The 57671-nt window shown below is 42.2% G+C and carries 61 protein-coding genes (1 of these 61 running past the window's edge); 35 read left to right on the top strand and 26 right to left on the bottom strand.

All coding sequences use genetic code 11. The features are described from left to right. From VB775_RS17615 to VB775_RS17575, 9 genes are all read left to right on the top strand, one after another. On the top strand, positions 1-18 hold the 3' end of the coding sequence (locus VB775_RS17615) for a hypothetical protein (RefSeq protein ID WP_281005979.1). 456 nt of this gene lie to the left of the window's left edge; 18 of the gene's 474 nt are visible here — the last part of the coding sequence; the start codon falls outside the window, past its left edge; it ends in the stop codon at positions 16-18. A 58-nt stretch (positions 19-76) separates the two neighbouring features. Beyond that, positions 77-700, top strand: coding sequence for a Spy/CpxP family protein refolding chaperone (locus VB775_RS17610; RefSeq protein ID WP_281005980.1), 624 nt, complete (start codon positions 77-79; stop codon positions 698-700). 347 nt (positions 701-1047) lie between these two features. Next, positions 1048-2064 (top strand): COX15/CtaA family protein, encoded by a 1017-nt coding sequence (locus tag VB775_RS17605; RefSeq protein ID WP_281005981.1) that lies wholly within the window; start codon positions 1048-1050, stop codon positions 2062-2064. A 37-nt stretch (positions 2065-2101) separates the two neighbouring features. Next, complete coding sequence (locus VB775_RS17600; protein ID WP_281005982.1) at positions 2102-3103, top strand: heme o synthase; 1002 nt, start codon at positions 2102-2104, stop codon at positions 3101-3103. A 212-nt stretch (positions 3104-3315) separates the two neighbouring features. Then, positions 3316-4638, top strand: a complete 1323-nt coding sequence (locus VB775_RS17595) for a methyltransferase domain-containing protein (protein WP_281005983.1) — start codon at positions 3316-3318, stop codon at positions 4636-4638. 81 nt (positions 4639-4719) lie between these two features. After that, positions 4720-5601, top strand: coding sequence for a DUF2887 domain-containing protein (locus VB775_RS17590; RefSeq protein ID WP_281005984.1), 882 nt, complete (start codon positions 4720-4722; stop codon positions 5599-5601). A gap of 72 nt (positions 5602-5673) precedes the next feature. Further along, on the top strand, positions 5674-6378 hold the full coding sequence (locus VB775_RS17585) for a Uma2 family endonuclease (RefSeq protein ID WP_281005985.1): 705 nt from the start codon (positions 5674-5676) through the stop codon (positions 6376-6378). A gap of 224 nt (positions 6379-6602) precedes the next feature. Next, positions 6603-8162, top strand: a complete 1560-nt coding sequence (locus VB775_RS17580) for an FkbM family methyltransferase (protein WP_323216894.1) — start codon at positions 6603-6605, stop codon at positions 8160-8162. 40 nt (positions 8163-8202) lie between these two features. After that, positions 8203-9186, top strand: a complete 984-nt coding sequence (locus VB775_RS17575; protein WP_281005987.1) for an FkbM family methyltransferase — start codon at positions 8203-8205, stop codon at positions 9184-9186. A 52-nt stretch (positions 9187-9238) separates the two neighbouring features. Here VB775_RS17575 and VB775_RS17570 read toward each other — a convergent pair whose 3' ends face one another. From VB775_RS17570 to VB775_RS17505, 14 genes are all read right to left on the bottom strand, one after another. Continuing rightward, entirely contained in the window at positions 9239-13669 is a 4431-nt protein-coding gene (locus tag VB775_RS17570) for a tetratricopeptide repeat protein (protein ID WP_281005988.1), read from the bottom strand. A 115-nt stretch (positions 13670-13784) separates the two neighbouring features. Further along, positions 13785-14390: a type IV pilin-like G/H family protein gene (locus VB775_RS17565; RefSeq protein WP_281005989.1), complete on the bottom strand. Its 606-nt coding sequence runs from the start codon at positions 14388-14390 to the stop codon at positions 13785-13787. A 140-nt stretch (positions 14391-14530) separates the two neighbouring features. Continuing rightward, positions 14531-15103, bottom strand: a complete 573-nt coding sequence (locus VB775_RS17560) for a type IV pilin-like G/H family protein (protein ID WP_281005990.1) — start codon at positions 15101-15103, stop codon at positions 14531-14533. Between the two features lie 268 nt (positions 15104-15371). After that, on the bottom strand, positions 15372-15941 hold the full coding sequence (locus VB775_RS17555; RefSeq protein WP_281005991.1) for a Uma2 family endonuclease: 570 nt from the start codon (positions 15939-15941) through the stop codon (positions 15372-15374). Further along, positions 15938-16513 carry an AAA family ATPase gene (locus tag VB775_RS17550; RefSeq protein ID WP_281005992.1) on the bottom strand — a complete coding sequence of 192 codons (576 nt, stop codon included), beginning with the start codon at positions 16511-16513 and terminating at the stop codon, positions 15938-15940. The genes VB775_RS17555 and VB775_RS17550 overlap by 4 nt, the downstream gene beginning before the upstream one ends. Then, a complete protein-coding gene (locus VB775_RS17545) occupies positions 16506-17369 on the bottom strand; it encodes a Uma2 family endonuclease (protein ID WP_281005993.1) in 864 nt (287 codons plus the stop codon). Before VB775_RS17545 ends, VB775_RS17550 begins: the two co-directional genes overlap by 8 nt. A 225-nt stretch (positions 17370-17594) precedes the next feature. Then, entirely contained in the window at positions 17595-18212 is a 618-nt protein-coding gene (locus VB775_RS17540) for a hypothetical protein (protein WP_281005994.1), read from the bottom strand. 75 nt (positions 18213-18287) lie between these two features. Further along, complete coding sequence (locus VB775_RS17535; protein ID WP_281005995.1) at positions 18288-19553, bottom strand: glycoside hydrolase family 19 protein; 1266 nt, start codon at positions 19551-19553, stop codon at positions 18288-18290. Between the two features lie 37 nt (positions 19554-19590). Next, on the bottom strand, positions 19591-20535 hold the full coding sequence (locus VB775_RS17530; protein WP_281005996.1) for a hypothetical protein: 945 nt from the start codon (positions 20533-20535) through the stop codon (positions 19591-19593). A gap of 221 nt (positions 20536-20756) precedes the next feature. Continuing rightward, a complete protein-coding gene (locus tag VB775_RS17525) occupies positions 20757-21605 on the bottom strand; it encodes a hypothetical protein (RefSeq protein ID WP_281005997.1) in 849 nt (282 codons plus the stop codon). A gap of 40 nt (positions 21606-21645) precedes the next feature. Then, the gene (locus tag VB775_RS17520; protein ID WP_281005998.1) at positions 21646-22086 is read right to left on the bottom strand and encodes a hypothetical protein; all 441 of its coding nucleotides are present in this window, start codon (positions 22084-22086) and stop codon (positions 21646-21648) included. Between the two features lie 220 nt (positions 22087-22306). After that, the gene (locus tag VB775_RS17515; protein ID WP_190578908.1) at positions 22307-22570 is read right to left on the bottom strand and encodes a hypothetical protein; all 264 of its coding nucleotides are present in this window, start codon (positions 22568-22570) and stop codon (positions 22307-22309) included. A 154-nt stretch (positions 22571-22724) separates the two neighbouring features. After that, positions 22725-23117 (bottom strand): type IV pilus biogenesis protein EbsA, encoded by a 393-nt coding sequence (ebsA, locus tag VB775_RS17510; protein WP_281005999.1) that lies wholly within the window; start codon positions 23115-23117, stop codon positions 22725-22727. 152 nt (positions 23118-23269) lie between these two features. Beyond that, positions 23270-24592, bottom strand: a complete 1323-nt coding sequence (locus tag VB775_RS17505; RefSeq protein ID WP_281006000.1) for an ABC transporter substrate-binding protein — start codon at positions 24590-24592, stop codon at positions 23270-23272. On the opposite strand from VB775_RS17505, the gene rnc reads away from it, so the two are divergent. From rnc to VB775_RS17460, 9 genes are all read left to right on the top strand, one after another. After that, on the top strand, positions 24591-25406 hold the full coding sequence (gene rnc / locus VB775_RS17500) for a ribonuclease III (RefSeq protein WP_281006001.1): 816 nt from the start codon (positions 24591-24593) through the stop codon (positions 25404-25406). The genes VB775_RS17505 and rnc overlap by 2 nt on opposite strands. Before the next feature lie 386 nt (positions 25407-25792). Further along, complete coding sequence (locus VB775_RS17495; RefSeq protein WP_281009422.1) at positions 25793-27403, top strand: glycosyltransferase family 2 protein; 1611 nt, start codon at positions 25793-25795, stop codon at positions 27401-27403. A 104-nt stretch (positions 27404-27507) separates the two neighbouring features. Then, the gene (locus VB775_RS17490) at positions 27508-28428 is read left to right on the top strand and encodes a glycosyltransferase family 2 protein (RefSeq protein WP_281006002.1); all 921 of its coding nucleotides are present in this window, start codon (positions 27508-27510) and stop codon (positions 28426-28428) included. A 46-nt stretch (positions 28429-28474) separates the two neighbouring features. After that, positions 28475-29068, top strand: a complete 594-nt coding sequence (locus VB775_RS17485) for a Uma2 family endonuclease (RefSeq protein ID WP_281006003.1) — start codon at positions 28475-28477, stop codon at positions 29066-29068. Continuing rightward, a complete protein-coding gene (locus VB775_RS17480) occupies positions 29065-29268 on the top strand; it encodes a hypothetical protein (protein ID WP_009625027.1) in 204 nt (67 codons plus the stop codon). The genes VB775_RS17485 and VB775_RS17480 overlap by 4 nt, the downstream gene beginning before the upstream one ends. 280 nt (positions 29269-29548) lie before the next feature. Then, the gene (locus VB775_RS17475) at positions 29549-30223 is read left to right on the top strand and encodes an esterase/lipase family protein (RefSeq protein ID WP_281006004.1); all 675 of its coding nucleotides are present in this window, start codon (positions 29549-29551) and stop codon (positions 30221-30223) included. 106 nt (positions 30224-30329) lie between these two features. Next, positions 30330-30581, top strand: a complete 252-nt coding sequence (locus VB775_RS17470) for a hypothetical protein (protein WP_281006005.1) — start codon at positions 30330-30332, stop codon at positions 30579-30581. 5 nt (positions 30582-30586) lie between these two features. Further along, the gene (locus tag VB775_RS17465; protein ID WP_281006006.1) at positions 30587-30952 is read left to right on the top strand and encodes a type II toxin-antitoxin system PemK/MazF family toxin; all 366 of its coding nucleotides are present in this window, start codon (positions 30587-30589) and stop codon (positions 30950-30952) included. Between the two features lie 150 nt (positions 30953-31102). Next, positions 31103-31768, top strand: a complete 666-nt coding sequence (locus tag VB775_RS17460) for a zinc ribbon domain-containing protein (protein ID WP_281006007.1) — start codon at positions 31103-31105, stop codon at positions 31766-31768. A 233-nt stretch (positions 31769-32001) separates the two neighbouring features. Here the strand turns inward: VB775_RS17460 and VB775_RS17455 are convergent, their stop codons facing one another. Then, positions 32002-32289 carry a hypothetical protein gene (locus VB775_RS17455; protein WP_281006008.1) on the bottom strand — a complete coding sequence of 96 codons (288 nt, stop codon included), beginning with the start codon at positions 32287-32289 and terminating at the stop codon, positions 32002-32004. Positions 32290-32620: 331 nt separating this feature from the next. Here VB775_RS17455 and VB775_RS17450 point away from each other — a divergent pair, with 331 nt between their 5' ends. Next, positions 32621-32977: a DUF2250 domain-containing protein gene (locus VB775_RS17450; RefSeq protein ID WP_281006009.1), complete on the top strand. Its 357-nt coding sequence runs from the start codon at positions 32621-32623 to the stop codon at positions 32975-32977. Between the two features lie 930 nt (positions 32978-33907). Here the strand turns inward: VB775_RS17450 and VB775_RS17445 are convergent. From VB775_RS17445 to VB775_RS17435, 3 genes are all read right to left on the bottom strand, one after another. After that, entirely contained in the window at positions 33908-34195 is a 288-nt protein-coding gene (locus tag VB775_RS17445; RefSeq protein WP_281006010.1) for a DUF2288 domain-containing protein, read from the bottom strand. Further along, positions 34195-34974 (bottom strand): uracil-DNA glycosylase, encoded by a 780-nt coding sequence (locus tag VB775_RS17440; protein WP_281006011.1) that lies wholly within the window; start codon positions 34972-34974, stop codon positions 34195-34197. Before VB775_RS17440 ends, VB775_RS17445 begins: the two co-directional genes overlap by 1 nt. A gap of 78 nt (positions 34975-35052) precedes the next feature. Further along, positions 35053-36216, bottom strand: a complete 1164-nt coding sequence (locus tag VB775_RS17435; RefSeq protein WP_281006012.1) for a 1-deoxy-D-xylulose-5-phosphate reductoisomerase — start codon at positions 36214-36216, stop codon at positions 35053-35055. 429 nt (positions 36217-36645) lie between these two features. On the opposite strand from VB775_RS17435, the gene psaC reads away from it, so the two are divergent. Next, complete coding sequence (gene psaC / locus VB775_RS17430) at positions 36646-36891, top strand: photosystem I iron-sulfur center protein PsaC (RefSeq protein WP_009628656.1); 246 nt, start codon at positions 36646-36648, stop codon at positions 36889-36891. Positions 36892-37093: 202 nt separating this feature from the next. Further along, the gene (locus tag VB775_RS17425; RefSeq protein ID WP_281006013.1) at positions 37094-38110 is read left to right on the top strand and encodes a M14 family metallopeptidase; all 1017 of its coding nucleotides are present in this window, start codon (positions 37094-37096) and stop codon (positions 38108-38110) included. A gap of 62 nt (positions 38111-38172) precedes the next feature. Here the strand turns inward: VB775_RS17425 and VB775_RS17420 are convergent, their stop codons facing one another. After that, complete coding sequence (locus tag VB775_RS17420; RefSeq protein WP_281006014.1) at positions 38173-39024, bottom strand: inositol monophosphatase family protein; 852 nt, start codon at positions 39022-39024, stop codon at positions 38173-38175. A gap of 213 nt (positions 39025-39237) precedes the next feature. Here VB775_RS17420 and VB775_RS17415 point away from each other — a divergent pair, with 213 nt between their 5' ends. The 6 genes from VB775_RS17415 (at position 39238) to VB775_RS17390 (ending at position 42995) form a co-directional block, all read left to right on the top strand. After that, positions 39238-40197, top strand: coding sequence for a peptidoglycan DD-metalloendopeptidase family protein (locus VB775_RS17415; RefSeq protein WP_281006015.1), 960 nt, complete (start codon positions 39238-39240; stop codon positions 40195-40197). 272 nt (positions 40198-40469) lie between these two features. Further along, positions 40470-40784 (top strand): TMEM14 family protein, encoded by a 315-nt coding sequence (locus VB775_RS17410; protein WP_281006016.1) that lies wholly within the window; start codon positions 40470-40472, stop codon positions 40782-40784. Between the two features lie 251 nt (positions 40785-41035). Continuing rightward, positions 41036-41521, top strand: coding sequence for an allophycocyanin subunit alpha (gene apcA, locus VB775_RS17405; RefSeq protein WP_094536173.1), 486 nt, complete (start codon positions 41036-41038; stop codon positions 41519-41521). 135 nt (positions 41522-41656) lie between these two features. Next, on the top strand, positions 41657-42142 hold the full coding sequence (apcB, locus tag VB775_RS17400; RefSeq protein WP_094536172.1) for an allophycocyanin subunit beta: 486 nt from the start codon (positions 41657-41659) through the stop codon (positions 42140-42142). 194 nt (positions 42143-42336) lie between these two features. Next, the gene (locus VB775_RS17395; protein ID WP_094536171.1) at positions 42337-42540 is read left to right on the top strand and encodes a phycobilisome linker polypeptide; all 204 of its coding nucleotides are present in this window, start codon (positions 42337-42339) and stop codon (positions 42538-42540) included. A gap of 281 nt (positions 42541-42821) precedes the next feature. Further along, positions 42822-42995: a hypothetical protein gene (locus VB775_RS17390; protein ID WP_176453353.1), complete on the top strand. Its 174-nt coding sequence runs from the start codon at positions 42822-42824 to the stop codon at positions 42993-42995. A gap of 52 nt (positions 42996-43047) precedes the next feature. On the opposite strand, the gene VB775_RS17385 is transcribed toward VB775_RS17390, so the two are convergent. The 6 genes from VB775_RS17385 to VB775_RS17360 form a co-directional block, all read right to left on the bottom strand. Beyond that, positions 43048-43734, bottom strand: coding sequence for an HAD family hydrolase (locus VB775_RS17385; RefSeq protein ID WP_281006017.1), 687 nt, complete (start codon positions 43732-43734; stop codon positions 43048-43050). A 181-nt stretch (positions 43735-43915) separates the two neighbouring features. Then, positions 43916-44206, bottom strand: coding sequence for a hypothetical protein (locus VB775_RS17380; RefSeq protein ID WP_281006018.1), 291 nt, complete (start codon positions 44204-44206; stop codon positions 43916-43918). Beyond that, a complete protein-coding gene (locus VB775_RS17375) occupies positions 44199-44531 on the bottom strand; it encodes a helix-turn-helix domain-containing protein (RefSeq protein WP_281006019.1) in 333 nt (110 codons plus the stop codon). Before VB775_RS17375 ends, VB775_RS17380 begins: the two co-directional genes overlap by 8 nt. Before the next feature lie 244 nt (positions 44532-44775). Then, on the bottom strand, positions 44776-45402 hold the full coding sequence (locus tag VB775_RS17370) for a DUF2232 domain-containing protein (RefSeq protein WP_094536167.1): 627 nt from the start codon (positions 45400-45402) through the stop codon (positions 44776-44778). Further along, entirely contained in the window at positions 45399-46250 is an 852-nt protein-coding gene (gene lgt, locus VB775_RS17365) for a prolipoprotein diacylglyceryl transferase (RefSeq protein WP_281006020.1), read from the bottom strand. The genes VB775_RS17370 and lgt overlap by 4 nt, the downstream gene beginning before the upstream one ends. Positions 46251-46267: 17 nt before the next feature. Further along, the gene (locus VB775_RS17360; RefSeq protein WP_281006021.1) at positions 46268-47449 is read right to left on the bottom strand and encodes an aspartate aminotransferase; all 1182 of its coding nucleotides are present in this window, start codon (positions 47447-47449) and stop codon (positions 46268-46270) included. Positions 47450-47826: 377 nt separating this feature from the next. Between VB775_RS17360 and VB775_RS17355 the strand changes: the two genes are divergently transcribed. After that, entirely contained in the window at positions 47827-49443 is a 1617-nt protein-coding gene (locus tag VB775_RS17355) for an NAD(P)H-quinone oxidoreductase subunit 4 (protein WP_281006022.1), read from the top strand. Positions 49444-49496: 53 nt separating this feature from the next. On the opposite strand, the gene VB775_RS17350 is transcribed toward VB775_RS17355, so the two are convergent. Then, entirely contained in the window at positions 49497-50480 is a 984-nt protein-coding gene (locus VB775_RS17350) for an FkbM family methyltransferase (protein ID WP_281006023.1), read from the bottom strand. Positions 50481-50601: 121 nt separating this feature from the next. On the opposite strand from VB775_RS17350, the gene VB775_RS17345 reads away from it, so the two are divergent. From VB775_RS17345 to VB775_RS17315, 7 genes are read left to right on the top strand one after another with little or no spacing between them, the layout of a single operon-like run. Continuing rightward, positions 50602-52209 carry an AAA-like domain-containing protein gene (locus VB775_RS17345; protein WP_281006024.1) on the top strand — a complete coding sequence of 536 codons (1608 nt, stop codon included), beginning with the start codon at positions 50602-50604 and terminating at the stop codon, positions 52207-52209. Positions 52210-52212: 3 nt separating this feature from the next. Continuing rightward, positions 52213-52833, top strand: coding sequence for a restriction endonuclease subunit R (locus VB775_RS17340; protein WP_281006025.1), 621 nt, complete (start codon positions 52213-52215; stop codon positions 52831-52833). A 36-nt stretch (positions 52834-52869) separates the two neighbouring features. Next, positions 52870-53430, top strand: a complete 561-nt coding sequence (locus tag VB775_RS17335) for a Uma2 family endonuclease (protein ID WP_281006027.1) — start codon at positions 52870-52872, stop codon at positions 53428-53430. Between the two features lie 5 nt (positions 53431-53435). Further along, the gene (locus tag VB775_RS17330) at positions 53436-54095 is read left to right on the top strand and encodes a Uma2 family endonuclease (protein ID WP_281006028.1); all 660 of its coding nucleotides are present in this window, start codon (positions 53436-53438) and stop codon (positions 54093-54095) included. Between the two features lie 12 nt (positions 54096-54107). Continuing rightward, positions 54108-54506 (top strand): hypothetical protein, encoded by a 399-nt coding sequence (locus VB775_RS17325; RefSeq protein ID WP_281006029.1) that lies wholly within the window; start codon positions 54108-54110, stop codon positions 54504-54506. Then, positions 54503-54928, top strand: a complete 426-nt coding sequence (locus tag VB775_RS17320) for an HNH endonuclease (protein ID WP_281006030.1) — start codon at positions 54503-54505, stop codon at positions 54926-54928. The genes VB775_RS17325 and VB775_RS17320 overlap by 4 nt, the downstream gene beginning before the upstream one ends. Further along, positions 54925-57549, top strand: coding sequence for an AAA-like domain-containing protein (locus tag VB775_RS17315; RefSeq protein WP_281006031.1), 2625 nt, complete (start codon positions 54925-54927; stop codon positions 57547-57549). The genes VB775_RS17320 and VB775_RS17315 overlap by 4 nt, the downstream gene beginning before the upstream one ends. Positions 57550-57671: the final 122 nt, after the last annotated feature.

Raw genomic sequence — 57671 nt, 5'->3', positions numbered from 1 at the left:
CCCCTTGAGTATGAATAAATCTCACCTTAAATTCTTAGCTTGTCTATTGAATATCAAGTAAATATCGAGAAATATTATGTTTAAGTCAAAAGTCTTTCAATATAGTGCGATCGCTGTAGCTGTAATTGCTACTAGTGGTGCTATTTGGGCTAGTAACGCTAATTTAAAGTCACATGCTCCCGCGCAATCTCAAACTCAGTCACAGATAAATCCTCAACCTAGTGCTGAAAATAAATCGGAACTAGAACCCGATATCTTAGCCCAAGCCCCAAATCGTCCAGATCGTAATGAAAATGTGAATATGCCTTCAGGTAGGATGCTAAAGCAATTAAATTTATCGACTGAGCAGTTACAAAAACTTAAAACCATTCGTGAGCGCGATCTTGTTCGTATCCGTGAGCTTGCACAGCAATCACGTCAGGCTAATAAAGAGTTACGAGATTTACTGGCTGGTTCAGCCAGCAGCGATACGATTCGTACCAAACATGATCAAGTATTAAATCTTCAACAAGAATTACAAAAGCAACATTTTGAGCGGATGTTAGCTATGCGTGAAATCTTGACCCCACAGCAGCGATCGCAACTCCATGACATCTTACAAAAAAATCGCCCAGCCCGTATGAAAGAAGGTGTTAGGGATCGAATCAAAAACCGTCTACAGAAACGGATCGATGATATGGGCGATCGCTCAACCCTATAGTAACGTTAGGAAATAAAACCCAGATAGTGTGAGGCGGCGCGAAGCGCCGCCTCACACTATCTGGGTTTTGATTTGTCCTGATACAGGTGGCTGCTATAAAGCCCCAAAACCTGTGGCGCACGCGCAGCGTGCGCCACAGGTTTGGGCATAACTCCATAACACTGACATCCAAAAAGTATTGCAAAGCTATGCTTTTTGGATGTCAGTGTAAATACCTAACGCGAAGAAATTGTTAAATCCCCTTACCAAATCTAGAACTGCTCTTAAGATGATTTCTAACTCTTACTAAATACTTCTGTTGAGTTTTATAAAGATTCACAAAGAAAGCCTGAACCTCATAAACTTGCATGACTGACTCTTTATCTTCTTACAAACCAGAAACCCAATCACTGCCAATGGCTGAAAACTCTACCAATAGTAAGTCTGAAGTCACAAACCGATTGATAGAGCCAATTGTTTTAATTCGTCGCATCGCCTTTGGGATAGCGATCGCCACTTGGATGGTGATGGCGATCGGTAGTGCTACTCGTGTGATGAATGCAGGCTTGGCTTGTCCCGACTGGCCACTATGCTATGGATCGGTATTACCTGCTGAGCAGATGAACCTCCAAGTATTTTTAGAATGGTTTCATCGCCTTGTTGCTTCCTCTGTGGGTTTTGCCACAATTGTTTTATTTGGGGCAAGCTGGTATTTCCGTAAATCTTTGCCAACATGGTTGCCTTGGGCGACTTCAGGATCATTATCTTTAGTAATTTTTCAGGGGATTTTGGGTGGGCTGACGGTAACACAGTTACTACGATTTGATATTGTCACTGCTCATTTAGGCACTGGATTATTATTTTTCTCTAGCTTGCTAGCGATCGCTACAGCTTTAACTGAGCAAGCAAGTTTTGTTGATGGGTTTCGTTCGCCAACTAAACTTGCTTGGCTTGGCTTATCGGCAGCAATTTTAGTTTATTTGCAAAGTATTCTCGGTGCATTAGTCGCTTCTCAATGGGCATTACATCAATGCTTTGCCACACAGGATATGTGTATTGTTTTGAATGCACACTTGCTTGGCGTGATCCCCGCTACCCTTGCTAGTGTCGCTTTAGTGGTGACTGTCTGGCTATCAAAAGCGATTGCATCTGTATTAAGACTTGTGGCAACGATCGCTGGTTTATTAGTAATTGCTCAAGTAGCGATCGGCTATGCCACTTATAAACTACATCTACAGGTCGAACCACTCACCATTGCTCATCAAGCTACAGGTTCAGCACTGCTAGGAACCCTCGTTTGCTTTGCTGTGTTAGCATTTAGAGCCACCAGACAAGAGCAATCTACAACTCAAGAACAGAATCAAGTGCAACCTGCGATTCGCTAACTGTAATAACTGCGAAATATTTTAGGAGTTAAGCGTAATGCAAGAAACAGCGATCCCAGAAAGTATATTTGTTGAAGCGAATCAGACAACGCAAGCAACTCGTAACTGGCGCAATGTGATTCAGGATTATACAGAATTAACTAAGCCACGCATTATTGTCCTGCTATTAATCACTACCGCAGGAGCAATGTGGATAGCTTCTGAAGGACAGGTAGATGCTTTTTTGATGTTCATTACGGTTTTAGGAGGGGCGATCGCCGCCGCATCGGCGAATGCTATTAACTGTTTATACGATCGCGATATCGATGCCAAAATGGAGCGCACCAGTTGGCGACCACTTCCATCGGGGCGAATTCAGCCTCTTCATGCACTAATTTTTGCGATCGCCTTAGCGATAATTTCCTTCACTTTGCTGACCGTTTATGCCAATCTCCTCGCCGCCTGTCTAGCCATGTCGGGGATCGCCACCTATGTTGGAGTTTATACGATTTGGCTGAAACGTTCTAGTACTCAAAATATCGTCATTGGTGGTGCAGCAGGAGCGATCCCGCCTTTGGTTGGTTGGGCAGCGGTCACTGGTGAACTAAGCTGGGCAGCATGGGTTTTATTTGCAATTATTTTTGTGTGGACTCCTCCTCACTTTTGGGCTTTAGCACTAATGATTCGCGATGAGTACGCCAAAGTGGGTGTGCCGATGTTACCTGTCGTCAAGGGTGCAGAGGTGACAGCCAATCAGATCTTGCTCTATACCCTATTAATAATCCCTGTATCGTTATTACTGGTTTATCCTTGCAATGTCATGGGAATAGTCTATGCAGTGTCAGCCGTTGGACTAGGCGGTGCATTTATTTACAAGGCAACTCAGTTGTTAAAAGAACCGAGCGATCGCACTGTCGCCCGTTCTGTTTTCAAATATTCGATTCTCTATCTGGGTTTACTTTGTGTGGCGATGGGGGTTGATAGTTTGCCAATTGCTCATATTTCGGGAGCCCAAGCGATCGCTTTATTACAAACTACAATCGCAACAATAAACCTATAAAGAGAAGAGGCACTCCGTGCCTCTTCTCTTTATAGATGAACCATGAGAAGTCAAAGCAGCACATTTCAACCAAGCTAAGTACAAAGGTTTATTTCCCCGCCTTCGGCGGGGAAATAAACCTTTGTACTTCTTGTTAAATTGTCGGTCAGGTGATAGTTTTTAAAATTTGATTAGGTCTACAATAGACAAACTTCAATTTAGGCAGAATTTGAGTGAATCCTGATCAATCGCAAATACTAGAAAAAATTCGGCAACAGTTTGATAGTAGCCCCTATCCGCGTATACCTTTAGAACAATCACCCAAGGATAACGCTTATCAGCTATACATCCATAATTTAGTTACTGCTTTTTATCGGCGCGATCGCCAAGTTATTGACACAACAGATAGATTGATCTTAGATGCGGGATGCGGCTCTGGATATAAGTCTTTGATTTTGGCTGAAGCTAATCCCAATGCAAAAATTATTGGTGTGGATATATCGTCAGAGTCAGTGAAACTAGCCGAACAGAGGCTGAAATATCATGGCTTTGATAATGCTGAATTTCATTGCTTATCAATTGAGGATCTGAGTGATCTGGGTTATCAGTTTGACTACATCAACTGCGATGAGACTTTGTATCTGATGCCTGATCCTGCGATCGCCCTAGCAGCAATGAAATCTGTTCTAAAACCTGATGGCATTATTCGCGCAAATTTACATAGTGCTTTACAGAGACTGAGCTTCTACCGAGCGCAGCAAATGTTTACGTTAATGGGGGTGATGGATGGGGAAATTGGAGATCTTGAAATAGAGACAGTAATTGAGACGATGCAAGCTCTGAAAGATAACGTCAATCTCAAAGTACAGACTTGGGATGCTAGTTTTTTGGGGGAAGCTGGCAAAGAGAAGATCTTAACGAATCAGTTATTGCAAGGAGATAAGGGATTTGCGATCGCGGATCTGTTCTCAGCACTAAGAAAGTCTGAGCTAGAGTTTGTGAGTATGGTTAACTGGCGAGACTGGAATCTCAGAGAGCTTTTTAAAGAGTCGGATAACTTGCCCCTAGTTTGGGAAATGAGTTTGCCAGATGCAAGTATTGAAGATCAGTTACGGATGTATGAGCTAATTAATCCAGTCCATCGTCTATTAGATTTTTGGTGTGGTCATTTCAGCCAATCACCTCAGATGACATCCTTTGAAGATTGGAATGAAGATGACTGGTATTCCGCAAGGGTATATCTCCATCCACAGTTACAGACTCAACGATTTAGCGCAGATTTACAAAGCTGTGTGATGCAATGTCGCACAGTTAATTTGAGCCAGCATTTGTCTTTGGTCAAGCCAGTTGTAACCGTCGATAGCTCTATGGCGGCTTGTCTATTGCCTTTGCTCAATTCTCCGCAAACTATTGCCACTTTGAGCGAATATTATGCAAATATCAGACCCGTCAATCCGATCACTTTGCGATCGCAAAATGTAGCTGAAGTATTTCCACTAATACAAAGCACTATTCGCGATTTAGAGAGCCTCGGCTACTTGATGATAGACAAATAGCTTTGCCGAAAATTGTATTCAACTATTGCTAAGTGCTTGTGATCGCCTCTTATAGAAATCTGCTCCAATTATTCTGACAGAATGAAAACCGACAAACTCTTCTATCGCATTTTTCTATCACAACCTGATCTGATTTCAGAACTAGTACCAGATATTCCTGCTAACTGTGAGTTTGACTACAGTGCGCCAGTGGTCAAAGAGACAGAACTCAGGCTAGATGGACTACTCACGCCGATTTCTGGCGACTTGAATTTGCCATTGGTATTTTTGGAAGCGCAAATGCAAAGCGACGATGACTTTTATGGTCGTTTTTTTGCAGGCATATTTCTTTATTTGAGACAGTATAAGGTTGCCAGATCTTGGCGCGGATTGGTGATTTTACGCCGACGCAACCAGAATTTAGGGGCTGAGTCAGCTTATCAGGTCTTGCTAGATACTTGGGTGCATCGACTTTACCTAGAAGATTTGATTGATGAGGTAAATTTAAGCCCAAATTTATCTTTGCTAAGGCTTTTGGTTATTCCAGAACAAGAGATGAGTGCATCGGCTCAGAAGATACTGAGAAATAGCAATACTCCAGCAGAGTTTCGGAGGCGGCTAGACTTGGTAGAGGCTATACTGATAAATAAATTTCCACAGTTGAGTATTGAGGAGGTCAGACTAATGTTAAATCTTAAAGAAGCCGATATAACTCAAACACGCTTTTATCAAGAAGTTTTCCAAATTGGGCGACAGGACGGTCGCCAAGAGGGTCAACAGATTGGGAAACAGATTGGTCGCCAAGAGGGTGAAATTGAAATAGTGTTACGCATTCTTAACCGTCGTTGTGGGCAACTATCGATCGCCCAACAAGCACAAATAAAAGCACTACCAATAACCAATATCGAAAGTCTTGCTGAGGCTTTGCTAGATTTTAAGGGAATGGAAGATCTGGAAATTTGGTTGCGAGAGAATGTTGCGTAGATTGCAAAGCCAGAAGAAGTGCGATCGCAAATTTTGCTAGGATCACGCAAACTAAGTTAGCAGGTCAAAGACATGGTTAACCTTTCATATTCCCAAGACCAGATTTTGCCCACTGCCGAACAACTGCCATGCTCTGACGAGACTCCTGTGGACAATCAACTCCAAAATGATATCCCTAATCTATTGCTTAGTCTCCTTGCAGCGATTTGGGCTGAACGCAACGATTGGTATTTTGGGGTGGATATGGCTGTTTACTATAGTCTCGATGAAGAGGCGATCGTTCCTGATGGTTTTTTGGCGATTGGGGTGCAACGCAACAATGGGACGAGAGGTCGGTTAAGCTATGTAATCTGGGCTGAGAAAGTAACGCCAATATTGGCTCTAGAAGTTATCTCTGAGCGCTATAACAGTGAATATGAAGATAAGCTTGCGGATTATGAGAGTTTGGGAATCTTGTATTATGCGATTTACAATCCATTTAGCGGTAGGCGCGGGCGTTATAAACTTAGACAAAAGTTGGAAATATATAAGCTGGTGAAGGGCAAATATAAGCTAGTCAATGGTGACGGTAATTGGACATGGTTGCCTGAAATTGGCTTAGGTTTGGGCTGTGAGAATGGGGAGTATATTGGCTGGGAGCGCGAGTGGCTCTATTGGTATGATTGTGATGGGGTGAGGTATGCCACTGATGCGGAGATGGCTGTCCAAGAGCGTCAACAAAGGGAGAAACTAGAAGCCTATTTGCGATCGCAGGGCATCGATCCAGATCAAATTTAGGGTTTTGATGTTGAGCACAAGGAACCTCCTATAGCTAATTTTGATCAGGTTCTAGACAAGGACTGGTTGGCTTAATTAGTTTTTATTTGCTCAGCCGATATTGAAAAATAGCATTGCAAGGTATAGCTGGGGTATTATCGTTGGTACAAAACAATATTTTTGATCTAGAGAACATCGGTTACTTGATGACAGATAAGGTTCAAAATTTCTAGTAAGTTAATACTATGCAAACTAATTATCAATTCGGCGATTGCTATCTTGAATATCTATTTGACAACTATCCTGATACTGATGCGAGTATTTTGTCTGAATTAGAAGAAGTGATTGGAAATACTAATTGGGATGATCCTGTTAGTTCATTTGATTGGAATAATTTGGCTGTAATTGATTTAATTAATGCAGATCAAGAAGAAGATTTACAGTTAAAAACAAGCATAGTTGCGGAAGCTAAGGCAAAGTTAGAGAGAGGATTTGCACTTGATCAAAACTTGCATTGTGCTTCTCATTATATTTTGATTCAAAGCATTTTAGGGGAAGATGCAGGAGCAAATAGCCTGACATTGCATACAGTGGTTAACATGCCACAGACTACTGAATATGAGCAAAATGCAGATGTTAGTCTAATTTATTTACCTGCATTGCCTAGGGGGACTCAAGAATTTGAACTAATGTTAAAAGCTGAAAGTGGCTATCAGCAAGCAAATATGTTCTTAGCAGAAGTAATTAGGCGATCGCAATTTATTTTCTATAATTCTTTTGGCACAAGGTTTCTAAAATTAGCAAATCAGATTTTTCATGATAGTTCTGCTATTTGTTTAATGTTGGGAGTGACCCATCTAATGGCAAATCAATCTGAGGGAGTTGCTTATTTGCAGCATGGACGCAAGCTTGCGCCCGAAAACCCAGCAATTTTACAAGGATTATATTTGGCTTATCGTGGCTTTGGCGATCTAGGTAAAGCTAAATATTGGATGGAGCAAGCAAATGCCTTGCGACTAAAGTTAGGTCGTGAAAACGCAAGCTGGCAATGGACTAGTCTGTTAGTGGATGAGACCATGACCTATGTTAGTTTTGATGAAGATGTGGTCATGGCGGTTGAGCCGAACTTTAAGAGTATTGTCACTAGCGTCTTGATTGCTCAAGGAGATTGGTTTGAACGAGAGATTGAGTTTTGGCGAGACAATATTCAGGGAGGAATGACAATCATTGATGTGGGAGCTAATGCTGGAGTGTATGCTTTTAGTGCAGCTAAGAGAGTTGGTGCTACTGGTAGAGTCTTAGCAATAGAACCTTTTTCGGCATGTGTAAATTATTTAAATGAAACCTGTCGAGTTAATCAGTTTGACTGGGTTAATGTTTGTGCAGGAGCTGCTAGCGATCGCATTGGCAAAGCCAAATTGTCAGTGGGTGCGGCTAGTGAGTTAAATGAAGTTGTTGCCGATGATAGTGTCGTATCAGGCAGTTTTGAGGAGGTAGATTGCTTTACATTAGATAGTCTGCTAGACAAATATGATGTGAAGCGGGTTGATTTTCTCAAAATTGATGCAGAAGGTCATGAGTTACAGGTCTTGAAGGGTAGCGATCGCCTGTTACAAGAATTCTCTCCAATTATTTTGTATGAAAATATTGCTGGCGCTCAGGGAAGTAACTTACCCGTAGCGGATTATCTTAGAGAGCATAACTATAAATTATTTCGCTATCAGCCATACTTGAAGAATTTAGTACCAATTGAAATTGGTCATGATTTTCAGGGTAGTTTAAATATTATTGCTGTTCCTCAGTAAAAATGAAGAGTTCCATTAATTAGTTTTGTGAGAGTCAAATATGCCATTACTTATGCCAATTTTAAAGAAGAATGGTTTACTAGAGCGTATTCATGTAACAGTTGGCATTGTTGGCTCTCGTAAAATGGATCAAGATGATGATTATTCAACTCGAGGCTGGGAGTTGTTTTCGCCTAATATGAGCATCTATGGATTTGATGCTGATGCCGATGCTTGTGATGTGGCAAATGCTGATCTTGAAAAAAGACAAATTGAGTGGACTGAGAAACATTTCCCGATTGCATTAGGTAAGGCTGCTGAAGAGAGGACTCTTTATGTTACTAAAGCTCCTATGTGTAGCTCTCTTTATCCACCTAATGAGCCTTACTTGGCTCGTATTGCAGGGCTTACAGAGATAGTTGGTTTAGACTTTAGCTTTGAAATTGATACAATTACTTTAGATCAATTCTGTCAAGAAGAGGATATAAATGAAATTGATTACTTGCAAATTGATGTACAAGGAGCCGATCTTGATGTTTTAAGGGGAGCCACTAACATTCTTAATCGCAGTGTGTTAGGGATACAAATCGAAGTTGAATTTTCACACCTATATGTTGGACAGCCATTGTTCGCTGATGTTGATAGTTTTGCAAGAAAAAATAATTTTACTTTGTTTGATGTACGTCAGTCTTATCGTCATAGAGCTCGATCTCCAATTTGCTCAGAAGCAAGGGGGGGGCAATTACTTTGGGGAGAAGCATATTATTTGCGTGATCTAATTAGTGATGATATCAGCGAACAGTACAAATCACCTGACAACTTACTCAAGCTAGCCTGTATTGCTGATATTCTAGGCTTCCCAGACTATAGTCTCGAAGTTTTGGAGTACCTAACCTTACAATACGGAACTAATACTAATTATAATTGTGCCGATAGCATTATTGAATGTCTTACAAACTTTCCTGATTTAGTAGATCGTGGACTATCTTCACTGCCAATTGTACAAAGTATTAGACAATTTACCACAAAAGATTTTGGTTTCTAGTTCCATTTGATATCAAAGAAAGATTCAAGAAAGCTTCTCTGAATCTTTCTTCTCATTTGTTCAGTAAGGTTTGCAAAATAACATACATATCCATAGCCAGTTTTTGAGGATTCCACAACGGTGCAAGATTAGTAGGATTTTTAGAGTCAATCAGTTTTTGCTTAATCGAATTTCTGAACTCTGGCTCTAAACCATACCTAACAGCCCATGCGATATATTCTTCCCAATTTAGGGCAATACCTGCATCAATACCTAATGCTTGCAAGAACGAATAACCCATCCTAGCAAAGGATTGTTCGCCCACCAGTGTCACTACTGGCAAATTGAACCATAGGACTTCGAGATTATGACTGCCTCCATTGTAGGGGTAGGAATCTAGGAAAACATCCGCGATCGCATAAATACCACGATGTTCTTCTTCAGTCTTATAGCTGGGCAAGAAGATAACTCGTTCGCCATTTACACCAATCTCATCACAGATTTCGTTATAGATATTCCTAAGCACTTCGTGATCGCCATTACCTTTATGCAACAATATCGAATTAGGGACTTGCCGCAAAATGCTAATGCCGGCTCTAGCACTATCTCGATTAAATTTACGTGCTGGAGCCGCATAGAGATAGGCAACTTGCTCGGACGCTATGCCAAGTTTCTCTCTTTCACTGTCTCGATCAATTTCTATAGACTCAAATCCTGATACTGCCATGTGAGCATCGGGCAAACGCAATATCTTTTCTAAATAATATTCATCAACACCTTCGGGATGAGTAAAGCGATCTCCAAGCCAATAGTTTTCTGATGACACAAAAGGAGCATCAAATCCTAGCCAAGATATACAGACAGGCGCTAAGTCGTGACATAGAATATGAGTATTGATAGGAATCGTAGCCGAATCTAGATCAATAATTACATCTAGTTGATCTTGTTCTATATCAAAAATCAATTGACGTAAACGACTATCAAAGCTATTAACTTTACCTTTTAATTCAGGACTGTCATACCAATAGTATTTTTCGGCAATGTGTTCAAATTCTCTAGTTTTCTCATCGGGTTTGATATTACTTGTTGCATATAGATAAATATGCGGCGTAATTTTTGATAGCTCACAAATAACATCAAGACTGCACCAACCGACAGGATGACGGGCAAAGTGTGGAGAAATAAATCCGATTTTTAGAGATTGTTTAACTTCTCTAGACAGAGGATCATAACTCCCCGAGGTTATTTTAGGCTGAATAATTCTATCTCGATATAAATTGCCAACTAGTCTATAGATATTGAAGTTGAGTTGACGCTCATCTCTAATGCTAGAAAGAATAAATAGAAAGCTGGTATAGAGAACTTGGATCTCGATATCCGACAGATGATTACTCTCCAAAACTGTACTTTCTAGATCCGTAAGTTTTAGCTTAGCTATATCTCCTAGACCTGAATGGGCATAGTTACTACAGAAATTGACGAGAGAACGAATTTTGTCGGTTTTATAACAAGTTTCTAAAAATTGATCAGCTATTTGTCTTTTGAGGACAAAATCAAAATACAGATTACTATCGGCATTAGTAAGAATGTCATTATTGAAGTTCCAATAAGCATGACCAGAAGCAGGATTTAACTGCAAAGCTTTTTGGTAACAGAAGGTAGAATCTTCAGTTTGATTTACTCTTGCAAAGGCATGACCTAAGTTGCAATAAACTTGAGCATCATTAGGGTCAATAGCTATTGCAGATTGCAAACAATTGATTGCTTCTTCAATTTCTCCAAATTCTGTCAATGCCGCACCTAATCCACCTAAAGCAATTGCAGATTCAGGATTAATTTCTAGAGCAGATTGATAGGCATTAATAGCCCATTCCCATTCGCCTTGTTTAAAGAAAGCACTTCCCAAAGCTAAGGGAATGTCAATGTCTTCAGAATTAAGCTCAAAAGCTCGATCATAGGCGGCGATCGCCTCATCTAGTTTGTTTTCCCTAGAGAACGCTAAGCCCAAATTATATAGAGCATTGGCATGGCTAGGATCTAGTTCAATCGTGGTTTGGAAAGAAGCGATCGCATCTTCGAGATTTCCCGCTTCCACTTGAGCGATACCCATGTTGTAATAGGCATCAATGTATTCAGGATGTAAGGAAATAGCTGCTTGCCAACAGGCGATCGCAGAGTCCAGTTTACCCTTTTGCGCGAAACGAATTGCGTCTTGGTTCCGTAACTCTGCTTCAGCAATGAACAACTCACGATCGGCAACAGGATCAATCTCAATTTCAGGCTCTTCAGTATCTAGCCAAATTTGCCACATCTGCTCATAAGCAGCTTCCATATCACGGGTAAATTGGCGTGAGTTCCAAAGCGGGGCGGTTTGCCTACCTTGCCGCAATTTGAGAATTACTTGATTACGCAAATCATGGTCAGTTCCCAGCCTAATTCCCCATTCCACATATTCCGCATCAGTCCATGCGATACCTTCATTAATTCCCGCATTGATCATCATCGTATAGCTATTTCGCGCCGAAAATTGCTCTCCAACTCTTGTCACCATGGGTATACCCATCCACAGTGTTTCGAGGGTATGGGTTGCGCCATTGTAGGGATAGGTATCGAGAATTACATCGGCAATGATTAAGTTAGCTCTATGTTCAGCTTCGCTATTCGTAATTGGCAGAAAGCGTAAACGATCTTTGGGCACTCCCTCTGATTCTGCGATCTTATAAAAGAATTCCTTAAGAGAATCCTGATCACCATAGCTCTTAAGCACTAAATAAGCCTTAGGAACTGACTTAATCACTTGCATTTGCAACCGAATTGTATCGGGATGGCGCTTCATACTAGCTTGAGCGCTGAAATAGATGACTGCATCATCGGGAATATCCAATGTATCTCGACGCACCGTGGGAGTAGCCGACTCAAACCCATCAACAGCAATATAGGTCTGGGGTAATCGCCAAATTTTTTCTGGATAATATTCGTCCGCATCCTCAGGCAAAACATAGGGATCGGCAATAAAATAATCGATAGAGTCTTGGCTCAATGAATCCCACCCCAGCCATGTCGCCTGAATAGGTGCAGGCTTAAGTACAGAGATAATTGCAGCACATCCATAGGTGACGCTATCCAAATCTATCAAAATATCAATCCCATCTTTTTGGATTTGAGAGGCAAAAGATGGGTGATTAGGTATTGGGTCTGTGTAGGATTTATGAAATTGACTTATGTACCATTTCCTGAGAGGATCTTCCTTCGCATCTCCCATATATCCATAGATTTCATAATCATCATGATTATGATTTTGCACCAGCCATCTTGCTAGATATCCAACTGAATGTCTTCTCATGCAGCTAGAGAGATATCCAATTCTGAGAGGACGATCAAGTTGACCTAAGCTTTTTCTCAAAGTCAATCTTTTTGTGTATTCTAGGCTTTTGTCTTGATAATCCTGATGAATTTTCTGATTCGCTATTTGGCGAACTTCTCTCATCAAAAGATGTCTTGCACGCGGCTGATCGCTGAAGTAAGGATAATAAAATCCTGTAGTAATTAAATAGCTGACTTCTTCATATTTGATTAAATCTGAATAATCACAATTTACAAGTTCCTTTAAATTCTCTATGTATTCCTGATAGAACTGCTTTGATTCTTGCCAATACAAACAGTTAACAATCAGAGTTCTAGTCATAGATTCACAAGCAATAACCCTATGTATCACATGACTATCTTGAGATGCTTCATACAGTCTTTTTGCAATTTGGATTGCTTTGGGGTTATCTGTAGTTAAACAAAAATCGATCAGGTTTCTTAAAAAAGATCTGTTATTTGGTTCGAGTCTTAAACCCATTTCAAGAATCCGCACAGCCTGATCTTTTTTGTCTTGATTGTTTAGATAAATACTAATTATAGGTAGCTTTTCTGTAATTATTTTCAGATATTGACTATGATAATTACAAAGCTTTTCTATAAAATTTAAGGTAGTTTCATCACAGTCTGTAAAAATCAATATTCTTTCAAGAAAATCTATAAAAAAGCCTTCATCAAGAGCCGTAAATTCTCCAGCTTCTAAAAGATTAACAACATCCAAATCAATTAGACAACTAGAAACATATGCTTCTTTTTTAATGAATAGATTGACAATGGAAATTAAGTTGTAAAAATTATGGGGATTGAGATCACGCAAAATATTACGAATTGGAATAGCAAGATCGTATCTTTTCAGGTCTTTTTGTTTTTCGGCTTCTGCATCTAAAAAGTTGATAAATTGTTCATCGTCACTCTCAAGACTATCAATATCACTTTTGCCTAATGCTTTAAGCCAATTTATTTCTGCTTCTGCAATTTCTCCTAACAAAAACAAACATAAACCTAAATAACAATAATCGGAACTACTACCATTACCAGAATTAATAATTTCCTGAAAAATTATTTGTGCATCCTCATATTCTTGTTTTTCAAAGTGTGAATATGCTAAGTCTTGCAGTTGTTTATTTAATTTAAAGTTCATGATTTGATACCTTACCGCGCTTACTTAAAAATTGTTATATACATAGAATAAAGATGGGTAGAAGATATAAATCAACTACCCATCTCAATATATTTAGTGTAAACCAGTCTAAAAACTAGTTAACAGGAACAAAGCCAGTAGTATCAGCTTGGTTTGCACATACTGGAGCCAAGCTGGTGTTCAATACAAAACCAGCGGTGACACTCGCAGCCGCAGTTGCGCCAGCAATACTAGAAGCACCGCCATTAACTGGAGGAAGTTTGCCTTCACAAAGGGCAGCTAAGGTTGTTGCTTCACCAGAACCCTGAGGGGTTGCCAAATTAACTGCACCTACATAAGCCTTGATACTAGGTTCGCGGGGAACTGCACCACTGTAAGCATTAGCATCAGTACCAGTTGTTCCTCTAGAAGAACCTAATGTTGTGTAAGTGTAGTTTTCTGTAGTTGCGGCAACACCAATTGACAAGTTGGTTAAGCTATCAGCAAAGCGTTGCTTTTCTAGGTAGTAGGCTTGTTGAGCACGGTTTGCAGAACCAACATAGGTCTTAGCTTCAGACTGACGAGCTTTTGCAGCTTGATTAAGGAAAGAAGGAAGTGCGATCGCAGCAAGAATACCGATGATGATGATAACAACGAGAAGTTCGATCAGGGTGAAGCCCTTTTCGCCATTCTTCTTGTTGAGCATGTGTTGGATGAGCTTAGTCTTGAATTCAGATTTCATAATTCTTTAATCCCGTGTATGTCAAGAAAGTTAACTTGTTGGGTTGTTGTGAAAGTAACTTACCCACAAAAAAACAGGATGATATCACTCTGACTAAAAATATTTTTGGCTGCGTAACATCTGTTAAAGCCAACTCGCTATTACTGCAAAGAAAATCCCGTAGGGCAAACCATTGTCTGAGCTATAGGATTCAAAGCCCCAGGAGGGATAGGACTAATATTTGGTGTATTCGCAAGGCAAAAAATAGTGTCAATCCGCACTATCCCCGGAATACCGACCACACCAACAAGTGACTTGAGGTATGGAGACGTAGGCACTGCCACATTAGTAATTAGCTGCTTGGGTTGCTGAGGCGTAAAGTTTCCATCCACACTACCCGCCAAAGCACTGTAAGTATAGGAAGAAGAAGCAGTATCTACCCCTAGCCCCAAGTCACCAATATTACTGGTAAATGTCCTTCTCTCTAAGTAATATGCTTGCTGTAATCGGCTCATGGTTCCGATATAAGCCTTTGCCTCGGCAAATCTTGCCTTGTCAGCTTGACTCAAAAATGAGGGTAGCGCGATCGCCGCCAGCAAACCAATAATGATGATTACCACCAATAACTCAATCAGTGTAAAACCTTGGTCTTTCTCGTTATGGTTTTGGACGAAACAGCGATCGCGTAACCATAAACTGACAATACATTCCAATTCCAAATTATTAAAGTTCACTTTCCCGCACCTACAGATAACTTTTACCCCTTGCCCTATAGATCAAGTTACCCATTTTTTCGAGATTTAAACCTCTCCAAAATATTCCAAAACATTAAGGATTCTCGTTTTTAGATCGATCGCATCTCAAGCATTACAAAACACATTAGGAATGAAAATTAATTAACTTGTGCAATTAAAACCAAAATTTGTTGTGGCGGGCTTCGCCCGCCACAACAAATTTTGGTTTTAATTAATTTTCATTCCTTAGTCTTGAGACAAGTCCTGACTATCCAAGAAAATTTACGTCTTCATAGATAGCCGCGATCGCACATTCAAAATCAATACTCGCAAGCTGCACCAAGTCACCATCTCCATAGGATGTTAATTCCCACTTACCGCGCTCATTGAGGCGAAAGGCTTCGACACCAATTTGTTCTGAGCTAACCAACACGTATTCACATAAGCTGGTTAACTGACGATAACGGGCAAATTTACCTCCTCGGTTGTAGGCTTCGGTACTAGGTGACAACACCTCAATGATTAGGGTTGGGTAAAACACAGCTTTGGCTAAACTGCGATCGCGATCGTCGCAAGTCACTAATAGATCAGGATAGAAAAACTCACCGTTCTTAGAAATTCCCACCTTCGCGTCCGAACCTAATACCCGACAATTACGTCCCCTAACATGTGGACGTAATAAAGAAATCAAATTAGCTGCGATCGCACTATGGTCAATTGTCCCACCCGCCATCGCAAATACATCACCATTGATGTACTCATATCTGACTTCTTGCTTTGCTTCCCATTCAAAATATTCATCAACCGAAATTTTGGGATTATTTGGAACAGCAATCATGATTTCGTCCTCAAAATATTATTAATTCTTAGATCAATCGAGATCGCATCTCGCGCATTACAAAACACATTAGTCTTGAGCCGCGAATCATTACATAGCCCAATCACTAAAACATTAATATGCTCAATATATGCAGCATTCAGCGCCGCCTTGCCCTCCTCATACACAAGCGGAATACCTGGTTGAATGATGGCGAGATTTTGAAAAAATTGGTTAGTACTAGCAAAACAGCGATCTATGTATTGACTTAGCAGGTCGAAATCCACCTCAGTTTTACCTTGAATATCGCCTAGGGTATAAGCAATCATGTCAATTGGGGTGCGATCGCTAACAAATGGTGTTGCGGAATTTTGCCAAACCTGCTCGGCAGCATCCAAAACATGATTCTGCACAAACAGCCTTGTTTGAAAGTCCATTGGTTCCGCAGGATCTAAGCCAAGCTGGGCAAAAACTTGGCTGGTCGTAGTGCGGACAAAGGGGATATTTAAATGAGATGAGATGGCGATCGCTAATGTTGTTTTGCCTGTACGATGTGCGCCACAAAGTCCCAAATTGCCTGCAAGTTTAAACATCGTCTGGATCGATACCTAAAGCTCGTAAACGCTCAGCAAGACGATTAGCACGTAGACTTTCCTGCTCGGCGCGTAGACTTTCCTGCTCGGCGCGTAGGCTTTCCTGCTCAGCACGTAGACTTTCCTGCTCGGCACGTAGGCTTTCCTGCTCGGCGCGTAGACTTTCCTGCTCAGCGCGTTGCTGTTGAGTTTCAGCGCGTCTACGCTCTTGGGCGGTGCGTTGCTGTTCTTGCCAGACTTGGATTTCTGATTGCTGTAAACGTTGACTTAGTTCCACAGGCGACAAAAATCTTTGACCATCGGGACGCAAGATAATTAAGCTCTGTCCGATCGCCCAATCAAATCTAATTCCTAACAATGGGCTGACCCAATTGAGCATTGATGGAATTTGGACTAGGCGATCGCCAACTCGCTGCCAGCCTTCTAAGATCAAATCATCGGGATCGTAAATGTAATATTCCTGAACCCCATAGGTTTGATAAAAGTCAAACTTATCTTCAAGGGAATCTTGCCCACGCCGATCTTTATTACTGGGTGACAGGATTTCAAAAACGACCTGTGGCGCAATATTATCCTCTAGCCATTGTTTATAAGAGCCTCTGCGACCTTTGGGACGACCGAGAGCCACCATTACATCAGGGGCAACTCGTTTTTGAGTACGGCGCACAGGATACCAAAGCAAATCTCCTGCCACAAATACATTGGGGTCATCGGCATACATGATCTCTAAATTTTCTTTGATGATCACAATCCAGCGATATTGTTCGGTATTGTCAGCCATAGGATTGCCGTCACTGTCAGGATAATCGATCTCTGGAGCGATCGTTTCTTCAGTTGTTAGAGGTTGCAGAGTCATGGATTTACCCTCACCGAAACCTGTGCATGATTTATCCATTAAAACATAATCTCCCAAGCTCAGAAAGGCAGCGCAAGGCACGCCAGCAATTCTCATTATGAAACCGATTTTGGTATTTCCAGCGCCGAAGGCGCTGGAAATACCAAAATCGGTTTTTAGAAATCCCGCCGTTGGCGGGCTTTCCAAAAACCGATTTTTATAATGAGAATTGCTGAAAGCACGCCTTCATTGATTTTGATTTTTCCTATGAACTGGTAAAAGCATAATTGCTAATATCATGCCGATTTGATTCACATAATATTCTTGAGAATCAATAAAAACTCGGTTATCCTTCAAGGTTAGAAATTTCCAGACTGTTCCCGTAGAGACAACACCATAGATCTCTTCATAGTCCTGACCTTCTTGTTGATTAAAGATTTGAGCAGCAACCATTTCAGCAATACATTGCCCTAGTCCATTTTTGATATTTTCATTTTTTGCTTCCACGATCGCCATAATTGGTGCTCGAATAAAATACTGTTCTTTCGAGAAACTAATCAAATAATCACAATAGCCAGCTAAACCTTTTTCCTTATCAACATTAAATTCTGTACCAGAAAAGAGGCTGATTTGATAATTAGCTAAACGCCTCAACTCAGCAAGGATTGGCGCAATCAAAAATTCAGAACGTGATTTTTCTGTATTAATTGCTGTTGCTAGGGGTAAATATTCTGTGAGAGTTTGTTGCAAGTAGTCTGAAGGAGTAACACTTTCTAAAATTCCAAATAAATTACAATCTTCTTCGAGAATTAAATTAAAGGTATTTTGAACCTTCTCAAGTGTAGTAAAGTCACTGTAGGACATGATTTCAGCTCCTTTTGTTGTTAATCCAATGCGTAGAGTCGCGACTCTCTAGAGCGCAACTTTACGGGTTGGGAGTTAGATTCCAAAAACTCTCTTAGCTCGAGACAGATAAGATCGGCGATCGGCTAACCCATTTGTGCCGCCGTTGATGATACGGGTAACAGTAAGGACATCATCGCGATCGGCATGATTATTAAGTTTGCGAGTATCCCAAAACCAACCTGCGCTTAGACAGGCTAGATCGAAATCCGCTAAACGTTGGGGATTACTAATCAAATCCACACCCAATGCTCGACCACACTCAAGATAGTTGGCTCTTCCCGTAACTTGAATCAAGCCACGCCCCTTAAACCTCACACCGTCGCCAGCCTGAGTATTACCAAGATCTCTTCTTCCTTCGTAGGCTGCACCAGAGGCATATTCCTCGTTAGTGTTAAATCCATCGCTTTCATGTCCCAATTGAGCGAGGAAATGCGCTTTACGCAGAGGAGTCGTGATTGCGTAACGCTGCATTGTGTTATTCAAGTGAGGCAGTAGCTTCTCAAGGCGATCGCGTCGGGCATAGGGGGCGATCGCACTCAGTTGTGCTTGAGTAATCAAACCAGAAGTTGTAGCTAGACTAGTTGCGGTAGATCGGGGATATAAACCCTCATAAGGCTCTTGATCGAGACGACGTGGGGGCAGATTATTGAGAATCCGAATCGTGCTATCAACTAGTACATCCTTGGGGTTGAAATCATCTTTAAGTCCAGTAATCAATTGATCTAAGCGCCGCGCCGCTAATTTGCGATGCTCAGTCAGATTCGGTGCTTGGTAAAGTCCTTCATAGGGTTTTCGTAGGATGGGGCGCAAAGTTAAGCCACTCATCACCCTAATCAAGTCATCAATGCGACCATCAGCACTATTATGTTTTGGATCGGTGATCCTACCGATCGCTGCTACTAAAGTCTGAGCTGCTTGTTTGCGCCATGTTGCCAAATCCGCCGCAGGGAAAAGTCCCGCATAGGGCGATCGCCCCGTTGGACGTGCGGGTAAATTACGTAAAAAACGGATCAAATCATCGATCGCCCCATCAAAAACGCTCCCTTCAACATCGGGAATCTTTGGCACGGAAGATTGAAGAGTTAACGCCGCCCGACTGCGCCATGTTGGTAAATCAGCCGCAGGCAAAATACCTGCATAGGGCTGTCGAGTTTCTGGACGTGCGGGTAAGTTGTTTAACACGCGCACTAGATCATCCACCAGCCCATCTTTATCATTGATCGTGCTGCCGACAATTTTGGGAACTAAAAAAGCAAGGGTTGCGGCTGCTTGCGATCGCCAAATCTCAACTTGTTTCATTGCCTTGATCGGGTAATTTCCACTTTGCGTAATACCATCATCTTACGAAACGCCCAAAAATCAATTTGACGAAGAAGGGATAGCGGAAAAAGATTTTGCCTAATCCACTGACAATCCATTGGCGTAAACTAATGATCGCCACAGGCAAATATGGCTCCACCAAAGACTCAAGGGTAACGATGAAGCTATTTGCCCTTGCTTCGATAGGTATGGCAACTCTGATCGTAATCCAACAAAAAATTAAAATGATAACTACCGCGATCGCCACCAGCCGAAAAACTTGACTTTCTAGAAGACCGAGTAAATTTGTGAAAAATTTCTGGCTGGATTTTGGTAGCGATGGCAAGGTCAGATTTAGTTTGGAATAAATCCACCAAATCATTAAGACCACAATCGGAGCAGCGCTCGCCATCGCCCAACATTGATTAGATAAATAAGCAGTTAAATCGGCTGAGAAACTAAATCTTTTCCCCAGATTTTGCAACGGATCACACCATGTGATTGTCGTTGTAAAAGATACAGTGGCGATCGCAAATGGTCGTAATTTTTGCTCAACATAATCAGAGATCGCTGTCAAAAGTTGCCGCGAAATTTGACCAACCACAAAACTATGAGTTGTTAAAATGCGATCGGCGCGAGGATGATACAAGATATCCTCACAAACCTTTTGACTAAGATCGCCATCTATATGTATCAAAGTTCGCAATATGGGTGAATCTGTCTCTGTTGTAGACAAATTACCCAAACTACCAATTTTATCTGTGTAATAAGTCCAAATGGCGATCGCCCCTTGTCGTTTGGCTGCCATTCCCACACTAGAGGCTAATACTTTCAGTAAGTCTCGACTATTAACTCTATAAATAATCTCATTAGCATTGGCTAAATCCTGAGTATCCAGATAAATCTGGTCTATAACAGTGGGATTTAGCCACAAACTGATTTCGTCATCAATAATAGCCAACCAATCAGGCGTAGCCACCATAATTATAAGTTACCCAAATTTGCAAGGTTGCGCCACTTCGGGACACAACCTTGCGAACCCAAAATTGTAAAGTTGCGCCACTTCGGGACACAACCTTGCGAACCCAAATTGGTAAAGTTGCGTCTCTACGAAGCACAACCTTGCAAACCCAAATTGATAAAGTTGCGCCCCTGTGGGGCGCAACTTTATCAATTTGGGTTCGCAATTAATTACGTTCATAATTATTTTGCCCGAAACTGCATCAAGTCTTTGACTAGATTTACGCAAGTGAGGATCAATCCTGACCATTGTTTCTCAGCATTTTCGACCGCTTGATGATGCAAATCAAAAACTAACTTTGCCATCTTGGGATCAATTTTGCTTCTAGCTGGCACAAACAAATCATCCAAAAATCGATTGGTCAAATCACCATCAAGTTCAAATCGAGTCTGAGCATAGACACGTTCACCATTCAAAATTGATTGTTCAAGCTCCCATAACTTTCGGAAGTAACGAATCATCGGCGCATCAGGAATTATTCGTCCTTCGGCATCCTTAGTAATATCTAATTGCAATACCTTGTCCGCTAGTTCCTCATAATAAGCTTGTTCAATCTCAAATTGTTCCTTTTGCCTAGGCTCAGTCAAATTTTGACGATTGTTAAAAGATCGCTCTGCTCGTTTATAAATTTCTAAATCACGGTTGTATCGATCAAGCTCATTCTGAGAAGCTACCGATCCTTGCTTTTGAAGTTCTTTACTACGGTCAAGGAGAGATCTTCTGATGTCTTGCAGCCCCTCCTCTGTTTTGTACATGATGTTTTCAAGCAGATCAGAGTAAAACTGTCTTGCGTCAAATCTGGTGATTGGAATGTGGCTAACAATCATGGTGTTGACTTCCAGCACCGTAATTTCTTCTAAAACATCTTTGATCGTTTCTCGAAATTTATTAAGGGTAGTACTTTCACCAGCACCATCTTTTTTAGTCGGTATTGAGGGCTGAGTATTGTTAGCAAGTTTTACACGCCCCGATTTAATGCGAGTCGGTGCATTTTCGGCATTAACTTTGTTGTTTGTAGCCTGATCTTGCATACAGATTCCCTTCGCGACAGGTCAAATAAATTAGACAGGACTAGACTCGACTGAGAAAGCGATCGCTACTGAAATCAACAGCATCTTCTGTCTCTGGCTCACTTTCACTAGTTAACAAACCTGTTAACTTTTGTCCAATATCGACGAGAGTTTTAAGATTATTAGCGATCGTTTCTGCACCCTTCTCCACTTGTACTTCATGGAAGCCCCGTAACTCTGCATAGGGCGAACCTTGCAAAAAGTCTGCTCCTAACTCATTTTCGATGTCACCATCAATCAGATTAATCGTTGTCCTCAAGCGATTACCCGCTCTATGGGTAGTATCACCTTCATGGGCTACCCAAGTCACAATTTCTAACTGCACAAGGTCAGAAAATATCTCTACCAAAGCATCACCGAAGTTTTTGTTTTCTTTGAGCTTGCTTTGAAAACGTACTGAAGCTGTAGCTGTGACTGATACCGAAGAACTTGCATACGTCATAACTGATACCTAATAAGAATTTGAATAATTTCTGAGTCAAGTCAAATAGCTAGCTAAAATCTCAATCACTTAACAATAAACTTTATTCACAATAGAGGTCTTTATAAATCGACATTTATAAAAAGTTATAAATATTCTATAATTTTTTTATAAATGTTTTATCAATTATTTTAAGCCAAAGTAACTTAGACCACTTTAATTAAACAAGCATTCAATAAGTTTAATGATAATCAGATAGCTCAATTAATTCCATTGGCACAAAGCTTTCTTGTGGTAGCAAAATTAGTTGGGAGTAAATAAGTTTGCCAGTCATATCTATGCGGTTGATCGCTATTCCCATTGGACGTGGTAGCTGTGCTGCGTAGGAATCAGCATAGTAGCGATAAATCTGCTTAGCAGCTCTGATAATCATGGGATCGACTTTTTTGGCTACAGGTTCTGACTGTCGCTCTGGATATTCGAGGCGTTGGGCGGCATATGACACAATGAAAACCCCTTAAATTTGACTATTCTTTTGCCTTATAAAAAGCTGCATCAGGACTTTAGCTGACTTTGTTTTTTTTAGCAAGATTTGAGCTTAGGATTATACATGAGTTGATATTTTTTGGGGGCAATCTGATCAAAAGTTAGTAAAAAATTTAATTACCATCCACACTAGCTAATTTGATCCGAAACAACTTGCTGTAGAAGATTTGAGGGAAATCGACATAGCCCTTGTCACGAATATTTGAGACAACATCTATCAAATAGCCAACAAATTCTGAGTTTTCTAATGTCATTTCGTAGCTCATGTCAGCATCACCCTCAAAGGTCAAGCGACATAAGGCTAGATCCGATGGTAAGTTTGCCACGCGCCATACAGCCATAAAAGAAACGGCTGGACTTCCTTCGATATGTCGTTCACCCGTAATTTCGCCTTGTTTGTAAAGAGAAATAGCATAGGGGAGAGCTTGACGCTTGTTTGGCTCTCGATAATAGGGCATGTAGATGGAAACTTCTTGTGGAGCAGCAGCTTTAAGTTCGATCGCCATAGATATTGCGTCTCTATATGTAGGTAAAGGCGGAGATTTTTACAGAAAGATTAGCAGATTTTTTGTCTAAATTAGAGAGGACGCTTTGCTCCTTCTCTAATTTAGCAGGATTGTAAAAACACAAAATGGCTAAGCCATTTTGTGTTTTGGGTTTAAGGTGAAACGCGATCAATTACAGTGATTTTGCCGTCGGGTTGGACTTCCCATACGTCATAGCTGCCTTTAACATCGCCATATTCATCTAGATCTACATTGCCGCTTGCGCCTTGATAGTCAATGTCTGTGCCAGCTTTGACCAGCTTGATTGCTTCACAAACATCACTAACTTCTTGCCCAGGGGCATTGGCTACTTCACGGATTTTACTCTTGATGCCATCACCAGTGCCATCTTTGGCAGCTTCGGCAGCGATCGCTATTAGAGCCGCCGCATCGTAGGAATGAGGTACAAAAGCACCTAAATCTTGACCTGTCTTTTCTTTGAAGCTTTTGGCAAATGTGTCAAGGGATTTTCCGTCAGCACCAGGAACTGTACCGATCGCACCTGCCAAAATTAATTTACCTTCAGGGGTATTACCAATTAACTTAGGAAAGTCTTCAGTCTTTACACCATCGGTAAGCAAAATCTTCACATCTTTGGTTAAGCCCTGTTCAAACGCAGCTTTAATTACCGCACCGCCAGAATCGGGATAGAGAATTGCGGCAACTGCATCAGGTTTAGTGCCAAAGGCTCCCTTAGCTTCAGCCTCAAAAGTCGCAGCCTTTGGATCGTAGCGAGTGGGGTTGATTTTGTTGACAATTGTGCCGCCGAGTTTTTCAAAGGCTTCGACAAAAGCTTTTTCAAAACCTACGCCATAGTCGTTGTTAATAACGAGGGTGGCAACTTTTCTTGCACCTTTTTTATAGGCAAGATTTGCTAGGGCTAAAGCTTGATAGGTATCAGGGGGAGCGGTGCGATACCAATAGCCATTAAATTCGCCTTTTTTGGCACGTTCGGTAAAGACAGGACTAGTGCTACCGGGGGAAATCATCACGACTTTGTTGGGAACCGCGATCGCTAGAGCCGCCGTAGAAACACTACTAGCAAATGCGCCAACCACCGCACCGACGTTATCAACTTTCACCAGTTTTGTCATGGCTTCAGCACCTGCGGGTGGATCGGTGCGATCGTCTTCCTTAAAGAAAGCGATCGGTTTGCCTAACACACCGCCACATTGATTAACGGTTTCGACCAGAAAATCAATGGATTTGATCATCGGTGCGCCAATTGATGACAGGTCACCTGTGGCAGGGAGAACTGCACCTAAACGGAGAGTATCTTTAACGCCGCCAGATCCTGAACTTGTTACGGGTGCTGTGGTATCCGCAGTGGGTTTAGAGTCTGTAACTGAAGTACTGGGCTGACAAGCCACAATCCAAATCGTTGTCACTGTTGCTAGCAAGGCTAGGCAGAGTGTAGAGAAAAACCTTTTAGTCATGGTTACGATGGACTACGATCATATTTACAAAGTTGCTGTAATTGTATCTGCAAAGTATCTGCCAAGTCTCATGTCATCTACCATTGATCCACGTCGTCAAAGAGAATTAGTCCGTTTATTAGAACAGATGGGACTAGAACAAGCAAAACTAGAGAAAATTAATCCAGCGATTAATCCTCAAGGTTTTGATTGGCTATTGATTGATCAATCTTTGGTACATCCCAGTTTTTCCAATACCTACAACAATGATCAGTTGGAGTTTGTAGGCGATAGTGTGCTGCGGTTGTCAGTGAGTTTGTTCTTGCAAGAAAGATATGGCGATCGCAAGGTGGGTGACTTAGCGGCTCTGCGATCGCATCTTGTCAGTGACAAAACCCTCGCCGAAATCGCAGGGATTTACGATCTCCAAAAATATGTTGTGGTTTCTAATGCGGCTCGTAATGATTCGCAAGCTCTGCGATCGCTGCTAGCCGATGCCCTCGAAGCTTTAATGGCAGCCCTATACATTAATACTCAAGATTTAGCCTTCATCCGTAAATGGCTCGATCCGCATATGCAACGTTTTGCTGAGGCTTTGTTGGCAATTCCTGCACTGGGTAATTACAAGGTGGCGCTGCAAGAATTAACTCAAGGGCGCTGGAAACGTTTGCCTGAATATCGCAATGTTGACACAGCCGCTAACAATCCCAACAATCTCTTTTCTGTAGAAGTATGGTTTAACGATCGCTGCTGGGGTAAAGGACAGGGCAAAAGCATTAAAGCGGCTCAACAGGAGGCGGCGGCGATCGCATTACAACAAATGTCCCAGCTATGAACAAAATAGGGGCGCTTCGCGCCCCTATTTCAGCAATTCTCATTATGAAACCGATTTTGTTGTTTCCAGCGCCTTTGGCGCTGGAAACAACAAAATCGGTTTTTTGGAAGCCCGCCGACGGCGGGCTTCCAAAAAACCGATTTTTATAATGAGAATTGCTGCCCCTATTTTGTTTTTTTATTAAGATTTACGCATAGGTGTATAAATACTTAGCGTCAAATCGTAAATTTTTCTACAAATACAGGACAAGCGTCGTAATATTTCTTAGTGTGCTAATTCCGCTCGTTTGATCAATTTTTAAGATTAGTGCTTCGTGTGGTAAGAAGGAGTCAAGAGTCATTCTGATACTAATATCGATCCTAGCCGCCCTAAATGCTGTGGCAGCAATGTGGCTATTACTTTATGGGCTAAATGCTTATTGGCTCACTGCTGTCCATAGGCCTAAGCTTTCTCTACGGAAAAAACTTGTTTTTCCGCAGCTTAATCCTGCGCGAGAATACCAAGTTGCTCAAGCCGCAACATCATCACCCAGTTCAGGTGCGATCGCTGTCAATAATTTTGATAACTTTCGCCTCGACAAACCTCTAACCAATAGCTTTCCTAGTTATGTTTTGGCAGTTGAGCCGCCTGAGCATCAAGCGATCGCCTTAGAAGATTTACCAATTGTCACCATCCAATTACCAATTTTTAATGAGCGCTATGTTTCTCGCCGATTGGTAGATGCAGTTTGTCAGATGGACTACCCACGCGATCGAATGCAGATTCAAGTACTTGACGACTCCATTGACGACACGCAGGCGATTCTCAGCGAAACTGTCCAAGAATACCAAAATCAGGGCTTTTGGATTGAATATGTCCATCGCATTAATCGGGCTGGCTTCAAAGCAGGCGCTTTGCAAGATGCAATGCCCCTCGTTCAGGGCAATTACATTGCTATTTTTGATGCTGATTTCATTCCCTCAGCGAACTGGCTCAAGGATACTATTCGCCATTATGTAGAGAATCCTGATGCTAAGGTTGCCGTTGTCCAAACCCGTTGGGGCCATATCAATTCTGAATATTCGTTACTTACCAAGTTGCAATCGACTGGGATTGACGGACATTTTGCGATCGAGCAGCAGGCTCGATCGCAAAATGGCTATTTTCTAAACTTCAATGGGACTGCGGGTATTTGGAATCGGCAGGCGATTATTGATGCTGGTGGTTGGCACGCTGATACTTTAGCCGAAGATATGGACTTAAGTTATCGCGCTCAACTTAAGGGCTGGCAAGTGGTTTATGACAATAATATTGTCGCGCCTGCGGAGTTACCTGTTGCTATGCTAGCCTTCAAATTGCAGCAATTTCGCTGGGCTAAGGGCAGCATTCAATGTGCAAAGAAGTTAATTGCTCAAATCTGGAAAGCCGATCTGAGTCTGGCTGTAAAATTCCAAGCCACCATGCATTTGACGGGATATTCGGCACATCCTTTAATGCTTCTCTTGGTTTTGCTCTCAATTCCCTTGATGTTGCTTATGCCTGATCAGGCGATCGCCATGCGGATTTCCTTTGAGAGCATTTGGTCAGTCTTTATGCTACCTGCCACCTTTGGTCCCCCATTTTTGTATTTCCATGCCCAGCGTGAGTTGTATCCTAAGTCTTGGCAGCGCCGCCTTGGTCGGATTTTCCTATTAGCGGTTCTCGGTACGGGTATTTCTTGGAGCAATAGCCGTGCGGTATTTGCGGGCTTATCAAATACAGGGGCAAATTTTCGCCGTACACCCAAGTTTGATATCAAACATAAGAGCGATCGCTGGGAAAATAAGGCTTATAAGATTCCCCTTGATGCCACCGCCGCTATTGAAATATGCCTATGTATTTACAGTGCGATCGCTGCCATGTTAGCTCTTAGTAAAGGACTATATGTAACTTTGCCCTTCATGGTCTTATATGCGTTGAGCTATGGCTATGTCGGCGGACTTACCCTCTGGCAATCTTGGCAACAATCCCGTCACTAAAATAAAAGGGTGCTAAAGCACCCTTTTATTTTTATTGTTTTCCTACTAAAAATTGCTGCTTGTAATTAAAAAGTAGAGGACGCTAAGCGTCCTCTACTTTTATAATGGTCACTATGTGGTCAATTGTTATCCCAACTTATAACCGCTTACCAATCTTGCAAAAATGTTTGCAAGCGATGGAAGCACAAAATTTTACCCAACCCTATGAGATTGTAGTGGTTGATGATGGCTCCACCGATGGCACGGTGGAATTTTTGCAAAGTCATGCTGATGAATTTCCTCACGTTCGTTTATTTCTGCAAAACCATGAAGGGGCGGCGATCGCCAGAAATACGGGCATAGATCTAGCACAGGGTGACACCATCGTATTTATTGATAGCGATCTTGTCGTTACGCCAGTATTTTTGTCAGCCCATGCTAAGGCTCTGGCAAAAGCTTCTAAAATTGGCGATCGCGCCTTTACCTATGGGCTGGTGATTAATACCAGCAATTTTGAAAATCCTTCTTCGGAGCCACTGAAAATCACTGATATTTCTCAAGCTTTTTTTGCGACGGGGAATGTGGCGATCGCTAAGCATTGGTTAATTGAGGCAGGGAAGTTTGACACTAGCTTCCGTCAGTATGGTTGGGAAGATTTAGAGCTAGGTGTGCGCCTCAAAAAATTGGGCTTAAAACTAATTAAATGTCCTGAAGCCGTTGGTTATCATTGGCATCCCGCCTTTACGATTGAGCAATTACCACGCCTTGTTGATGTCGAAGCTCAACGTGGACGCATGGGTGTTGTCTTTTATCAAAAGCATCCGACATGGGAAGTCAAATTGATGATCCAGATGACGTGGCTGCATGTACTTTTGTGGGGAACATTGTCTTTGGGTGGATTGCTAAATGAGCGATCGCTTCGTCCGCTTTTAAAATGGCTAATTGATCAAGGTAAACCCCAATTAGCCCTAGAAATAGCTAGAATTTTCTTGAATTGGTACAACGTCAAGGGCGTATACGCCGCTTATCGCGAATCCATTAATTAAAAAAGATACAAAGTATCTTTTTTAATTAACTAGCTGAGATATCAAAATGCTACAAACCAAACCTAAAACCCAACCTGAAATTAGAATTGAGCAGCCCTTAATCACATGGGAACAGTTCAAGCTGATTCAACGCGGTTTTGCTGATGCTAGAGGAATTCGGCTAGCCTATTACGAGGGAATTTTAGAGATTGTGTCTACGTCAGTCGATCATGAGCTAATTAAAACGATTATTGGCGCATTGTTGGAATTGTATTTTTTGGAAAAGGAAATTGAGTTTTTCCCAATGGGGCAAGCAAATCAAGAAAAAGCTGAACAGGTATCTTTGCAGCCCGATGAGTCCTATAGCTTTGGTAGTCCCAAAAAAATTCCCGATCTCGCCATTGAAGTAATTTTGACTAGCGGCAATACTGAGAAATTGAAGAAATATTATTTGCTTGGAGTCCCTGAAGTTTGGTTATGGGAGGATGGAGTGCTTGATATTTATCACCTAGATACTCAAAGAGATCGCCAATATTGCAAATCAACTACTAGCAAATTTTTACCAAACCTCGACATGGCAACATTGCAACGTTGTATTTTATTTACATCACCACTTGAAGCCCTGAAAACTTTTAGACAGGCTTTTCGGCAAAGTCTATGAAAGTTTCCTTAGAATTCCTCTACCATTTTCATTGCGATCGCTGTCGTAAATGGTGGAGCCGTGCGGACATTGAGCCACAAATTGGTGAGCAGGTTTACTGCCCCTATTGTGGGCACATTAATACAGTGGAAGCAGTGCAAACTTTTCGGAATGCAGCACGCGGAGGCAGTTGTCTTAGTCAACGTCCTGACGAAATTTAGTACTTTGCGCTTTAAAGTAAAGAGGTCGCTTTGCGTCCTTTCTACTTTGATCAGTAATTGTGCAAAATAAATTATCAAAACCCATAAAGTTGCGCCCCTACGGGGCGCAACTTTATGGGTTTTGGATTAGTAATTAATTAACGTCAGTTCGACGAAAGCGAAAAATGGTAAGAATCGCTAAGCGATTCTTACCATTTTTCGCCATTTGCGGCGTGCTTCGCACGCCGCAAATGGCTATATCGAACTCACGTTTAATTAAGCTTATATACTTAGTAAATATATGAATACTCCAAATATAATTCTGGCGGGATATCTTGCGGGAGCTACCGATTACATCCCGATCGCCAAAAAATTACAAAGTAAAAACTTATCGGCAACAGTCGTCCCTTTGAAATGGACGGACTGGATTCCAACGGTGGGCGGACGCTCGATCGCGCCAATTTTAGAAAAGCTTGACCAAACCGTAAATCAAGAATTAGAAAAATCAGGTGCATCGAAAGTAAATATCATTGCCCATTCCGCAGGGGGCTGGCTCTCACGCATTTATCTAGGCGATCGCCCCTATTACGACAAGGTTTGGAATGCGCGTTCTAAGGTTGCCAAACTGGTTTGTCTGGGAACTCCTCAACGAAGCCTCGAACCTTGGTCACTGCCAAATTTAGGTTTTGTCAATGACAATTATCCTGATGCTTTTTATGATGATATTGAATATATCTGTGTGGCGGGAAATGCGGTGCAGGGCAAAAAATATACACCAAAACAATGGCTTGCCTATAGTAGCTACGAACTCACGATTGGGCAAGGCGATGTCTGGGGCGATGGCATAATTCCGATTGAGGCGGCTTATTTGGATGGAGCGAAGAATATGGCGATCGATGGTGTTTATCATTCGCCGCGATCGGGTAAATGGTATGGCTCTCAAGAGGTGGTTGATATCTGGGCAGAGTATCTATAGATTTTGATATTTTGCTTTGAGGCGATCGCCTCTCTAATCTCTAAGCAAGTAAGGGGCGATCGCCAGCAAGTAAAATAAAGTAAGCAGTTATTCTAAGTTTACAATTATGACTTTCACCGAGTTATTGCCGAATCTGCAAAAACTAAACTCTTCCGATAAGCTTAGGGTTATCCAATTTCTGGCGACTGAATTATCAAAGACAGAAAATTTTGCTGATAATGATATAGAGTCTAAATCTTGGTTAGAAGCAGATTTGGTCGATGACTTGCCTGAGTATAACTGGGGAGAAGGTGGGATACCAAGTATGAAGCCTGTGAAATATGTTTCTGGTGTTGGTCTAGGGATAAAGGCGGGATAGAGATTTTGAATGGTCAGCTTCTCAAATGTGGTGATGTTGTTTTTGTTAATCTGCCGTCTCAAAATCTTAAAGGACATGAACAGGAAGGAAGAAGACCTGCTGTAATTGTTGGTGTACCGTTGGAAAATGTACGTTATCCTGTGGTGGTGGTAGTCCCATTAACTACTCAGTTCGGCGGCTGGGTAGATAGAAATTCTGCACTGTATCCAATTATTCAAGCTGGAACTGCGGGATTACCTCAGAAATCAGTTGCCTTGTGCGATCAAATAAGGGCGGTGGATATCCAGAGAGTAATTGGATATTTGGGTAGCCTAAGTTTTGATCAATATTTGCCAATTATTGGTGGAGTAAGACGGGTTTTGGATTTGTAATAATTTATAAGGCGATCGCCCGTTTAATCTCTGTGAAAGTAAAGGGCGATCGCATATGAGCAAAGAGGAAATCTCATCCAATATTCTGGTAAATTTTTTTTTACAATCTTTAATATGATAATATTTATAAAAAATTATCATATTAAATCTATGGCGATTGTTTCATGTCCCGAATGTGGTAGACAGGTTTCCGACAAAGCTCTCAAATGTCCACAGTGCGCTCATCCTATTGCAAATCCTGAAACCAGAGATCAATTATTACCGCCTAAGCCCTTACAAAAAGAGCCTGAAAGTGTTGCGGCGATAATGCAAGAGTGGTCAACGCAAAAGTGGCTAAAACTATTAGGGATATCTGTAGCAGGAACAATCGTTTTTATAACTTCAAGCGTGCTTTTGGGGAAAGGAATAGAAGCAAGTAGAGAGGCAAGTAGAAAGAAGGAATTAATAGAGGAACAGAAGCAGTTAAAAGAAGAAGTAAGTAAACCAACTTATTCAGTCAATCCTTCAACCAACAGCCCATCAACTCGTAGTCCAGAATATCTTTTAGCTGGTATAGATAAACAGTCTAAGGATGTATCAGCAAGTGAATTAGCACCATATACACAAGCATTAGATCAACTAGAGTCTAAGTGCCAAGAGTCTCGCATGGCATTAGCAGATATGTCTGCCGCAACTAAGGAGATATTGACAAAAAAAGGTGCTAAAGCAACTAACCTTGAACTTCTAAACGGTGTATATCAGGCTGTTCAATCATATGCAACCCCTCAAAAATGTGCAGCAGGGTTTGCTTTGTTTGCAACGTATGTTGATAAGTAAGATTTAGCGAGTGATCTATCTCACAAGAAAAGCAACCTTATCTAATTGGTTAAGGTTGCTTATGTTTAAGAAGGGTGCGACTTCCACTTGATAAACCCTTACTACGCATGGATTCTGACTTTCCCTAACTCAGGGACTAACTTGTGAGCCGATTTGATGAAATCTTTACTGCGAAAGGGTTTTGATGATTTGCGAAGGTGTCAAATGAAGGTCGCACCCATCTTGCGTAAGTCCTAAATAGATTCAATACTGTCAAGGCGCTTTAACACTTCTTTGGCAAAAGAATTTTCTTCCCCCCACCAATTTAATTCAGTATGAACAGTGTCAAGTTTGTCTAGTTGCTCTAATACTCTTTTAGAAAACGAGTTTTCTTCCCCCCACCAATTTAACTCAGTATGGATACTTGATACCGATGCCTCAAGATTCCCAATGCTTGCAATCAATTCGTCTTGCTTTTCTAGAAATTCATCTTGCTTAGCCAGTAGTTGTTCAATTAGAGCCTCAAGTTTTGAAGTGTTCATAAATAAGTTGAATATTTTGGTTTAAACTTTCACTTTAATGATAGATAGTTTATCTTGCAACTTAGTATATCGCCTTTACTGCGCTTATTCAAATAGCGATTTAGCTAAAATCTCATAAACCAAGCATTTGTTTAACATCATTTAAAGCGATCATCGCGGTTTTACATTTAGCAAATAGTGATCGCCTTGTGATGTGCTTATTTGAGAAGCGATCGCTGTTTATGGGATGAATAGGCGATCGGCTTGTGATGTGATTATTTGAGAGGCGATCTACCTATAATAACAACTATATAACCTCTATAATAGGTAAATAATCTCAGGCTTAAAACCTATGCTAAAAGAACTTTTTGGTGGTAAAACACCCGAACAGGTTTTGCTATATCTGGAAAATTATGAAGAAGGCTACGGCAAAGCGATCGCCGATACCTTTGAGATATCCTTGAGTTCAGTACAGAAACAACTCCAAAAATTTGAAGATTCAGGATTATTAGTTAGTCGATCAGTCGGCAAAACTCTCCTCTATACATGGAACCCGCGATCGCCTTTTGTAACCCCAGTTAGAAATCTATTAGCCCAACGACTCAAAATCACAGCACCCGAAGAAATCAAAGCCTACTATCGCCAACGCCGTCGCCCTCGTAAAGCGGATAAACCCATTGGAAATACACAAAACCTCATCCCTAGCTGAGATCAAAGCAGCAGAAAAAATATCAAGACTTTTTAGAAAGGCTACAAGATTAGCGATCTCCTTTACTGCACTTGACTTCAAATAGTCATTTAGCTAAAACCTCATAAACCAAGCATTTGCTTAGCATTATTATTTAAAGCGATCGCATTTTTACTTTTAGCAGCTAGCGATCACCTTGTGATGTGATTATTTGAGAGGCGATCGCTATACAAATTAAGGCTTTGCGCCTCACCTAAATGGGTAGCGATCGCGATAAATAGCCAATAAAAGTGCAAACATCAGCCAAAAGGCTTACGAAAAATCTCAATATTGCTCGACAAACTAGTAGACATTTTAGAAAGAGGCATGTATAGTATAGAGGTGTGAGGAGCGAACAAAAGAAAAAGCCTAGGAACGAAACAGGGAAAGTAACCTAGGCTTTTTCTTTTGGTTACTGTTAATAAAAAAGAGAGATCAGTTAAAAGCTGATCTCTCTTTTTTTGTAAGCAAAATACTCATTATAAAAATAGGTTTTTTGAAAGCCCGCCGTTGGCGGGCTTTCAAAAAACCTATTTTGGTGTTTCCAGTGCCTTCGGCGCTGGAAACACCAAAATAGGTTTCATAATGAGAATTGCTGTATTTTGCCCATTAGAGCGCGTTTGAGAAGTCTCTTATTTAGCATAAATTTCTACTTTTACCCCCTTAATCCCCCCTTTGCAAGGCTAACGTGTACACACAAGTCTCTCTGTCTACGTTTGAGGGTTTAGATCCCCCCCAGCCCCCCTTAAAAAGGGGGGAGAATTATTTTCTTCTTCCCCCTTTTTAAGGGGGATTGAGGGGGATCATTAGTAACTCACGCTATAGCTGATGACTTGTGTATACACGGTAGCCTTGCAAAGGGGGGAAACTCAGATCCTCCATTAAGGGGGGGAAAACTTCTCAAAAACGCTCTTAGTCAATCCTTGCAAGAACAAAGGGTGGCACAACAAGACTAGTAAACTCTCTTTCTTTATCAGCATTCCAAGCGCTAAGCTCCTCAGCAGTTGGATGACGCAGCCAACCATCTTCGATCCATGACTGCACTAACTTTGTATTGTCCTCAGTGAGCGCAATCCCCACATCGACGAGATCTAGCTTTGCCCCAACTAAAATTACTCTAGCTCTAGCTGCATGGGGGGACAACCATTCCCACTGCGCCACATCCACCATTTCCTCTAAATCTTTTCTTGAATTACTCACTAAAACTCCTCATCTTCACCAATTACGTTATCAGTACCGATAATTTCTAGATACTTAGCTTTGATCGCTTTAACATCTTGCCATGTTAACCACTTCGGACTGCCCTGTTCGCGGCTCTGATTTCGCAATAAATAGGAGGGGTGGAATATCGGCATCACTAACCGACCTTCCCACTCGTACCATTTGCCACGCACCTTAGTAATGCCTAATTTTTCACCCAATATTGATTTGAGTGATGTGGCTCCCGTCAACAAAATAATTTTAGGATCAACGAGACGAATTTGCTCCAGCAAGTAAGGCTTACAGGTTGTTGTTTCTACTTCAGTAGGAACACGATTATTGGGCGGACGGCATTTGACTGTATTGCAAATGTAAACATCTTTGCTCGTGTCAAATCCTACGGATTCTAAGATTTTGTCTAAAAGCTGTCCTGATTTACCGACAAAGGGCAATCCTGATAGATCTTCCTGCTCCCCAGGAGCTTCACCGATAATCAAAATTTTGGCGTTGCGATCGCCTCTTTCAACCACCACATTAGTCCGAGTTGGGGCAAGTGGACATTTTTGGCAACTGCAAGCAACTTCGCGCAATGCATCGAGACTGGCAAACTGCTCACTTACTGGTACTGTGGCGGCAGGTATGGGGGTAGCATTTTTAGCAGAACGCGCAGTTTTTTTCGCAGGTGGAGCATCAGCAGTTCCCTCGGCGTGGGGAAGCTCTACCAAAGGAACCTCCGATGGTGTCAGATCAAATAGGCTCATTTGTTCTTTGTCAGTCATAGACAGGATATGCGCCCCAAATCAGTACTTATTGCTAATATCTTACCTGTGTCAGCAATATATTGAACCTGAAGTTATCTAGACTTTTAGCATTACTTGCTCAATCACCGCATTTCTCGCCCATTTATCGGCTTCGAGAATATCCTCAAGCTCTGGCTTAGAAACACATTTATGCCGATCGCATACATATTTAATCAAATCTGCAATCTGGACATACCGAATTCGCTCTTGGAGGAATAGTTCCACTACTTGCTCATTAGCTGCGTTCAACACCGCAGGCATAGTTCCACCTGCACGACCTGCGGCGTAGGCTAGCTCCATACAGGGATATTTCTGGTGATCGGGTTCGCGGAAGGTCAGAGTGCCACATTTGACGAGATCGAGGCGTTCCCATTGGGTAGGAATGCGATCGGGATAGGAGAGAGAATAGAGCAGGGGCAAACGCATATCAGGAATCCCCAGTTGTGCGAGTACAGAAGTATCTTCCAATTCAATTAGAGAATGAATAATACTTTGAGGATGAATCACAATCTCGATCTGGTCATAATCCACACCAAAGAGATAATGGGCTTCGATCACTTCCAATCCCTTATTCATTAGGGTGGCTGAGTCGATGGTGATCTTCTTACCCATTGCCCAGTTAGGATGCTTGAGCGCATCAGCTACTGTTACCAGTTCTAGCTCTTCCGTAGGGCGATCGCGAAATGCACCACCAGAAGCTGTAAGAATAATCCGCCGCAGTCCGCCTTCAGGTACGCCTTGTAAGCATTGAAAAATTGCTGAATGTTCCGAATCCGCAGGCAATAACTTCACGCCATGTTTTTTCACCAATGGCACGACCACTTCACCACCTGCAATTAAAGTCTCTTTATTCGCCAGCGCAATATTTTTACCTGCTTTAATCGCGGCGATGGTGGGCAGTAGTCCTGCACAGCCAACGATTCCTGTTACTACTGCCTCCGAGTCTCCATAGGCAGCAACAGTTTCCACACCCTCGGCTCCAGCTAACATAATTGGCTTGACGGCTAGATCAGCGATCGCCTCTTTAAGTTCAGGGAGCTTTTTTTCGCTAGCGATCGCCACAATTTCAGGTTGAAATTGGCGAATTTGTTTTGCTAAAAGATCAATATTTCCCCCTGCTGTCATTCCCACAACCTGAAATTTGTCAGGATACTCCGCGACGATATCCAAGGTTTGTGTGCCAATTGAGCCAGTGGAGCCAAGCAGAGTAATGCGTTTCATAGGATGAAGCTTATTGATATTGATTATTTAATAATCAAAGTCTTGCATAGTTTTTTGAGCGATCGCGATCAAAATATAAAAAGTTGGGGCAGCGCGATGCGCCGCCCCAACTTTTTATATTTTGTTTCCAGTTATAGCTATAGCAACCTGTATCAGGACAAATCAAAACCCAGATAGTGTGAGGCGGCGCTTCGCGCCGCCTCACACTATCTGGGTTTTATGTCCTAACAAGAATGGCGACAGCTATATATAAAATTGTGGCAAAAATTGTGACAAAAACTTGATCCTAGGCTCAAATATTAATTTGTTTTAAGTTATCTCACAATCTAAGCATCGAATGTAAACCTCTACGATAAACTTGGGTTTAAACATCCCGTGCCTATTTTTTATTTTGAGATAGGTACATATATTGATTGGAGCAATAGCAATATGTCGCATGCAGTCAAAATTTATGACACCTGTATCGGCTGCACACAATGCGTGCGTGCCTGTCCTTGTGATGTTTTGGAAATGGTTCCTTGGGATGGATGCAAAGCGGCTCAAATCGCTTCTTCTCCCCGTACCGAGGACTGCATTGGTTGCAAACGTTGCGAAACAGCTTGCCCCACTGACTTCCTAAGCGTCCGTGTCTATCTTGGTGCTGAAACCAGCCGCAGCATGGGTCTTACCTACTAATTTTATAGTTTTTATAATTATTTTTAGTTAGATAAGATTCTTGTTTATTTTTCATTAAGTGCAATTATTCTTTATCCTGCATTTAGATTTAGGCGTACCAATTGGTGCGCCTAAATTGTTTTTAAAAACCAAAAGGCACGCATAGCGTGCCTTTTGGTTTAATAGAGACGACGCTACGCGCCGTCTCTATATGAATATTTTTATGCTTGATATTTTCGATTACCTACCCAATGGCTTACTAGAGCTTGAATCTACGCAACTTTGGCAATTACTCGATCGCCCCACACTAATCCACCTAGAAGGCGATCGCCAACCAGCATTATTTGTTTCGATTTTGTTACATGGCAATGAAACAACTAGTTGGTTAGCGATGCGCGAGTTACTTCGCAAATATCAACACAAAAAGCTGCCCCGATCGCTTTCTTTGTTTATTGGCAATATTGAAGGTGCGAGATATCGCCAAAGGCATTTAGCCCATCAACCTGACTACAATCGCATTTGGCAAATTGGGGATGCATCTGAGCCATTACCAGAGCAAATCATGGCGCAAAAGGTCATTGCCGAAATGCGATCACGGGGAGTATTCGCCAGCATCGATATTCACAACAATACGGGCAAAAATCCTCACTATGGCTGTATTACGCAGTTAGATAAGCATTCTCGACACTTAGCGCGGCTATTCGATAAAACGGTGGTGTACTACACCAGCCCCAAAACAGTGCAATCCTATGCCTTTAGTAAATTTTGCCCTGCGATCGTTTTGGAATGTGGACAGCCTGACATCCCCGATGGCACGGCTCATGCACTGGAATATGTAGAAACTTGTCTGAATCTTGATAGTTTCGATAATTTGCCTGATTCGGCGATCGCTGATATTGATTTGTTTCACACGGTAGCGATCGTCAAAGTCCCCGAACAGATTAATTTCAGCTTCACTGGCAAACCTGACGATGACATCACTTTTCCAGCCGAGATGGATTGTTTGAATTTTTGTGAATTACCAATTGGGGCAAACTTTGGTGCAGCGAAAACGGAGAAAGCCTATTTGTCTGCTGTGAGTGAAGAGGGTGAAGAAAAAGGCGATCGCTATTTCCAAATCGAAAATGGCGAAATTCTTTTAAAAGCGCCTGTTATGCCGTCAATGCTGACTCTCAATACTGACATTGTGCGTCAAGATTGCCTCTGTTATTTGATGGAACGTTTCCCAACCCCAGAATAAAAAAGCTGGTGCAAAGCACCAGCTTTTTTATTCGGTTTTTTAGAGCGCTTTGCGCTCTAAAGTTAACGTCCAAAGGGAAACTTAAATGGCAAAGGCTTGATTAATGCTAACTCTGCAACCATTTGTTCATGCAAATGACCATTAGTAGCAAGCAACCTTCCAGACTTGGGGATATGTTCGCTGCCATCGTAAGCAGTCACAACTCCACCAGCCTCACGCACAATCACCACACCCGCAGCCAAGTCCCATAGCGATAAACCGCGCTCCCAATAGCCATCTAAGCGACCACAGGCTACATAAGCTAAGTCCATCGCCGCCGAGCCTCCACGTCTCACACCTTGGGTGATGTGTGTGAAATGGCAGAACTCCGCATAGTTATTGTCCTCAACGAGAGTGCGATCATAGGCAAAGCCAGTTACGAGCAAACTACGACTCAATTCTGTGGTTTTAGAGACATGAATTGGTAAACGATTACGAGTTGCACCTAAGCCTGTCGCCGCTCGAAATATCTCATCGCGAAAAGGATCATAAATCGCACCTACGGCAGGAATTCCATCAATCAATAAAGCGATCGACACGGATGAAAATGGATATTGATGAGCATAGTTAGTTGTGCCATCCAGAGGGTCGATCGCCCATAAATATTGACTTTCGGTATTTCCCAATACACCCGATTCTTCTGCCAAAATTCCGTGATCAGGAAAATGTCTTTGCAAAATAGAGAGAACCATTGCTTCTGATTCTTTATCGGCGATCGTCACCAAATCCCCTGGACGCTTTTCTTCGACTTCCCTATCCTTAAGATTTCCCTGATAGAATTTCAGGACTGCACCACCTGCACAAGCCGCTTCAGTAGCAATATCTAGGAAGGTTTGTAGTTGCTCTTTACTAACAGAGGCTAGTGAATTTGTCATGATCTTAAAAAGTGTGTTGTTTGATCGGTAATTGCTGTAATTTCACCATATTGGTGGTGTCTATAAAGGGGCGATCGCTGCGAAAATATTTAAGCATTTCTTTTGTGAAGATTCTTGTCGCAATTCTTCATCTTTTGTTACTTTTTTATCAAATCACAAATTTAGCCTCTTACTGTCCCACATATCTCTCACATATATCTCAAGTAACACTCCATGAAGCCGTCTTGGAAAATATCCCTGCTCCCAGTTTTAATCGCCAGTGCGATCGCTAGTTTATTTCCCTCAGTCGTACATGCAACCACCTCACCCCCATCTACCCCCATTGATCAATCCAATGCGAAAGAGGCGGAAGAACTTTGTGGCAAGCCAACCCTTGATGATCTGTCTCAGCACAAGGTTAAGCAAGGGGAGACTCTTGAAGCGATCGCCAAGCAATACGAACTTAAAACTGCAACCCTGATGGGGCTGAACCCCGAAGTTCGTAACGGTGAAGTCAAGGTTGGTCAAACCCTATCAATTCCGCCTCTAGATGGCTTGACCTATCGTTTCCAAAATGAGGAGAACTACACCACTGTTGCCAAGAAATTTAAGATTCGTGCTGATGTCCTGTTCGAGCGTAATGGCTGTCAACGTAAGCCCAAAGTTGTATTCGTCCCTGGGGCAATCTGGAAGCCCGATCCTGTTCCTTTCAATCCTGCGATCGCTTCTAGAGGCTCAGACAATCCTACAGTCATTATGCAAACAGGAGGCTATCCCCTACCTTACGCTGTGCCTGTTACCTCCAACTATGGCTGGCGTATTAATCCTGTAACAGGTATTTGGTCTTTTCATAGTGGCATTGACCTTGGCGCACCTTTTGGCACTCCCGTACTCGCCGCCAAATCAGGTCGTGTCGAATATGCAGGCTGGGGCGATGGTTATGGCAATCTTATTGAACTCGATCATGGCTCTACAGGCACAAGGTATGCCCACCTAGAAGCCATTTATGTATATCAAGGTCAAAGTGTTGTTCAAGGTCAGCAACTGGGCATTGTCGGTTCAACAGGACGTTCTACTGGGCCCCATCTGCACTTTGAGATCATGGTCTCATCGGGAGATGGTTGGGTAGCTCTTGACCCAGCCCCATATCTCAATCGGATAGCTGCTTCTATGACTAATTTATTTGCGCTTTAAGCAAGCTTTTAAAAAAGAGGGGATGCGCTAAGCGCATCCCCTCTTTTTTCTTTTTTGATTGTAACGGTATGTAACTAAAGTTTTGAGTTAGCGATCGTCCAGAAATGCATTTCGCTAGCATGGTTTGTAATATTTCTTACAACGCTTTGCGTTCAAACTCAACCCAAGTAATGTTGTGAAAGTGATGCTTCGCATCACTTTCACAACATTACTTGGGTGGTTGCTCGATAGCTGCTGTAATTCATTAGTTTGAAAACTTATTAAACATAACTATGACCTTTTCGCCAAGCACCATTGCCTTATTTATTTATGGAGTTATCGCAATTGTTGGTGGCTTCATCGGTTTTGCTAAAAGCCAAAGCAAAGCATCGCTCATCTCAGGCAGTATTAGCGGGCTTGGATTACTTGTCGCAGGAACCGCCGCCGCGCAAAACCAAGAGTGGGGAAAAATAACTGGCATGGCGATCACAGTTTTGCTAGTGATCGTCTTCATCGTGCGTCTGATCAAAACAAAAAAATTTATGCCCGCAGGCTTAATGATCCTTGGAGGTGTCATAACCCTTGGAGTAGCAATACTTTTAGCCTAATTGATCTCGGTTTTCACCTCTAGTGATAACATATGAAATGTTAAGAAGTGTGATGAAGAAAAGCTTGTGGACAACGCAATGCTTCAAAATGTTTTGGTAATCATTGCTTTGACAAAGAAACCCTCCATGTCAGATCAGCCCCAACCTTTTAGTAATTGTCCCTAGGACATAGCTAAAGCAAAGGAATTTCTGCATGGTACGGCATCACATCAATCGTTTTTATTCACATTTTTGATTGGAGAAAAAATTAAATGAGCGTAGTCACGAAGTCCATCGTGAATGCAGATGCTGAAGCACGTTACCTCAGCCCTGGTGAACTAGATCGCATTAAGGGCTTTGTAAGCTCTGGCGAGCGCCGTCTTCGCATTGCCCAAACTTTGACCGAATCCCGCGAGCGCATCGTTAAGCAAGCTGGCGATCAACTTTTCCAAAAGCGTCCTGATGTTGTTTCTCCTGGTGGAAATGCATACGGTGAACAAATGACCGCAACTTGCCTACGTGACCTCGACTACTACCTCCGCCTAGTAACCTACGGAGTTGTATCTGGTGATGTCACCCCTATCGAAGAAATCGGTCTAGTTGGCGTTAAGGAAATGTACAACTCTTTAGGCACTCCTATTCCTGGTGTTGTTGAAGGTGTCCGTGGTCTTAAGAATGCAGCAGCTTCCTTGTTGTCTGGTGAAGATGCAGCCGAAGCTGGTTACTACTTTGACTACGTCATCGGTGCAATGCAGTAAGGCGATTTCCGAACTCTCTTAGATTGTTATCGGATTGTTCTCAAATCGATTGTATTTAAAAACAGAATTTAAGCTATTCAGAATTCTGAATCCGTAATTCAAAAAACTAATTGCAAACCTAAAAGATATACAAAAATGCAAGACGCAATTACTTCCGTCATCAATTCTTCTGACGTTCAAGGCAAGTACCTTGATGCCGCTTCTCTAGAAAAGCTAAAGAGCTACTTTGCAACTGGCGAACTTCGCGTTCGTGCTTCTGCTGCGATCGCTGCTAACTCTGCAACCATCGTTAAAGAAGCCGTTGCTAAGTCCTTGTTGTACTCAGATGTTACCCGTCCCGGCGGCAACATGTACACTACCCGTCGTTATGCTGCATGTATCCGCGACCTCGACTACTACCTACGCTATGCAACCTATGCAATGCTTGCTGGTGATGCTTCGATCCTTGATGAGCGCGTCCTCAATGGCTTGAAAGAAACCTACAACTCCCTTGGAGTACCTGTAGTTTCTACCATTCAAGCTATCCAAGCAATCAAAGAAGTTGCAGCTAGCATCGTTGGTTCTGACGCTGGCAAGGAATTGGGTGTATACCTCGATTACATCAGCTCTGGCTTGAGCTAATTACCGATATAGCGTTAGTTGCTATCTATTTATTAATTCAATTTCTAAATTAATTAATATTTACTAAGGCGGCGGAGGTAGGTTAGCTTGAGCTTCCTATCTCGCCGCCAACGCTTATATCAGTCTAGAAATATTTCTTTGAAATTAACTTCTAATTAATCTTTAAATAACTGGCTCTGAAGGAGATCGCCGCTATGCGGACTTTTAAAATCACTGCTTGTGTACCTAGCCAAACTCGCATTCGTACACAACGAGAGTTGCAAAATACCTATTTCACGAAGTTAGTGTCCTATGACAACTGGTTCGCTGAACAGCAACGCATTATGAAAATGGGTGGCAAGATTGTAAAAGTTGAACTAGCTACAGGCAAGCAAGGCACAAATACTGGCTTACTTTAGTTTTTTTCTTATCCCCAAACAAAAAAGGCTCGCTAAGCGAGCCTTTTTTGTTTGGGGATTTGCTTATGATTGTCATAAGGAATACTTTTATGACTTTTTGTCGAAAATGCTTCTTTGGGTATATCTAGAAAAAATGTTTATCGTGATACAGTTTTTTTAATAACTTTAAAGTATTGTTACGTTATGTTGACACGGTGACTAATATCTACTGTTAAGCAACTTCAATGCCTTAGTTATTGTCATAGTTTAGTGTCATTGGTTGATCCGTAAAAGAGGTACTTATGAGTGACTTACCTATCGAGAAGCAATTTACCCACATGATGTTTTGCCAGCAGATCCAAAACATCGATCTAGATGCAGCTAAGCAACTCCTGACTGAGTTGCACATGCTTTATCTTGGTCAACAAGCTGTTATGGTGAAAATTGCGAAGCAAGAGTTTTTAGGGGGAATGTAATCTGAAAACCCATAAATCATAAAAAGCAGCGCAATGCGCTGCTTTTTATGATTTATGGCTCTAAAATCGTGTCTATCGATGAGAGTAAGTTAGGAAGTATTTGATTTGGTTTGTACTTTTCTAATTGGGTTTGATTACGGATACCACTTAAAACACCAATTACAGGAACATCATAGGTTTGGGCTGCGATAATATCTGCTTCAGTATCCCCAACCATCCATTGTTGCTGAACTTCTGGCAGATTAGCTTGAGCAAGCTTCATTAATTTGGGCTTGTCTTGAGTATCGACAGTTTTTATATAGTCGTCATCAAGGCAAAAAATGCGATCGCTAGCAAAAAAGCGCCTTAAGTTGTATTTGTCCAATACAGGTTCTAGCTCACGACGACGACGCATGGTCATGACCGCAAGATCGACTCCTGACTGTTGAGCTTTTTCTAGTGCGGGTATGGCACTTGCGATGAGCTGATCATGCTCAAAATAGGGATCTGTATGGACAGTAGCCCGACGCAGGTGAGCAAAGGCAATGGATTGTTTCTCGTCGGCAAAGCCTGAGAGCTTAGCAATTTCTTTCTCAGGTACTTGCGATCGCTTTAATTCCCAAAATTCACTCTTGGATAAGGTTGTGACTATCTGATCTGATTTCCGAATCTTATCTAGACAATATAAATAAACTTGGTAATAGCGCTCTGATACGTCCATGATTGGACCGTCGAAATCAGTAAATATGCGTTTTTTCATAGTTTTAAAAATAACTTAAAAGCCAATATAGCTGTCGCCATTCTTGTTAGGACATAAAACCCAAATAGTGTGAGGCGGCGCGAAGCGCCGCCTCACACTATTTGGGTTGTGATTTGTCCTGATACAGGTGGCTATAGCCAATAATTCATAATGCGCGAAGCGCACTATGAATCATTGGCTTTTAAAAGTTAATGGCTAAATTGGGTTCAGAAGCCCAAACCCCATAGTGGTTCAAAATTTTTTTGATTAAAACTTGGAATTGCTCAGGAATGGATTGCGGGTATGTAAGCCACAATCCTCCAATTTGACTACCTAAGTAACTAAATTCAGTACTTTCTTGCCAAAATAATTCAGCATTAATATTTTCGTCAATTTGTTCGAGATGGGATGCTAACTCTCGATACATAGCTAAAGCAATATCGGGACTGTAAACAATCCTGTAGCGATTAAGCTCTAAGTTACCACTAGGCACTTTCTAATTCCTGCTCTAAATCTTTTGCATCTAAAACTCTACCAACCGTATGTGTCCCGATTAGGCAGCAGTTAACTTCATCAATGCATACTTTCCCCCATTGCAAAGCCCAACGTACTAGTGAAACCCGATTGTCGGTCTTAGTTTTAGTTAAAATGTTGCTGATGTGATTATCGACAGTACGCTTGCTAATCGCTAGTTTGACTGCGATATCTTGGTTAGTTAAGCCCGCAGCTACTAATTCAATCACTTGCAATTCTCTTTCAGATAGAGCAATTGATGAGCTAGAAATGACAGTTTGATTTGATTCGGCAGGGTTGGTCATGGTAACGAAAATGATTTGCGCCAATATTTCAGAATTATACTCATTCTGGCGGATAACTAATGAGTATAATTTCTTATTCGAGATTGTGTCAATTAATTAAGTTTTTCCAAAGATTGTCTTAGCTATGCTCATGTATAGGATAAAAATTCGTTTAAGTGGTTATTTTATGGATGTAGTCAATCAAACCCAATAGAGAGTTGCGGCGCAAAGCGCCGCAACTCTCTATTGGGTTTTAGGCTATAGTTCAAGCTAATAAAGATTCTATCCATTTTGGGGGACTAGGAATGGGATTACCTAGTCGATCAAGCACAATCCAAGCAACTAGATGCACAAGTAATTGATATGCGAAATTACTAAAGATAATTGCGGCGATCGCAAAGGTTTGGATGGCAGCAAAATCTGGTTGTTCTAATGATCCAAAAAGTTGTAGTAGCCAATTGAGTAGTCCTGTAACCTGCACAATTGAATAATTCCAAACATTTTCACCTAATAAAATTGATAAAAAAGCAAATTGAAAAGCCGTACCAATTGAGCCAATCATCGTCGCAATGCTCAGTGAACCCGACCAAGGAAAATCCCGTTTCCACAAATAGCCCAATGTGACTCCGACTAAACCATGGGGAACAATATACTGAATGCTGCGGGTTGGCCCCATCAGAATTGCCAAAAGTAGGGCGGTTACAACCATCGCCATCCATGCAGCCCGACTATTCCACCGTAAATAGGCTAAAGCTGTGGGCAAAGGGAATAGCATTCGTAGTAGCGGGCCCAAAGGAAAGTAAAAGTTAATTAAAAACAACATGGCGGTAGTACTTGCCAGAAAGGCAGTTTCTACCATTTCGCGAGGATCGGTATGGGGCAATTTGGTCATAGATTTTCGGACGGAATTTCTTTGGGTGTGGTATCAGGAAAACGCCGACGCAATCCGTATAGCCACACTAAACCAAAAACACCTGCGGCGATCGCGGCAAGACTAATCATCTGGGCAGTGCGAAGCCCACCCACCATCAAACTATCGGTGCGTAAACCCTCAATCCAAAATCGACCGAGACTATAGGCGATCGCATAGATCATCGTGATCGTGCCAGTCCTCAGTTTCGGAAATCGCAAGAAGGCAAAGATTAAAATCGCAAATACACCAAGATTCCACAGGGATTCATAGAGGAATGTGGGATGAAAGTATGCCTCATTTACGAATTCAGGGGGGCGACGATTGATCGGAATCAATAATTTCCAAGGTAAATCCGTGGGACTACCAAAAGCTTCAGAATTAAAAAAGTTGCCCCAACGCCCGATCGCTTGTCCCAAAATTACCGCAGGCATGATGATATCAGCCATCATCCATGTGGAAATTTTTTGACGCTTACAAAATATAGTTGCGGCGATCGCCCCACCGATAATTGCCCCATGAATCGCAATCCCGCCTTCCCAGATCGCAAAGACTTTGTACCATTCCTGAGTCTGAAAGCGAGGCCATTCAAAGAGGACATAGTAAAAACGGGCGCAGGGAATCGCACCAACTACGAGCCAAATCGCCAAATCGCCCACTAGCTCTGGATCGACATTACGTTTTTGGGCAAGAGTTTGCGCCAAAACAGTCCCAAAAATAATTGCCGAGGCAATCAACAGTCCATACCAACGGATCGAAAGTGGTCCAATCTCAAAGGCGATCGGACCCGGAGATGTAAATTCAAAAGCAAGAGGCAACAGATTAAACACTTTTTCCTTTTTCCTTTTTACTTGAACCTTATTCCTGCTTGCTTAAGACGATTCAGCGCCTCGCCCAAGCGATCGCAGTCCGCGATCAAACTGATTCTGACATAGCCTTCACCGCCTTGTCCAAAGGCACTACCAGGAGTAAATACTACACCCGTACTCTCCAGTACTTTAAGAGCAAAGTCGGCGGAAGTCATACCCACAGGTACAGGAATCCAGAGATACATGGTGGCATAGGTTTTCGGAATATTCCAGCCCAGTTCGCCTAAACCTGAGATTAGGAAATCACGCCGCTCTTTGTAGCGATCGCAAACTTCTTCGAGATATTTGTCTGGCAGTTGCAGCGCAGTTTCAGCCGCTACTTGAATTGCGGAGAAGATGCCGTAATCGAGGTTGGTTTTGAGGGTACGTAAACCTTGGATTACATGGCGATTGCCGACTACAAAGCCCACACGCCAGCCCGCCATATTATAGGTTTTGGAAAGGGTATGAAATTCTACACCCACATCTTTGCCGCCTTCGATTTCCAGCAAACTGGTGGGTGTATAGCCATCAAAGGCAAGCTCGGCATAGCAGAGATCGTGAACTAATAAAATCTCGTATTTCTTAGCAAAGGCAACTACTTCTTCAAAAAATTCACGGGGAGCGATCGCCCCTGTGGGATTGGCTGGGTAATTAAAATACATCACCTTGGCGCGTTTTGCCACATCTTCGGGAATCGCATCTAAATCAATTAGCCAGTCCTTTTCTGGACTAAGGATCATTTCATAGATTTCGCCACCAGCTAACATGGGACCTCGAAAATGGGCGGGATAGGCGGGACTTGGCACAAGCACAAGATCACCTGGATCGATATAGGCGATCGCTAAATGTCCTAAACCTTCCTTAGAGCCAATTAATGGTAAAGCTTCACCTTCAGAGTCAAGCTGGACATTGTAACGACGCTTGTACCAATCCGTAATCGCGCGACGAAAACTTGCCGTGCCTTCAAAGGGAGGGTAGCCATGATTTTTGGGGTTTTTCAAAGCAGCGATCGCTGCTTCGACTACTGGAGCAGGAGTAGGTCCATCAGGATTGCCCATGCCCAGATCGATCAAATCGAGACCTTGCTCTTTCGCTCGTAACTTCAACTCATCTAGACGTGCAAAAACATATGGGGGGAGTTTTCCTAGTCGTTGAGCAGGTTTGAGCCAAGTCTTCATTTGTGTTGTGAGAGCGTATAAGGTGAATTTATGGAGTCGTTATAGCGTAGCTACAACAACTCAACTGGTGTTGTTATAGAAATTTGATCTTAATAGAAATTGTCTCGCGATCGCACTTGTGATCAAGAAACTAGCAAGGGGGACAAATTGTTGTTTCTAGTTTTAAGGTTTAACGATAGTAATAAAGCGATGATATTCATTATTTGGATGACAATTTATAGATGTATATCAATCTAAATCCCAGAAAACAAGTGTGGATATAGAATTGAGCCTATCTTGATGATTTGACAATTTGTTAACTTTTATATCAAAAGACTTAACACAAGTTTACAAATTCTTAATACAATTGAATCAACGAGTAAGTATTTATCCTTATCATGTCTGTTGCAGAATTTCCTTGGCTTACCACAATTCTTTTGTTACCCCTTGTAGCAGCTTTTGCAATTCCTTTTATTCCTGACAAATACGGTAATGCCAAGAATGTGCGATCGTATTCGATGGCAGTAGGTTTTATTGAATTGTCATTAATGATCTATGCATTTTGGAGCCAATACAATTTGCATGAAGCATCGTTTCAAATGGCAGAAACATACGCTTGGATTCCTCAGCTTGGCTTGAACTGGTCATTGGCGGTTGACGGCTTATCAATGCCGCTCATTTTATTGACGGGCTTAATCACCACCTTAGCAATTTTTGCCAGTTGGAATGTCAAGCACAAGTCACGCCTCTTCTATTTCTTGATGCTTTGCTTGTATAGCGCTCAGATTGGCGTATTTGCTGCTCAAGATTTATTACTATTCTTTTTTATGTGGGAATTAGAACTGATTCCCGTTTACTTACTGATTTCGATTTGGGGTGGACCAAAGCGTCTTTACGCAGCAACCAAGTTTATTCTCTACACAGCATTGGGTTCGATTTTTATCCTTGTCGCTGGGTTAGCGATGGCTTTTTACGGGGATACCACTACCTTTAATATGGCAGAACTGGGAATGAAGCAGTACCCGATCGCCTTTGAGCTACTTGCCTATGCAGGTTTCTTGATTGCCTTTGGTGTGAAATTGCCAATTTTCCCTTTACATACATGGTTACCAGATGCTCACGGGGAAGCCTCTGCGCCAGTATCGATGGTACTAGCTGGGGTCTTATTGAAAATGGGGGGATATGCCTTAATCCGTTTCAATATTGAAATGTTGCCCAATGCCCATGTTTACTTCGCGCCTTTGTTAGCAGTTCTCGGTGTAGTCGGCATCGTTTATGGTGCAATGGCAGCTTTCGCGCAACAAAATCTCAAACGTCGCTTAGCCTATTCTTCGATTTCACACATGGGCTTTATTCTGGTGGGATTAGCTTCTTTCAATGATTTGGGCGTAAGTGGAGCGGTTTTACAAATGCTATCTCACGGCTTGATTGCGGCAGCTCTATTCTTTTTAGCAGGGGTTACCTACGATCGCACCCATACCTTAATGATGGACGAAATGGGCGGTATCGCGAAAATCATGCCCAAGGCTTTCGCTTTGATGACTGCTTCGGCTATGGCTTCTTTGGCTCTTCCTGGAATGAGTGGATTTGTGAGCGAGTTGAAGATTTTCCTTGGCATTACGACCAGTGATGTCTATGCCTCTAATTTCAAGGTTGTGATGATTGGTTTAGCCGCCGTTGGCGTAATTATCACGCCAATTTATCTACTCTCAACTTTGCGTCAAGTTTTCTACGGTCAGCCTAATCCTGCTTTGCAATTCGATAAATATGTCAGCGATGCTAAACCTCGCGAAGTATTTATTGCCGCTTGCTTACTTGTACCAATTGTGGCGATCGGGCTTTATCCGAAATTAGCAACTCAGACCTATGATGTAAAAACTGTAGCGGTAACTGAACAAGCGCGTGGAGCCTTTAGTTTAGTAGCACAGACTAATCCGCATCTTTATTCGTCAGGTTTGCTTGCTCCAAATCTATTTCACCCCAAGCCTCAAACTCTTTTGGGAATAGTTGAGTAGTCAAGAAGAAATTCTGTACAGAAAAAAAGAGCGCTAAGCGCTCTTTTTTTTAACTATGCCATCATCATCACCACATTTCGCTGAATATTGGTGTTTAAGTCTTCCAGCGCAAAAGTGCGATCGCGATCGGCTATCTCTGCATAATATTTATAACCAAGCTCCTGCAATAGTTTCTTAAGTTGATCTCCCGTGGCTCCTGCGGCTCTAAGACTGGTGGGATGGACTTCAATGATCAGAGTTGGTTTTAAAGCCGTAATCATTTTCCTAGCCCCTGAGAGAAAAGCACATTCACTACCTTCCACATCCAGTTTTAGTACAACTTTGCCAGTAAAATTTTGCCAATCGACCAATTCATCAAACCGTTTGAGTGGAACTGTGAAGGTTTTGTATTGATGGGTTGCGGAATGTTCTGGAAATATACCTGCTGAGCCAGAAGTGCCAATGGGTACTAATAGCTCTATTTCACCGTCAGTATCACCAACGGCTAGATTATAAATCTGGAATTTGCAGAGCGCATTGGCAGTTAGAGATTTTCCTAAAGCCTTGGCTAAACGAGGTTGTGGCTCCACCGCGAGGACAAAACCTTTTTCGCCAACCATCTTACTTGCCACGATCGCAAAGCTCCCATGATTTGCGCCAACATCTAGGAAAGTATCACCCTCAGACAGTAATCCTGATAAAACTCGCGTGTCGGTTTCTTCACTAGCTAGTTCATTGACAACTTGAAAAAGTCGCATATCTGTGGGATTGAGAAATACTTGATAGCCTGATAGTTTTAGCTCTAGGTATTGATCGGGTGAAAGCCTATAGAAAATATTGGATAGAAATCTAAATAACTCTCGTCCACCGAGGAGATAGCTCTTGCCAGTGAGACTAAAATACAATTTGCAGTACCAACCAAAGAGGCGATACAGAAATGGTAATTGCTTCCTCAGATTTGGATTGAGTATCCATCCTAAAACTGAGCGATCGTATAGCCAATCATCGGGTTGAGTTCGGCTGCGATCTGGGTTTTCCGTGGGAGAATTCGTAACCATAAAAATTGTGTTAGTTTCGCAGACAAATCACCTATGAGTTTACGTTACATTACGATAAAGAAAGTGCGATCTCTTGACATTTTCATTTAAAATCTCTGTAGAGATACCCTGCCCCGAGCGCATGATAGATAAGAAAAAAGTACTGCTGCTGTCTGCTAATCCTGCGAATACTGATCGCTTGCGGGTTGAGGCGGAATTTCGGGAAATTGAGGAATGTTGTCAGAAATCGAGTTTGCGCGATCGCTTTGTGATCGTTACTAAAGGCGCAGTCCGAATTGATGACTTGCAGCCAATTTTGCTGCAAGAAGTGCCGCGTGTGGTGCATTTCTCAGGACATGGGGCGGCGGAAAATGGTTTGGTTTTAGAACATGATGATGGTAGTTGGCAACTCGCACCCACTGAGGCTCTAGCAGATTTGTTTCGGATTCTCCAAAATGGCATCGACTGCGTGGTGCTGAATGCTTGTTTCTCACAGGTGCAAGCAGAAGCGATCGCCCGTTATGTGCCGTATGTGTTGGGTATGAATCAGGCGATCGGTGATGTGGCGGCGATCGAGTTTGCTAAAGGATTTTATGGGGCATTGTTTGAAGGGAAATCGGTTAAAGATGCCTTTGAGTTGGGTAAAAATCTGATTGCGCTCAAAAATATTCCTGAAGCGCAAACGCCAGTGCTGTTGGAACGCCGTTATGAAAGTCAGGTTTTACCGAAGGTAAATATCGCGATCGAAGAACCTGAAGGCGCGGTGCGGATTGGTTCCGAGTTTTATATTCCGCGATCGCCTCAACAGGAACAATGCTTTAAAGCGATCGCCATGCCCCATGCCTTGCTGCGTTTAAAATCTCCTGACCGCATGGGTAAGTCTTCGCTATTGGTGCGAGTCTTAGAAGAAGCGCGGCGGCTGGATAATCGCACCACATGGCTAGATTTACAAAAGTGCGATCGCAAGTTCTTTGAAAATATGGATCGCTTCTTGCAGTGGTTTTGTGCGGTGATTGGGCGGGATTTGGGAGTGAAGGCTAAACCTAATGATGATTGGGATGAAATGTTTGGCGCAAACAGCAACTGCGAGGAATTTTTTGAAAGATATTTGTTAAATGACGACGATCGCCCGTTGGTGATTGCCATTGAAAATCTGGATCGCATATTTCTTCATGAAGCGATCGAGGTGGATTTTTGCGGTTTATTGCGCGGTTGGCATGAGCAGGGCAAGCATGACAAAAGATGGGGTAAGTTGCGGCTAGTGCTTGCCTATTCGATGGAATCTTTTACGACTAAGGATATTAATCAATCACCTTTTAATGTAGGTACGCCCATTGATTTGGATGAATTCACCATTGCTCAAGTGCAGGAACTTGCCGCATTGCATGGATTCTCACCTACACAAATCGAACCAATATCAGAATTAATTGGTGGACATCCCTATCTAGTACGACTAGCTTTCTATAATTTAGCTAGTGGCGCAAATTCTCTTGAGCAAATCATCCAAGCTGCGGCGACGGAAGTGGGACTTTTTGGCAAACATCTCACTACACGTTTAGCCAAGGTCGAAAAAGATGCTCATCTTACGGAAGTTTTGCGATCGCTGGTTAATTCACCGCAACCAATCCGTTTTGATCTAGCGACTACGGCAAAATTAGATGGAATGGGTTTAATATTACGCACAGAGACTGGTGTAAAGATCCGCAATGAGCTATATCGGCGCTATTTCCAAAACCGTTTAGGAGTGTAACCAATGCCTAAAACTTTACAAGCATCAGAAATTGATCTGGCAAAGCTAGAGGAACTTTTTGCGATCGCCCAGTCACGGGATGCAGAATTTTTTGATGAATGGCGCGATGACTTACCTAAACTTACTGAAAACGAACAGTTAAGCCTTGACGATCTCAAAGCAGATTATCTACACCTGTCGAAACATTCTCTATTGGAACCGCTTGTAAAAATGGTGGTGCTATCGCCGATTTTGAAACTAGCAGGTTTCTATCGCGATCCTTTCTATCTCAAAGCCGAACAGGTAGTGAATATTCTCTCCCAAGATCAAGATATTCTTGTTCAAGGAAGAATTGATGTTTTAGTATTTAATCCGCCTTTTTGGGTGGTCGTAATCGAAGCTAAGAGAGCGGCTTATTCTGTAGAAGTTGGCATTCCTCAAGCCTTGACTTACATGATGGCAAATCCCCATCCTGATCGCCCTGTTTTTGGACTGGTCACGAATGGCAGTGAGTTTATCTTTCTAAAACTTCAGCTTCAAGACAGCCTAAAATATGCTGAGTCAGAACTATTCTCAATCAAGCGTGGCAATGATTTATACACAGTTGTCAGTATTTTGAAACATCTTGCTCAATTAGCCATATGAAAACTCCCAAACCTCAATCTTAATCAGGAGAACATGATGAACAGTGCCACTATCGAAACCATTGAGCTAAAAAGACACCATTTTAATGTTCAGCAATACCACCAAATGTATGAGGCAGGGATCTTCTCAGAGAGCGATCGCCTTGAATTAATTTATGGAGAGCTAGTAACTATGTCCCCAATTAATCGCCGTCATGCTGCTTGTGTGAATCGGCTGACTTATTTACTCAGTCGGATCATGGGCAACCGTGCGATCGTTGCTGTCCAAAATCCTATTCGCCTATCCGATGACTCAGAGCCGCAGCCTGATGTCGCGATTCTTAAATGGCAAGATGATTTTTATATTTCTGGACATCCCACCGCATCGGATATCCATTGGCTAATTGAAGTTTCCGATACGACTATTGGAATTGATCGCCGCGTTAAAGTGCCACTCTATACTGAGTCTGGAATTGCGGAAACATGGCTAGTGAATCTCAATGAAGATTGCCTTGAAGTTTACAGAGGGAGCAAGGAGTTGATTTTGCAAAGGGGAGATCGCATTGCCTCCCTTGCTTTTCCCGATGTAGTATTTGCAGTAACCGATATCTTGGGATAAAAACTATGGTAATTTCATCACCTGCGATTAAATCAGTCAACCCAATCGAATATCCCTCTGGTGATGGTGAGCCTGTGGCGGAAACTTATGACCATTTTTATGCGATCGCCGTACTTTTAGAAATGCTACGGCAATATTTAACAGGCAGACAAGCGACGGTTTTGGGCAATCAGTTTCTCTACTATGCCCAAGGATTGCCCAGAATGCGTGTGGCTCCCGATGTGATGGTGATTTTTGATGTGGCGGCTGGCGGTCGCGACAATTATAAAATTTGGGAAGAGGGACAAGTGCCTGCGGTGGTTTTTGAAATTACCTCCAAAAGTACGCAGATTACTGATATTGGCTTTAAGCGAGATCTCTATGCTCAGATGGGTGTGCAGGAATATTGGCTATTTGACCCGAAAAATGAATGGTTAGAGCAGCAACTACAAGGTTATCGCCTCAAGGGTGAAGAATATGAGCCGATTATCGACGGACAGAGTTTAGTCCTAGGTTTGCAGCTATCGATTGAGGACAAAAAAATTGCCTTGCATCGTCTGGACAACGGCGAAAAGTTGCCTTTCCCTTCTGAGCTTGCCGAACAAGTGGCTCAAGAGCGTCAAGCTAAACAGGAACTTGAGGTATTATTGCAGCGCTACCGAGATCGCTATGGAGATCTTGAATAACTAACTAAAATTATGAGTCAAATTACCGTTCAAACTCAACTTCCCTTTGAGCAGCTTATTCAAACTGTAGAGCAGCTAGATGCGTCTGAGCTAGAACAATTGATTGCCCAAGCCATCCGAGTTCAGAATAAGCGCAAAATTCTTAGTTTGCCAAAGGATCAATCTCTGCTATTGCAACAAATTACTCAATGTATTCCCAATGATTTACAAGAACGCTATAACTTTCTCATTAGTAAACGTCAAGATAACTCTCTTACAGATGAAGAATATCAAGAGTTAATCAACTTAGGAGAACATATTGAGGCGATCGATGTTAAAAGATTAGAAAATTTAACCGAACTTGCGAAAATCCGACAAACGTCTTTAAATTCTGTGATCGAAGAATTCCAACTACAGCCACGAGCCTCATGACCACCAAACCAATTAGCGCCAAACTTAGGCAAATAGTTTCGGAAAGAGCAAAAGGTTGTTGTGAATATTGTCTTAGCCAAGAGACTTACTCTACACAGAGGCTTTCGGTTGAGCATATTATTCCGATTTGGAAAAATGGTGAAACTACGGTTGATAATCTTGCTCTCGCTTGTCAAGGATGCAACAATTACAAACACACTAAAACTCAAGCAATCGATCCTATAACTTCACAAGTAACGGATCTTTATCATCCTAGACAACAGCAATGGAAAGATCACTTTACTTGGAATGATGACTACAGCGAAATCATTGGTTTAACGCCCACAGGACGAGTAACTGTGGAACTGCTTAAACTCAATCGCGAAGGAGTTGTCAATCTTCGCCGTATTCTATATGCAACAGGAAATCACCCGCCGTTATGACTAGTTCAAGCTCTTTTAATTATCAAGTTGGTGGTAGTCTTCCTGCTGATGCGCCTAGCTATGTCGAGCGCCAATGCGATCGCGACTATTACGAGTTGCTCAAGGAGCGGAAATATTGCTATGTGTTTAACTGTCGGCAGATGGGGAAATCGAGTTTGCGGGTGCGGGTGACGCATAAGTTGCAAGCGGAGGGGGTTGTGTGCGCGACGATTGATCCGCAGAAAATCGGGGTGGAGGTGACCTGTGAACAGTGGTATGCCAGCGCGATTCGGAGTTTGGTGGGGGATTTGGATTTAAAAAGTAAGTTTGATTTGCGGAGTTGGATTAGGGAACGGGAATTGCTGTCGCCTGTGCAGCGCTTTGCAGAGTTTATTGAGACGGTAGTGTTGCAAGAGATTGACGCGCCGATTGTGATTTTTGTCGAAGAAATTGATCGCCTCTTGAGTCTCAAGTTTGGGATGGATGATTTCTTTGGTTTGGTAAGGTCATTTTTTGAAGATCGTCCTACTAAGCCTGACTATAATCGACTCACTTTTTCGTTTTTGGGTGTGGCGACACCGACGGATTTGATTCAGAGTCATAATGCCTCGGCTTTTAATATTGGTTATGCAGTCGAGATGGCTGGGTTTACTATGTCTGAGGCATTGCCTTTGATGCAGGCTTTAGCAAATAAGGTGACAAATCCTCAGGACTATCTAAAAGAGGCTGTTAAGTGGACAGGTGGACAACCTTTTCTGATTCAGCGATTGCTGGGAATGATGGAGAAGGAATTAGATAGAGTTACTCCACCTGAGAAGATTGTGGACTGGGTTGAGAATTTAGTACAGGAGCGCATTGTCACGAATTGGGAATCACAGGATACTCCGCCACATTTGACGACGATTAGGGATCGCGTGCTGAGTGTGGAGGAGAAGTTGCGGGGACGAATGTTGGGTTGCTATCAGCAGGTATTGGCAAATGGGGAGTTAGAGGATGATCGCAGTGAGGAGCGATCAAAGTTACGGTTGACGGGATTAGTGGTGCGAAGGGATGGGCGGTTGATTTCCTATAATCCGATCTATAAGTTAGTGTTTAGCTACGATTGGGCAAAGAAACAGTTAGCAGATTTACGTCCTCCACTCTATGCTGAGGCTTTTCGTGCATGGCAGGAATCTGAATTTAATGAAACTTTTCTATTGCAGGGGCAAGCCTTACAAGATGCAAAAATTTGGTCAAAATCAAAATATCTCAGTGATAAAGATCAGCAGTTTTTGCAGGAAAGCCAAGATCGAGAAACTAATCTTAAGCTGGAAGTCGAGCGTCAAGCTAGAGAACGAGCAGAACAAGCCCGTGAAATCGAGCAGCAGAAAAGAGAGTTTAGCGAGCAAGAACGTAAAATCGAAATACAAAAACAAAAAGCTGAATCTCTTCTGTTAGCTCAACGTCAGAGAGCAGAGGTTGCTGAACAAGCACAAGAAATCGAACGCCAAAAACGAGCGGTTACGGAAGAGTCAAACCAATTGTTGAAAAAAGCAACTAAAAGAGTCAAAATTGGTTCTTTGATACTAGCTGTAGGACTTTTAGGAGCTGCAATCGCTTTAGTATGGAGTACTCAAAAAGTTAAAGAGTCAGATGGAGATATTCACGTCGCTCAAGTCAGGCTAAAAAGCTCTGAAGCCAGCTCTAATTTTCAGATTGATCGGAAGTTTAACTCCCTGCTTCAAGCATTAAGTGCAGGTCGAAGAGTCAAGGCATTCAATCTATCTTCTATCCAAATAAAAGATAATACCGATATGTACGTTTTATCAAGTTTGTCTCAGGCAATTTATGGTATCAATGAATTAAATCAACTTAATCATAAGGAATTAGTTCATAGCGTAGCCGTTAGTCCCGATGGCAGGACAATTGTCACTGGTAGTAGTGATAAAACTGCTAAATTATGGAATCTAGAAGGGAAATTACTGCAAACCTTAAATGGACATACAGATAAAGTCTGGAGCGTAGCTTTTAGTCCCGATGGCAAGATGATTGCTACGGGTAGTAGAGACAAAACAGCTAAACTATGGAACCTAGAAGGGAAAGAACTACAAACCCTAAAAGGGCATAAAAATTCAGTCTGGAGCGTAGCTTTTAGTCCCGCTGGTGAGACAATTGCTACAGGTAGTGGTGATAACACAGCTAAACTATGGAATCTAGAAGGCAAATTACTGCGAACAATAACAGGGCATACAGATAATGTGCAAAGCTTAGCTTTTAGTCGTGATGGCAAGATAATGGCTACGGGCAGCAGCGATAAAACCGTAAAATTATGGAATCCGAAAAATGGGAATAAATTGCAAACACTTCAAGGACATACAAATGGGGTCAATAGCGTAGCTTTTAGTCGCGACGGTAAGATGATAGCCACAGGGAGTAGCGATAAAACCGTAAAATTGTGGGATCTAAGAGGCAAATATCTAAAAGAGTTCAAAGGACATACAGGGGTAATTTTTGGTGTATCCTTTAGTCACGATAGTAAGATGCTTGCAACAGCCAGTGACGATCGCACAACGAAATTATGGAATCTGAAAGACAGACAGGAAGTACAAACCTTCGGCAATAGTAATATCGTTAATAGCGTAGCTTTTAGTCGCGATGCTTAGTACAGGACAAAAAGTTGCAAAAGTAGACAGGAAGGGGTTTTATAAAAGATAACCACATCACAAATAAAACCCCTATGAAAGAGATTAGCGTATTTTGCGAAAAGTTACATGAACATCTGCAA

It is taken from the genome of Pseudanabaena sp. CCNP1317 (assembly GCF_034931345.1).
GTDB classification, from domain to species: Bacteria; Cyanobacteriota; Cyanobacteriia; order Pseudanabaenales; family Pseudanabaenaceae; genus Pseudanabaena; species Pseudanabaena galeata.
The sequence above is the reverse complement of the archived record's forward strand: the minus strand, read 5'-3'. Positions and strand labels throughout refer to the sequence as shown.

Excerpts from the sequence above, each read along its gene's own strand:
- VB775_RS17610 (WP_281005980.1), top strand. The coding sequence starts at position 77 with ATGTTTAAGTCAAAAGTCTTTCAATATAGTGCGATCGCTGTAGCTGTA.
- VB775_RS17605 (WP_281005981.1), top strand. The coding sequence starts at position 1,048 with ATGACTGACTCTTTATCTTCTTACAAACCAGAAACCCAATCACTGCCA.
- VB775_RS17600 (WP_281005982.1), top strand. The coding sequence starts at position 2,102 with ATGCAAGAAACAGCGATCCCAGAAAGTATATTTGTTGAAGCGAATCAG.
- VB775_RS17590 (WP_281005984.1), top strand. The coding sequence starts at position 4,720 with ATGAAAACCGACAAACTCTTCTATCGCATTTTTCTATCACAACCTGAT.
- VB775_RS17585 (WP_281005985.1), top strand. The coding sequence starts at position 5,674 with ATGGTTAACCTTTCATATTCCCAAGACCAGATTTTGCCCACTGCCGAA.
- VB775_RS17580 (WP_323216894.1), top strand. The coding sequence starts at position 6,603 with ATGCAAACTAATTATCAATTCGGCGATTGCTATCTTGAATATCTATTT.
- VB775_RS17575 (WP_281005987.1), top strand. The coding sequence starts at position 8,203 with ATGCCATTACTTATGCCAATTTTAAAGAAGAATGGTTTACTAGAGCGT.
- VB775_RS17570 (WP_281005988.1), bottom strand. The coding sequence starts at position 13,669 with ATGAACTTTAAATTAAATAAACAACTGCAAGACTTAGCATATTCACAC.
- VB775_RS17565 (WP_281005989.1), bottom strand. The coding sequence starts at position 14,390 with ATGAAATCTGAATTCAAGACTAAGCTCATCCAACACATGCTCAACAAG.
- VB775_RS17555 (WP_281005991.1), bottom strand. The coding sequence starts at position 15,941 with ATGATTGCTGTTCCAAATAATCCCAAAATTTCGGTTGATGAATATTTT.
- VB775_RS17550 (WP_281005992.1), bottom strand. The coding sequence starts at position 16,513 with ATGTTTAAACTTGCAGGCAATTTGGGACTTTGTGGCGCACATCGTACA.
- VB775_RS17545 (WP_281005993.1), bottom strand. The coding sequence starts at position 17,369 with ATGACTCTGCAACCTCTAACAACTGAAGAAACGATCGCTCCAGAGATC.
- VB775_RS17540 (WP_281005994.1), bottom strand. The coding sequence starts at position 18,212 with ATGTCCTACAGTGACTTTACTACACTTGAGAAGGTTCAAAATACCTTT.
- VB775_RS17535 (WP_281005995.1), bottom strand. The coding sequence starts at position 19,553 with ATGAAACAAGTTGAGATTTGGCGATCGCAAGCAGCCGCAACCCTTGCT.
- VB775_RS17530 (WP_281005996.1), bottom strand. The coding sequence starts at position 20,535 with ATGGTGGCTACGCCTGATTGGTTGGCTATTATTGATGACGAAATCAGT.
- VB775_RS17525 (WP_281005997.1), bottom strand. The coding sequence starts at position 21,605 with ATGCAAGATCAGGCTACAAACAACAAAGTTAATGCCGAAAATGCACCG.
- VB775_RS17520 (WP_281005998.1), bottom strand. The coding sequence starts at position 22,086 with ATGACGTATGCAAGTTCTTCGGTATCAGTCACAGCTACAGCTTCAGTA.
- ebsA (WP_281005999.1), bottom strand. The coding sequence starts at position 23,117 with ATGGCGATCGAACTTAAAGCTGCTGCTCCACAAGAAGTTTCCATCTAC.
- rnc (WP_281006001.1), top strand. The coding sequence starts at position 24,591 with ATGGTTACGATGGACTACGATCATATTTACAAAGTTGCTGTAATTGTA.
- VB775_RS17505 (WP_281006000.1), bottom strand. The coding sequence starts at position 24,592 with ATGACTAAAAGGTTTTTCTCTACACTCTGCCTAGCCTTGCTAGCAACA.
- VB775_RS17495 (WP_281009422.1), top strand. The coding sequence starts at position 25,793 with ATGTGGCTATTACTTTATGGGCTAAATGCTTATTGGCTCACTGCTGTC.
- VB775_RS17490 (WP_281006002.1), top strand. The coding sequence starts at position 27,508 with ATGGTCACTATGTGGTCAATTGTTATCCCAACTTATAACCGCTTACCA.
- VB775_RS17485 (WP_281006003.1), top strand. The coding sequence starts at position 28,475 with ATGCTACAAACCAAACCTAAAACCCAACCTGAAATTAGAATTGAGCAG.
- VB775_RS17480 (WP_009625027.1), top strand. The coding sequence starts at position 29,065 with ATGAAAGTTTCCTTAGAATTCCTCTACCATTTTCATTGCGATCGCTGT.
- VB775_RS17475 (WP_281006004.1), top strand. The coding sequence starts at position 29,549 with ATGAATACTCCAAATATAATTCTGGCGGGATATCTTGCGGGAGCTACC.
- VB775_RS17470 (WP_281006005.1), top strand. The coding sequence starts at position 30,330 with ATGACTTTCACCGAGTTATTGCCGAATCTGCAAAAACTAAACTCTTCC.
- VB775_RS17460 (WP_281006007.1), top strand. The coding sequence starts at position 31,103 with ATGGCGATTGTTTCATGTCCCGAATGTGGTAGACAGGTTTCCGACAAA.
- VB775_RS17455 (WP_281006008.1), bottom strand. The coding sequence starts at position 32,289 with ATGAACACTTCAAAACTTGAGGCTCTAATTGAACAACTACTGGCTAAG.
- VB775_RS17450 (WP_281006009.1), top strand. The coding sequence starts at position 32,621 with ATGCTAAAAGAACTTTTTGGTGGTAAAACACCCGAACAGGTTTTGCTA.
- VB775_RS17440 (WP_281006011.1), bottom strand. The coding sequence starts at position 34,974 with ATGACTGACAAAGAACAAATGAGCCTATTTGATCTGACACCATCGGAG.
- VB775_RS17435 (WP_281006012.1), bottom strand. The coding sequence starts at position 36,216 with ATGAAACGCATTACTCTGCTTGGCTCCACTGGCTCAATTGGCACACAA.
- psaC (WP_009628656.1), top strand. The coding sequence starts at position 36,646 with ATGTCGCATGCAGTCAAAATTTATGACACCTGTATCGGCTGCACACAA.
- VB775_RS17425 (WP_281006013.1), top strand. The coding sequence starts at position 37,094 with ATGCTTGATATTTTCGATTACCTACCCAATGGCTTACTAGAGCTTGAA.
- VB775_RS17420 (WP_281006014.1), bottom strand. The coding sequence starts at position 39,024 with ATGACAAATTCACTAGCCTCTGTTAGTAAAGAGCAACTACAAACCTTC.
- VB775_RS17415 (WP_281006015.1), top strand. The coding sequence starts at position 39,238 with ATGAAGCCGTCTTGGAAAATATCCCTGCTCCCAGTTTTAATCGCCAGT.
- VB775_RS17410 (WP_281006016.1), top strand. The coding sequence starts at position 40,470 with ATGACCTTTTCGCCAAGCACCATTGCCTTATTTATTTATGGAGTTATC.
- apcA (WP_094536173.1), top strand. The coding sequence starts at position 41,036 with ATGAGCGTAGTCACGAAGTCCATCGTGAATGCAGATGCTGAAGCACGT.
- apcB (WP_094536172.1), top strand. The coding sequence starts at position 41,657 with ATGCAAGACGCAATTACTTCCGTCATCAATTCTTCTGACGTTCAAGGC.
- VB775_RS17395 (WP_094536171.1), top strand. The coding sequence starts at position 42,337 with ATGCGGACTTTTAAAATCACTGCTTGTGTACCTAGCCAAACTCGCATT.
- VB775_RS17390 (WP_176453353.1), top strand. The coding sequence starts at position 42,822 with ATGAGTGACTTACCTATCGAGAAGCAATTTACCCACATGATGTTTTGC.
- VB775_RS17385 (WP_281006017.1), bottom strand. The coding sequence starts at position 43,734 with ATGAAAAAACGCATATTTACTGATTTCGACGGTCCAATCATGGACGTA.
- VB775_RS17375 (WP_281006019.1), bottom strand. The coding sequence starts at position 44,531 with ATGACCAACCCTGCCGAATCAAATCAAACTGTCATTTCTAGCTCATCA.
- VB775_RS17370 (WP_094536167.1), bottom strand. The coding sequence starts at position 45,402 with ATGACCAAATTGCCCCATACCGATCCTCGCGAAATGGTAGAAACTGCC.
- VB775_RS17360 (WP_281006021.1), bottom strand. The coding sequence starts at position 47,449 with ATGAAGACTTGGCTCAAACCTGCTCAACGACTAGGAAAACTCCCCCCA.
- VB775_RS17355 (WP_281006022.1), top strand. The coding sequence starts at position 47,827 with ATGTCTGTTGCAGAATTTCCTTGGCTTACCACAATTCTTTTGTTACCC.
- VB775_RS17350 (WP_281006023.1), bottom strand. The coding sequence starts at position 50,480 with ATGGTTACGAATTCTCCCACGGAAAACCCAGATCGCAGCCGAACTCAA.
- VB775_RS17345 (WP_281006024.1), top strand. The coding sequence starts at position 50,602 with ATGATAGATAAGAAAAAAGTACTGCTGCTGTCTGCTAATCCTGCGAAT.
- VB775_RS17340 (WP_281006025.1), top strand. The coding sequence starts at position 52,213 with ATGCCTAAAACTTTACAAGCATCAGAAATTGATCTGGCAAAGCTAGAG.
- VB775_RS17335 (WP_281006027.1), top strand. The coding sequence starts at position 52,870 with ATGAACAGTGCCACTATCGAAACCATTGAGCTAAAAAGACACCATTTT.
- VB775_RS17330 (WP_281006028.1), top strand. The coding sequence starts at position 53,436 with ATGGTAATTTCATCACCTGCGATTAAATCAGTCAACCCAATCGAATAT.
- VB775_RS17325 (WP_281006029.1), top strand. The coding sequence starts at position 54,108 with ATGAGTCAAATTACCGTTCAAACTCAACTTCCCTTTGAGCAGCTTATT.
- VB775_RS17320 (WP_281006030.1), top strand. The coding sequence starts at position 54,503 with ATGACCACCAAACCAATTAGCGCCAAACTTAGGCAAATAGTTTCGGAA.
- VB775_RS17315 (WP_281006031.1), top strand. The coding sequence starts at position 54,925 with ATGACTAGTTCAAGCTCTTTTAATTATCAAGTTGGTGGTAGTCTTCCT.